Annotated in this window: 55 protein-coding genes (2 of these 55 running past the window's edge); 27 read left to right on the top strand and 28 right to left on the bottom strand. The window is 62.7% G+C overall.

Annotation, left to right across the window (positions count from 1 at the left end; genetic code table 11):
• Window positions 1-1,045 carry the 5' portion of an ABC transporter ATP-binding protein gene (locus AC1DOG_RS00855; RefSeq protein ID WP_477926473.1) on the bottom strand. It extends 824 nt beyond the left edge of the window, so only the first 1,045 of its 1,869 coding nucleotides appear in the window; it begins with the start codon at window positions 1,043-1,045; its stop codon lies off the left edge, out of view.
• A gap of 382 nt (window positions 1,046-1,427) precedes the next feature.
• On the opposite strand from AC1DOG_RS00855, the gene AC1DOG_RS00850 reads away from it, so the two are divergent.
• Entirely contained in the window at window positions 1,428-1,889 is a 462-nt protein-coding gene (locus AC1DOG_RS00850; protein WP_477926472.1) for a tRNA (cytidine(34)-2'-O)-methyltransferase, read from the top strand.
• Window positions 1,890-2,084: 195 nt separating this feature from the next.
• Entirely contained in the window at window positions 2,085-3,731 is a 1,647-nt protein-coding gene (locus AC1DOG_RS00845) for a Na/Pi cotransporter family protein (protein WP_477926471.1), read from the top strand.
• 3 nt (window positions 3,732-3,734) lie between these two features.
• Here the strand turns inward: AC1DOG_RS00845 and AC1DOG_RS00840 are convergent, their stop codons facing one another.
• Entirely contained in the window at window positions 3,735-3,995 is a 261-nt protein-coding gene (locus AC1DOG_RS00840) for a hypothetical protein (protein ID WP_018897365.1), read from the bottom strand.
• Window positions 3,996-4,170: 175 nt separating this feature from the next.
• Here AC1DOG_RS00840 and hemF point away from each other — a divergent pair, with 175 nt between their 5' ends.
• The 3 genes from hemF (at window position 4,171) to AC1DOG_RS00825 (ending at window position 5,787) form a co-directional block, all read left to right on the top strand.
• Window positions 4,171-5,085, top strand: a complete 915-nt coding sequence (gene hemF / locus AC1DOG_RS00835; RefSeq protein WP_477926470.1) for an oxygen-dependent coproporphyrinogen oxidase — start codon at window positions 4,171-4,173, stop codon at window positions 5,083-5,085.
• Window positions 5,086-5,187: 102 nt separating this feature from the next.
• Window positions 5,188-5,448, top strand: a complete 261-nt coding sequence (locus tag AC1DOG_RS00830; RefSeq protein ID WP_047506127.1) for a hypothetical protein — start codon at window positions 5,188-5,190, stop codon at window positions 5,446-5,448.
• Window positions 5,449-5,601: 153 nt separating this feature from the next.
• Window positions 5,602-5,787 carry a DUF1059 domain-containing protein gene (locus tag AC1DOG_RS00825; protein WP_018897362.1) on the top strand — a complete coding sequence of 62 codons (186 nt, stop codon included), beginning with the start codon at window positions 5,602-5,604 and terminating at the stop codon, window positions 5,785-5,787.
• An 18-nt stretch (window positions 5,788-5,805) separates the two neighbouring features.
• Here AC1DOG_RS00825 and AC1DOG_RS00820 read toward each other — a convergent pair whose 3' ends face one another.
• From AC1DOG_RS00820 to AC1DOG_RS00810, 3 genes are read right to left on the bottom strand one after another with little or no spacing between them, the layout of a single operon-like run.
• Window positions 5,806-7,059, bottom strand: a complete 1,254-nt coding sequence (locus AC1DOG_RS00820) for a CCA tRNA nucleotidyltransferase (RefSeq protein ID WP_477926469.1) — start codon at window positions 7,057-7,059, stop codon at window positions 5,806-5,808.
• Entirely contained in the window at window positions 7,056-7,706 is a 651-nt protein-coding gene (locus AC1DOG_RS00815) for a CoA pyrophosphatase (protein ID WP_477926468.1), read from the bottom strand. The genes AC1DOG_RS00820 and AC1DOG_RS00815 overlap by 4 nt, the downstream gene beginning before the upstream one ends.
• Window positions 7,703-8,326 carry a DUF1285 domain-containing protein gene (locus AC1DOG_RS00810; protein ID WP_018897359.1) on the bottom strand — a complete coding sequence of 208 codons (624 nt, stop codon included), beginning with the start codon at window positions 8,324-8,326 and terminating at the stop codon, window positions 7,703-7,705. Before AC1DOG_RS00810 ends, AC1DOG_RS00815 begins: the two co-directional genes overlap by 4 nt.
• Before the next feature lie 162 nt (window positions 8,327-8,488).
• On the opposite strand from AC1DOG_RS00810, the gene AC1DOG_RS00805 reads away from it, so the two are divergent.
• Genes AC1DOG_RS00805 through AC1DOG_RS00785 form a run of 5 tightly spaced genes read left to right on the top strand, consistent with a single transcriptional unit; the run spans window position 8,489 to window position 15,771 of the window.
• Window positions 8,489-9,499, top strand: a complete 1,011-nt coding sequence (locus AC1DOG_RS00805; protein WP_113010278.1) for an AAA family ATPase — start codon at window positions 8,489-8,491, stop codon at window positions 9,497-9,499.
• A 22-nt stretch (window positions 9,500-9,521) separates the two neighbouring features.
• Entirely contained in the window at window positions 9,522-10,460 is a 939-nt protein-coding gene (locus AC1DOG_RS00800) for a DUF58 domain-containing protein (RefSeq protein WP_477926467.1), read from the top strand.
• Window positions 10,457-13,267 (top strand): DUF4159 domain-containing protein, encoded by a 2,811-nt coding sequence (locus AC1DOG_RS00795; protein WP_477926466.1) that lies wholly within the window; start codon window positions 10,457-10,459, stop codon window positions 13,265-13,267. The genes AC1DOG_RS00800 and AC1DOG_RS00795 overlap by 4 nt, the downstream gene beginning before the upstream one ends.
• A gap of 1 nt (window position 13,268) precedes the next feature.
• Window positions 13,269-15,338 carry a hypothetical protein gene (locus AC1DOG_RS00790; protein WP_477926465.1) on the top strand — a complete coding sequence of 690 codons (2,070 nt, stop codon included), beginning with the start codon at window positions 13,269-13,271 and terminating at the stop codon, window positions 15,336-15,338.
• A gap of 4 nt (window positions 15,339-15,342) precedes the next feature.
• Window positions 15,343-15,771, top strand: a complete 429-nt coding sequence (locus tag AC1DOG_RS00785) for an N-acetyltransferase family protein (RefSeq protein ID WP_477926464.1) — start codon at window positions 15,343-15,345, stop codon at window positions 15,769-15,771.
• Between the two features lie 9 nt (window positions 15,772-15,780).
• On the opposite strand, the gene AC1DOG_RS00780 is transcribed toward AC1DOG_RS00785, so the two are convergent.
• The 3 genes from AC1DOG_RS00780 to AC1DOG_RS00770 form a co-directional block, all read right to left on the bottom strand.
• Window positions 15,781-17,094: an MFS transporter gene (locus tag AC1DOG_RS00780; protein WP_477926463.1), complete on the bottom strand. Its 1,314-nt coding sequence runs from the start codon at window positions 17,092-17,094 to the stop codon at window positions 15,781-15,783.
• Window positions 17,095-17,167: 73 nt separating this feature from the next.
• Complete coding sequence (locus AC1DOG_RS00775) at window positions 17,168-17,668, bottom strand: GNAT family N-acetyltransferase (protein WP_113196751.1); 501 nt, start codon at window positions 17,666-17,668, stop codon at window positions 17,168-17,170.
• 192 nt (window positions 17,669-17,860) lie between these two features.
• Entirely contained in the window at window positions 17,861-18,787 is a 927-nt protein-coding gene (locus AC1DOG_RS00770; RefSeq protein ID WP_477926462.1) for an AraC family transcriptional regulator, read from the bottom strand.
• Window positions 18,788-18,867: 80 nt separating this feature from the next.
• Between AC1DOG_RS00770 and AC1DOG_RS00765 the strand changes: the two genes are divergently transcribed.
• Entirely contained in the window at window positions 18,868-19,695 is an 828-nt protein-coding gene (locus AC1DOG_RS00765; protein ID WP_477926461.1) for an oxidoreductase, read from the top strand.
• Window positions 19,696-19,769: 74 nt separating this feature from the next.
• Here AC1DOG_RS00765 and AC1DOG_RS00760 read toward each other — a convergent pair whose 3' ends face one another.
• Window positions 19,770-20,873 (bottom strand): aldo/keto reductase, encoded by a 1,104-nt coding sequence (locus AC1DOG_RS00760; protein ID WP_477926460.1) that lies wholly within the window; start codon window positions 20,871-20,873, stop codon window positions 19,770-19,772.
• Between the two features lie 95 nt (window positions 20,874-20,968).
• Between AC1DOG_RS00760 and AC1DOG_RS00755 the strand changes: the two genes are divergently transcribed.
• Window positions 20,969-21,859, top strand: a complete 891-nt coding sequence (locus tag AC1DOG_RS00755) for a LysR family transcriptional regulator (RefSeq protein WP_477926459.1) — start codon at window positions 20,969-20,971, stop codon at window positions 21,857-21,859.
• Window positions 21,860-21,975: 116 nt separating this feature from the next.
• Window positions 21,976-22,962 carry a glutathione S-transferase family protein gene (locus AC1DOG_RS00750; RefSeq protein ID WP_477926458.1) on the top strand — a complete coding sequence of 329 codons (987 nt, stop codon included), beginning with the start codon at window positions 21,976-21,978 and terminating at the stop codon, window positions 22,960-22,962.
• Window positions 22,963-22,983: 21 nt separating this feature from the next.
• On the opposite strand, the gene AC1DOG_RS00745 is transcribed toward AC1DOG_RS00750, so the two are convergent.
• Window positions 22,984-23,421 carry an NUDIX domain-containing protein gene (locus AC1DOG_RS00745; RefSeq protein WP_477926875.1) on the bottom strand — a complete coding sequence of 146 codons (438 nt, stop codon included), beginning with the start codon at window positions 23,419-23,421 and terminating at the stop codon, window positions 22,984-22,986.
• A gap of 122 nt (window positions 23,422-23,543) precedes the next feature.
• On the opposite strand from AC1DOG_RS00745, the gene AC1DOG_RS00740 reads away from it, so the two are divergent.
• The 4 genes from AC1DOG_RS00740 to AC1DOG_RS00725 all read left to right on the top strand — a co-directional run bounded on the left by AC1DOG_RS00740 (window position 23,544) and on the right by AC1DOG_RS00725 (window position 26,684).
• Window positions 23,544-24,452 carry a metallophosphoesterase family protein gene (locus AC1DOG_RS00740; RefSeq protein ID WP_018897345.1) on the top strand — a complete coding sequence of 303 codons (909 nt, stop codon included), beginning with the start codon at window positions 23,544-23,546 and terminating at the stop codon, window positions 24,450-24,452.
• A gap of 147 nt (window positions 24,453-24,599) precedes the next feature.
• Complete coding sequence (locus tag AC1DOG_RS00735) at window positions 24,600-25,160, top strand: tetratricopeptide repeat protein (RefSeq protein ID WP_477926457.1); 561 nt, start codon at window positions 24,600-24,602, stop codon at window positions 25,158-25,160.
• A 173-nt stretch (window positions 25,161-25,333) separates the two neighbouring features.
• Complete coding sequence (locus tag AC1DOG_RS00730) at window positions 25,334-25,840, top strand: RNA polymerase sigma factor (RefSeq protein WP_477926456.1); 507 nt, start codon at window positions 25,334-25,336, stop codon at window positions 25,838-25,840.
• A 1-nt stretch (window position 25,841) separates the two neighbouring features.
• Window positions 25,842-26,684: an anti-sigma factor family protein gene (locus tag AC1DOG_RS00725; protein ID WP_477926455.1), complete on the top strand. Its 843-nt coding sequence runs from the start codon at window positions 25,842-25,844 to the stop codon at window positions 26,682-26,684.
• Window positions 26,685-26,956: 272 nt separating this feature from the next.
• Here the strand turns inward: AC1DOG_RS00725 and leuA are convergent, their stop codons facing one another.
• From leuA to AC1DOG_RS00700, 5 genes are all read right to left on the bottom strand, one after another.
• The gene (gene leuA, locus AC1DOG_RS00720; protein WP_477926454.1) at window positions 26,957-28,666 is read right to left on the bottom strand and encodes a 2-isopropylmalate synthase; all 1,710 of its coding nucleotides are present in this window, start codon (window positions 28,664-28,666) and stop codon (window positions 26,957-26,959) included.
• A gap of 402 nt (window positions 28,667-29,068) precedes the next feature.
• Complete coding sequence (gene brnA / locus AC1DOG_RS00715; RefSeq protein WP_477926453.1) at window positions 29,069-29,254, bottom strand: type II toxin-antitoxin system BrnA family antitoxin; 186 nt, start codon at window positions 29,252-29,254, stop codon at window positions 29,069-29,071.
• Window positions 29,235-29,639, bottom strand: coding sequence for a VOC family protein (locus tag AC1DOG_RS00710; protein ID WP_477926452.1), 405 nt, complete (start codon window positions 29,637-29,639; stop codon window positions 29,235-29,237). Before AC1DOG_RS00710 ends, brnA begins: the two co-directional genes overlap by 20 nt.
• A gap of 45 nt (window positions 29,640-29,684) precedes the next feature.
• Window positions 29,685-30,863, bottom strand: coding sequence for a benzoate/H(+) symporter BenE family transporter (locus tag AC1DOG_RS00705; protein ID WP_477926451.1), 1,179 nt, complete (start codon window positions 30,861-30,863; stop codon window positions 29,685-29,687).
• 309 nt (window positions 30,864-31,172) lie between these two features.
• The gene (locus tag AC1DOG_RS00700) at window positions 31,173-31,757 is read right to left on the bottom strand and encodes an ATP-dependent Clp protease proteolytic subunit (protein WP_018897336.1); all 585 of its coding nucleotides are present in this window, start codon (window positions 31,755-31,757) and stop codon (window positions 31,173-31,175) included.
• A gap of 264 nt (window positions 31,758-32,021) precedes the next feature.
• On the opposite strand from AC1DOG_RS00700, the gene AC1DOG_RS00695 reads away from it, so the two are divergent.
• Window positions 32,022-32,852: a DUF2076 domain-containing protein gene (locus AC1DOG_RS00695; RefSeq protein ID WP_477926450.1), complete on the top strand. Its 831-nt coding sequence runs from the start codon at window positions 32,022-32,024 to the stop codon at window positions 32,850-32,852.
• Between the two features lie 66 nt (window positions 32,853-32,918).
• Here the strand turns inward: AC1DOG_RS00695 and AC1DOG_RS00690 are convergent, their stop codons facing one another.
• A complete protein-coding gene (locus AC1DOG_RS00690) occupies window positions 32,919-33,860 on the bottom strand; it encodes a sialate O-acetylesterase (protein ID WP_477926449.1) in 942 nt (313 codons plus the stop codon).
• Window positions 33,861-34,172: 312 nt separating this feature from the next.
• On the opposite strand from AC1DOG_RS00690, the gene AC1DOG_RS00685 reads away from it, so the two are divergent.
• Window positions 34,173-34,964 carry a glycosyltransferase family 25 protein gene (locus AC1DOG_RS00685; protein WP_477926448.1) on the top strand — a complete coding sequence of 264 codons (792 nt, stop codon included), beginning with the start codon at window positions 34,173-34,175 and terminating at the stop codon, window positions 34,962-34,964.
• 16 nt (window positions 34,965-34,980) lie between these two features.
• On the opposite strand, the gene queF is transcribed toward AC1DOG_RS00685, so the two are convergent.
• The 3 genes from queF to AC1DOG_RS00670 form a co-directional block, all read right to left on the bottom strand.
• Window positions 34,981-35,445 (bottom strand): preQ(1) synthase, encoded by a 465-nt coding sequence (gene queF / locus AC1DOG_RS00680; RefSeq protein ID WP_477926447.1) that lies wholly within the window; start codon window positions 35,443-35,445, stop codon window positions 34,981-34,983.
• A complete protein-coding gene (gene emfA / locus AC1DOG_RS00675; protein WP_477926446.1) occupies window positions 35,446-36,360 on the bottom strand; it encodes a CDF family cation efflux transporter EmfA in 915 nt (304 codons plus the stop codon).
• 194 nt (window positions 36,361-36,554) lie between these two features.
• Window positions 36,555-37,052, bottom strand: a complete 498-nt coding sequence (locus AC1DOG_RS00670) for an isochorismatase family protein (RefSeq protein ID WP_477926445.1) — start codon at window positions 37,050-37,052, stop codon at window positions 36,555-36,557.
• Between the two features lie 95 nt (window positions 37,053-37,147).
• Here AC1DOG_RS00670 and AC1DOG_RS00665 point away from each other — a divergent pair, with 95 nt between their 5' ends.
• Entirely contained in the window at window positions 37,148-38,116 is a 969-nt protein-coding gene (locus AC1DOG_RS00665) for a GlxA family transcriptional regulator (protein WP_477926444.1), read from the top strand.
• Between the two features lie 23 nt (window positions 38,117-38,139).
• On the opposite strand, the gene AC1DOG_RS00660 is transcribed toward AC1DOG_RS00665, so the two are convergent.
• The 3 genes from AC1DOG_RS00660 to AC1DOG_RS00650 form a co-directional block, all read right to left on the bottom strand.
• Window positions 38,140-38,364, bottom strand: coding sequence for a hypothetical protein (locus AC1DOG_RS00660; RefSeq protein WP_477926443.1), 225 nt, complete (start codon window positions 38,362-38,364; stop codon window positions 38,140-38,142).
• Between the two features lie 333 nt (window positions 38,365-38,697).
• On the bottom strand, window positions 38,698-39,378 hold the full coding sequence (locus tag AC1DOG_RS00655; RefSeq protein WP_477926442.1) for a DUF2161 domain-containing phosphodiesterase: 681 nt from the start codon (window positions 39,376-39,378) through the stop codon (window positions 38,698-38,700).
• 8 nt (window positions 39,379-39,386) lie between these two features.
• The gene (locus AC1DOG_RS00650) at window positions 39,387-39,623 is read right to left on the bottom strand and encodes a hypothetical protein (protein WP_018897325.1); all 237 of its coding nucleotides are present in this window, start codon (window positions 39,621-39,623) and stop codon (window positions 39,387-39,389) included.
• A 423-nt stretch (window positions 39,624-40,046) separates the two neighbouring features.
• Here AC1DOG_RS00650 and AC1DOG_RS00645 point away from each other — a divergent pair, with 423 nt between their 5' ends.
• Window positions 40,047-40,727 carry a GNAT family N-acetyltransferase gene (locus tag AC1DOG_RS00645; RefSeq protein ID WP_477926441.1) on the top strand — a complete coding sequence of 227 codons (681 nt, stop codon included), beginning with the start codon at window positions 40,047-40,049 and terminating at the stop codon, window positions 40,725-40,727.
• A 191-nt stretch (window positions 40,728-40,918) separates the two neighbouring features.
• Here the strand turns inward: AC1DOG_RS00645 and AC1DOG_RS00640 are convergent, their stop codons facing one another.
• Complete coding sequence (locus AC1DOG_RS00640) at window positions 40,919-43,108, bottom strand: anthranilate synthase (protein ID WP_477926440.1); 2,190 nt, start codon at window positions 43,106-43,108, stop codon at window positions 40,919-40,921.
• Window positions 43,109-43,357: 249 nt separating this feature from the next.
• Window positions 43,358-45,625, bottom strand: coding sequence for a TonB-dependent hemoglobin/transferrin/lactoferrin family receptor (locus AC1DOG_RS00635; RefSeq protein ID WP_477926439.1), 2,268 nt, complete (start codon window positions 45,623-45,625; stop codon window positions 43,358-43,360).
• Between the two features lie 261 nt (window positions 45,626-45,886).
• On the opposite strand from AC1DOG_RS00635, the gene AC1DOG_RS00630 reads away from it, so the two are divergent.
• Window positions 45,887-46,837, top strand: coding sequence for an extensin-like domain-containing protein (locus AC1DOG_RS00630; RefSeq protein ID WP_477926438.1), 951 nt, complete (start codon window positions 45,887-45,889; stop codon window positions 46,835-46,837).
• Between the two features lie 75 nt (window positions 46,838-46,912).
• Here AC1DOG_RS00630 and AC1DOG_RS00625 read toward each other — a convergent pair whose 3' ends face one another.
• Window positions 46,913-48,592 carry a formate--tetrahydrofolate ligase gene (locus AC1DOG_RS00625; protein WP_477926437.1) on the bottom strand — a complete coding sequence of 560 codons (1,680 nt, stop codon included), beginning with the start codon at window positions 48,590-48,592 and terminating at the stop codon, window positions 46,913-46,915.
• A gap of 151 nt (window positions 48,593-48,743) precedes the next feature.
• Between AC1DOG_RS00625 and AC1DOG_RS00620 the strand changes: the two genes are divergently transcribed.
• Window positions 48,744-49,256: a TIGR00645 family protein gene (locus AC1DOG_RS00620; protein ID WP_111562912.1), complete on the top strand. Its 513-nt coding sequence runs from the start codon at window positions 48,744-48,746 to the stop codon at window positions 49,254-49,256.
• 275 nt (window positions 49,257-49,531) lie between these two features.
• Window positions 49,532-50,251 carry a helix-turn-helix transcriptional regulator gene (locus AC1DOG_RS00615; RefSeq protein WP_113010309.1) on the top strand — a complete coding sequence of 240 codons (720 nt, stop codon included), beginning with the start codon at window positions 49,532-49,534 and terminating at the stop codon, window positions 50,249-50,251.
• A 49-nt stretch (window positions 50,252-50,300) separates the two neighbouring features.
• On the opposite strand, the gene AC1DOG_RS00610 is transcribed toward AC1DOG_RS00615, so the two are convergent.
• The 3 genes from AC1DOG_RS00610 to AC1DOG_RS00600 all read right to left on the bottom strand — a co-directional run bounded on the left by AC1DOG_RS00610 (window position 50,301) and on the right by AC1DOG_RS00600 (window position 53,297).
• Entirely contained in the window at window positions 50,301-51,431 is a 1,131-nt protein-coding gene (locus tag AC1DOG_RS00610; protein WP_477926436.1) for a DUF2333 family protein, read from the bottom strand.
• A gap of 123 nt (window positions 51,432-51,554) precedes the next feature.
• Complete coding sequence (locus tag AC1DOG_RS00605; protein WP_477926435.1) at window positions 51,555-52,628, bottom strand: hypothetical protein; 1,074 nt, start codon at window positions 52,626-52,628, stop codon at window positions 51,555-51,557.
• A gap of 63 nt (window positions 52,629-52,691) precedes the next feature.
• Complete coding sequence (locus AC1DOG_RS00600) at window positions 52,692-53,297, bottom strand: thymidine kinase (protein WP_113196410.1); 606 nt, start codon at window positions 53,295-53,297, stop codon at window positions 52,692-52,694.
• 234 nt (window positions 53,298-53,531) lie between these two features.
• On the opposite strand from AC1DOG_RS00600, the gene AC1DOG_RS00595 reads away from it, so the two are divergent.
• The 3 genes from AC1DOG_RS00595 to choV form a co-directional block, all read left to right on the top strand.
• Window positions 53,532-54,488 carry a choline ABC transporter substrate-binding protein gene (locus tag AC1DOG_RS00595; protein ID WP_477926434.1) on the top strand — a complete coding sequence of 319 codons (957 nt, stop codon included), beginning with the start codon at window positions 53,532-53,534 and terminating at the stop codon, window positions 54,486-54,488.
• A gap of 81 nt (window positions 54,489-54,569) precedes the next feature.
• Window positions 54,570-55,415 carry a choline ABC transporter permease subunit gene (gene choW / locus AC1DOG_RS00590; RefSeq protein WP_018897313.1) on the top strand — a complete coding sequence of 282 codons (846 nt, stop codon included), beginning with the start codon at window positions 54,570-54,572 and terminating at the stop codon, window positions 55,413-55,415.
• A protein-coding gene (gene choV / locus AC1DOG_RS00585) for a choline ABC transporter ATP-binding protein (RefSeq protein WP_477926433.1) crosses the window boundary here: on the top strand, window positions 55,412-55,935 show its beginning. It continues 529 nt past the right edge of the window; only the first 524 of its 1,053 coding nucleotides appear in the window; the start codon lies at window positions 55,412-55,414; its stop codon lies beyond the right edge, outside the window. The genes choW and choV overlap by 4 nt, the downstream gene beginning before the upstream one ends.

Genomic DNA, 55,935 nt, shown 5'->3' with positions numbered 1-55,935 from the left:
GCTTGTCGGTGATGTCGTGCTCTTTCGTCATCATCTCCATGCCGTCATAGACCGTGCCGATATTCTCGAACAGAGCCGAGACTTCCCACATGATCCACTGCGACATGCCGTTGACGCGCATGGCAAGACCAATGGCAATCGCGATCGCGCCGACCGAGATGCCGCCGTTCAGCCAGAACCAGATCGACAGGCCCGAGATCACGAACAGCGCCACGCAGTTGTTGATATAAACCGATGCGTGGAACATCGTGACCTTGCGCATCTGCTGATGCACGGTCTGCAGGAAGCCGTCCATGCCCTCCTTGGCATAGGTCTCCTCGCGGCCCGCATGCGAAAACAGCTTCACCGTCGCGATGTTGGTGTAGCTGTCGACGACGCGGCCGGTCATCAGCGAACGCGCATCGGCCTGCATCGCCGCGATCTTGCGAAGCCGCGGCACGAAATAGGCGACGATGGCGATATAGACGCCAAGCCATGCCAGAATCGGGATCATCAGCCGCCAGTCGGCCGCCGCGATGACGACGATCATCGAGATGAAATAGCTGACGACATAGACGAAGACGTCGAGGATCTTCATCACCGTCTCGCGCACGGCAAGCGACGTCTGCATCACCTTGGTGGCCACGCGTCCGGCGAACTCGTTGGCGAAGAAGGTCATGCTGTGACGCATCAGGAAACGGTGCATCTGCCAGCGGGCGATCATCGGATAGTTGCCGATCAGCACCTGGTGCATGATGACGGAATCCGCCACCGCCGCCAGAGGCAGGCCGATCAGGATCAGCGCGCCCATCCAGTAGAGCTTGTAGCCCTCGGTCTCAAGGAAGGTCTTCGGATCGGCATGCGTCAGCCAGTCGACGATATTGCCGAGGAACTGGAACAGCGCGACTTCGCCGACCGCGATCAGCGCCGTCAGCACGGCCATGGCCGCAAGCCAGGGGGCCGCGGGCTTCGTATAGTGCCAGCAGAAGGCAAACAGCCCCTTGGGAGGAACGCCGGGCTCCTCGGTGGGGAAAGGATTGAGACGCTGTTCAAACCAGCCAAACATGAAAATGCTCCGAACTTCAGCGTTCCTGCACTCGCCGGCACAGACGCGCAACGGCTTATATGGGCAGTGGACGTTCAAGGGACGAGGCCAACATGGCCGCGCAATGGATTACGAAAGGGAAATCAGAAAGAAAAGGACGCTTTAAGAGCGTCGGGTCGCCATGATCCGCAGATTGGCGGACGGGAGGCTGACATACGGCAATGCATTCATCTTGGCGCTCCCTTGTTGGCGATTGAAGATATGCACCGATAACGCGAAATTGACGGGTTTTCCAGCCCAAACTTGCCGAAAGCCAAAGATTCGCGCCCAAAAAGCAGGCTGTTGCACCAAAACCGCACTTGCACTAGGTCAGGCCGGACAGAAGCGATCAAACGGGGCGATCATGGCGGACCTCAGAATAGCACTCTATCAGCCCGATATTCCTGGCAACACCGGCACCATCCTGCGGCTCGCCGCCTGCCTCGGCTTTGCCGTCGATATCATCGAGCCCGCCGGTTTCGACATCTCGGATCGCAATCTCAAGCGCGCCGGCATGGATTACATCGCCGCCGCCGCCCTCACCCGCCATGTCAATTTCGAGCAGTTCGAGAACTGGCGCAAGACAACCGGCCGCCGCCTCGTGCTCGCCTCCACCAAGGCATCCGGCCGCTACACCGATTTTCACTTCCACGCCGACGATATCCTGCTCTTCGGCCGCGAAAGCGCCGGCGTGCCCGATCATGTGCACGACACCGCCGATGCCCGCATCCTGGTGCCCATGGTCGAAGGCCAGCGCTCGATCAATGTCGCGGTTTCGGCGGCGATGATCACGGGCGAAGCCATGCGTCAGACCGTCTGGTCCTGACCCTGCCACGGAAATGCCGGTTCAGCGGCGCATAATGTCGCGAACGGCGTTGTGAAATCGCCGATCAGGCGTATAATTTTTAGCCGGGCAAACAAAAAATCGGATGATATGCCGATATTTCAATGATTTGCCGCAACCAGAGAGTCGCAAAAAGCGCCACTGAAGGCGCCAAGAGATAGAAAAAGACAAGCTCGCATGGAATCCACAATCGTCATGATCAACCTGTTCGGCGCCGTAGCCCTGCTGCTGTTCGGCCTGTCGCAGGTGAAGGATGGCGTATCGCGCGCTTTCGGCGCGCGTCTGCGGACCGGGCTTGCCTCCGGCACCAAGAGCGGCCTGCGCTCCTTCGTCTCCGGTTTCGTTGCGACCATTGCGCTGCAGAGTTCCACCGCGACCGCCCTGATGGTCGCCTCCTTCGTCGAGCGTGAGCTGGTCAAGCCGCGCATGGCGCAGATCGTGCTCCTGGGCGCCAATGTCGGCACCGCCGTGACCGCCTGGATCGTCGCGACCGGCATCGAGTGGCTGTCGCCGCTCGTCATCCTCGCCGGCATCGTGCTCTATCGCGGCGGCTCGACGTCGCGCCAGGGCGGCGGTCAGGCACTGATCGGCATCGGCCTCATGCTGCTGTCGCTGCACCTCTTGAGCAGCGCCACCGAGCCGATGCGCCAGTCGCCAGCTCTCTCGGCCTTCATCGGCCTGCTCGACAATGCCTGGCCGGTGGCGCTCGCCTTTTCGGCCTGCATCGCCTTCATCTCCTCTTCCAGCCTCGCCGCCGTCGTCCTCATCCTGTCGCTCGCCTCGACGGGCATCCTGTCGGCCGGTCTTGTGATCGTGCTGGTGCTCGGCGCCAATCTCGGCGGCGCCATCCCGCCCGTCATCGCCTCGCTTTCCGGCCCGGCCTCGGTCAAGCGCGTCACGCTCGGCAACCTGATCGTCCGCGCCATCGGCTGCCTGATCGCGCTGCCGCTCGCCGGCTTCGGCGCCGATCTCCTGGAGACCCTCCCGCTGTCGCCAGCCAAGCTCCCGGTCGATGCCCATCTCGGCTTCAACCTCCTGCTTGCGGCCCTCGCCTGGCCCTTCTCGCGGCTGCTATCGCGCCTGATGCTGAAGCTCGTCCCCGAGGACGAGCAGCCGGATAACGCGCCGCGCTATCTCGATCCGCAGGAACTCTCGACGCCGGTCGTGGCGCTCGCCAGCGCCACCCGCGAAGTGCTTGGTGTTGGCGACCTCATCGAGCGCATGCTGCAACGCGCAGCCGATGCCTTCGAGCGCAACAACATGTCGAAGCTGACAGAGATCGCCGCCCTCGAGAAGCGCGTCGACAGCCTGCAGCAGGAAGTGAAGATCTACCTCTCCAAGCTCGGCCGCGGCGGCCTCAGCGAAGAGGATGGACGCCGCTCGATCGTCATCATCGACTACGCCATCAATCTCGAGCATATCGGCGACATCATCGAAAAGGGCCTGCTGCCGCAGGTCGCCAAGAAGGTCTCGCTCGGCCTGAAATTCTCCGAGGACGGCTATGAGGAACTCAGCAAGCTCTTCCACCTGACGCTCGAGAACCTCCGCATCGCCCAGACGATCTTCGTAACCCGCGATTTCAATCTCGCCCGTCAGCTGATGGAAGTGAAGGTGGAAGTGCGCCGCATGGAGAAGCGATCCTCCGAGCGCCATCTGGAACGCCTGCGCGACGGCCGCGCCGACAGCCTGCAGACGAGCTCGCTGCATCTCGACATGTTGCGCGACCTGAAGCGCATCAACGCCCATATCGTGTCGGTCGCACATCCGATCCTGGATGAAAGCGGCCTCCTGATCGAAAGCCGCCTGCGCGACGCCGCCGAATAAGCCTCAATCGGCCGATGGCAGACGCCGCATGGTGAACTCGATCTGGTCGCCGTCGAGCTGCCGCCAACTCTCGACTTCGGTCCAGTAGGCGGCCTTGGGGTATTCGTCGAACCACTCGCGGGCCTTGGCGCGCGCATCGAGCAGCGCCAGGCAATAGGTCTGCCGCACGAACCGATCGTTCTTGCGCGGCGTACCCTCGGCCCGGTGCTTGGCAATCCTTCGTTTCAAGCCGTCAAATGACGGCGGTCCTGGGATCTTCGTCATACAACCTACCTCTAATGGAAAGGTAGTATCGACGTCTGAATATTGCGAGTCGAATCTGAAGCCTGCTCACCAACGCCGTTGGGCTGTTGGCGCTATGCCAAACGACCTGCTATCAGGGGCGATTGAAGTGGGCATGACTCGAATTTTGCCCGCGCGCGTACCGGAGACGACGACTATGGAACGACCCGAACTTCCGATCGGCCTGCCCGCGGATATCGAGGACAAGAAGGAGATGGCCCGCACCTGGTTCGAGGGCCTGCGCGATCAGATCTGCGCCTCTTTCGAAGCGATCGAGGATGAGCTCGCAGGACCGCTTTCCGATCGTGAGCCCGGCCGCTTCGTCGCCAAAGACTGGAAGCGCGAGAACGGCGCCGGTGGCGGCGGCCGCATGTCGATGATGGAAGGCCGCGTCTTCGAAAAGGTCGGCGTCCACACCTCCACCGTCTATGGCGAGTTCAGCGCCGACCTGCGCGCCCAGATGCCCGGCGCCAAGGACGATCCGCGCTTCTGGGCTTCCGGCATCTCGCTGATCGCCCACCCGGTGAACCCCAATGTCCCCGCCGTGCACATGAACACCCGCATGGTGGTCACATCGAGCCGCTGGTTCGGCGGCGGCGCCGATCTGACGCCGGTGCTCGACCGCCGCCGCACCCAGGAAGACGACGACACCAGACTGTTCCACAAGGCGATGGAGATCGCCTGCCGCAGCCACGCCGGCGTTGCCGATTACGACGCCTACAAGACGTGGTGCGACGAATACTTTTTTCTCAAGCACCGCAACGAGGCGCGCGGTACCGGCGGCATCTTCTATGACTGGCTGCATTCGAGCGAGGAAGCCGGCGGCTGGAGCGCCGATTTCGCCTTCACCCGCGATGTCGGCCGCGCCTTCGCCATGGTTTATCCACGGATTGTTCGCTCCAACTTCAATAAACAGTGGACAGAACAAGATCGTGAAGAACAATTGATTCGCCGTGGGCGATATGTCGAGTTCAATCTGCTATATGACCGGGGAACGATCTTCGGCTTGAAAACGGGTGGGAATGTCGAGTCCATTCTCTCATCGCTACCCCCCGCCGTTCGCTGGCCGTAACTGGGAGGAAAGATCGGTAAACTGCGTGTGAGAGGCTTTTAATAAGCGGACCGGATACCCATTTCATGCATGTACGCGTTCAACAATCGGAGGAGGATTGTCATGACGATACAGAGTGGAACACCGGCGACGGCAGGTGCTCAACAGCCACCCCGCCCAATCGACACACCTGAGCTGCTCAACAGGCTGGCCGAAGCGCTGAAGGCCAAGAGCGGTTCCGATCTGCCCCTTTCCTGCTTTGTGGAACAGGTCAAGCTTCAACTCGCCGGCGGCCTGTCCGCCGAAGAGCTGTCGCGCCGCACCAAGGGCCAGAACAACAGCGCCCACACGGATTGCTACCGCGCTTGGGCAATGCCCGAATAATCGGGCTCACGGTCCGGGGAATGGACACATTCATGATCGCTTGAAACATGCGATCCCTACGGCCGGTGCGACAACCGGCCGGAACCTTCCCGTCCCTGGAGCATTCCCACAAAACGCATAAGCGTCATTGAGAACTCAAGTCAGGAGGAGACGATGAGACTTTTCGAATGTGGAACGCTGGTCCCCGGATGCAGCTGGCACACACGCGCAAGCGACGACGCCGAAGTCGTACGCCGCGCCGTCGACCATATGAAATCCGCGCATGGCGAAACCATCATCCGCGAAAACATGGTCGACAACATCAAGGCCCGCATCCGCAACGAAGCGAACGCGGCCTGATCATCGGACGCGATCGCCTTATTTCACGCGATCTGAAAGCCGGGCGAGCAACGTCGCCCGGTCGGAGGCAAAGTTTTCCTCCACCCACTGATGTTCCAGCGCAGCCAGCGTCTCCCCGACCTGCCGGCCTGATGGAATGCCCGCCGCCATCACATCCCCGCCATTCACAGGAAAGCTCGGCTTTACCCATGCATTCGCATGATCGAGCAGCTTGTTCAGCCGCGCCGATCGCGCCATTTCCGCCATGTCTCCCTCGGCCTTCCCCCGCGCCACCGCGAGCGCCAGCTTCAGCCGCGTGATGATACCCTCGGCACCGTTGCGATAAAGCAGCCGATCAAAGGCCGCCATCGACATCTCGTCGTTAACAGGCGCTGCATTCGCCCAGGCCTTGAAAACCGCCGCTTCCGCATTGGCTAGCTTCAGCCGCGCCGCCATCGCCTCCAGCCGCTTGGCGTCGGGCGGCACGATAGAAGCCAACCTCAGCAGCGGATCCGGCGCCCAGCCGAGCGCCTTTTCGGTCGCGATCAGCGCCGGGATCGCGTCGATGCCCCACTTTTCCGTCTCCGGCAGAATTTCCGTCAGCGCGCCGACGGTGCGCATCCACAACAGCGCGCGGCCCGGATCTTGCGCCGACAACAGCTTGCGCATCTCCGACCACACCCGTTCGGCCGAAAGCGTCGAAAGCTTGGAGCGGGCCGCCGCCGACGCCCGCAACCCGTCCGCATCCGGCCGCCCCGAACCGTAATAGGCAAAGAAGCGGAAGAAGCGCAGGATTCGCAGGTAGTCTTCCTTGATCCTGGTCGCCGCATCGCCGATGAAGCGGATGTTGCGCTTCTCTATGTCGACAAGCCCGCCGACGAGATCAACCACCTCGCCGCTCTCGCCCACATAGAGCGCGTTGATCGTGAGGTCGCGCCGCTCGGCATCCGTCTGCCAGTCCGTGCTGAACGCCACCGTCGCCCGCCGCCCGTCGGTCTCGACATCGGCGCGCAGCGTCGTCACCTCGAACGGCTTGCGGTCGATGACGAGTGTCACCGTCCCATGCTCTACGCCCGTCGGCACAGCCTTGACCCCGGCCTGCTTGGCGCGCTCGATCACCACATCGGGCGTCAGCGTCGTCGCCACGTCGATATCGCTGACTGCGAGCCCCATCAGGCTGTTGCGCACAGCGCCACCCACCACGCGCCCCTCGCCGCCATCGGCATTCAGCAGCGAGAAAACGCGCTTCAGCGCCGGGTCGTTGAACCATGCTTCGTGAGCAAGGTTGGTCATGCGTAAAGCCTTTCGTAAAGCGTGCGGACAATGCCCGCGGTGATGCCCCAGATCATTCTGGTTTCATAGGGCATGCGATAGAAATGTCGGTCGAGCCCGTCGATCATCCGCTTGTCGCGAATGTGATTGCCGGGCGCCATCAGGAAGGAGAGCGGCACCTCGAAGACGTCGTCGACCTCATCGGGATTGAGCTTGAGATCAAAGCCGGGCTGCACCACCGCCAAAACAGGCGTGATACGAAACCCCGTCGAGGCCAGATAAACAGGCAGCCGCGCCACCGTCTCGACGAACGAGCCCTTCAGCCCGATCTCCTCGTCGGCCTCGCGCACAGCGGCCTGCTCCGGCGTCTCGTCCGCCCCATCGATCTTGCCGCCGGGAAAGGCGATCTGGCCGGAATGCTTGCGCAGTGTCGAGGTGCGCAGTGTGAAGATCACCCGCGCCTCGTCGCCGTCGTCGATGACGGGCACCAGCACGGCGGCGTCCCGGAGTTTGAAGGTCTCCACCTGGGCGATGATCTCGGGATTGAGGATATGATCGCCATGCTCACGCCACGACAGATCGACCGGCCCGCCCATCTGGTGCATCGCCCGGCGCCTGAATTCGGCTGCGGAATAAAGCGCGCCGTCTCTGGTCTGAACCTCTATCATCGCGACAGCGCATCCAGTTCGGCCGCCGGCATCACGGGAAAGGTCTCGCCGCCGGAGCGCAGGCAGAACATCGCGACACCATCGACATCAACAGTCTCGCCAAGTTCCACGAGTTGGTACATCACAGCCCGCGACACCAGCGCTTCCAATCGCCCCCGCACATGCAGATATGGCTTCAACTCATTGTTATCGCCGTGGATGACAAACCTTATCGGATGCGCCTTGCCAGCCTCGATGACATCGCCGACATTGGTGCGAAAGGTCAGCACCGCCTGCCCGTCCCTGACGGAGGCGTTCATCTCGACAGCGAGGAACGGCGCATCGACGATCCGGATACCGACTTTTTCCACAGGAGTTACGAGGTATGTCTTGCCATCCTCATCCTTGCGCAGAACCGTGGAAAACAGCCGCACCAGCGGCGCCCGGCCGATCGGCGTCCCCATGTAGAACCACGTCCCGTCGGCGCGGATCTCCATGTCGATATCGCCACAAAACGGCGGATTCCATTTCTCGACGGGCGGAAGACCGCGTTTCGCATCGCCACCATCGCCCGCGGCGCGCGAAATCAGCGCGGCCAGATCCGCGGCATCGGTCGCTGCCTTGATCTCTTCGGTTGCCATTGTTCCGTCTCTGTTTGCACTTAACGCAGGAATGTCACGAGATAGTCATTCGAAACGAACTTGTCAGCCCGCAACATCTTCATAACTCTATCGGGTATGAGGCACACGTGTAAAAGTCCGACGATTCGCGACGAATGAGATCAGCCGCTGGAGAGATGCCTGATGGGTATGATGAAGACCGAAGCCCCCCTCGATGAAAAGGCGATCGTCGCCGCTGCAGAAAAAGCGCTTGCCGATATCGCCACAGTGAGGAGCGAGGTCGCCAAGGTGATCTTCGGCCAGGAGAGCGTCGTCGAAAACACGCTGCTCGCCGTTCTCTCGGGCGGCCACGCCCTGCTGGTCGGCGTCCCCGGTCTTGCCAAGACCAAGCTGGTCACCACGCTCGGCGAAGTGCTCGGCCTCGGCGCCAACCGCATCCAGTTCACGCCCGACCTGATGCCATCCGATATCCTCGGCTCCGAAGTGATGGACCAGGACGAGACCGGCCGCCGCTCCTTCCGCTTCGTCAAGGGTCCGGTCTTCGCCCAACTGCTGATGGCCGACGAAATCAACCGCGCCTCGCCGCGCACCCAGTCGGCGCTGCTGCAGGCGATGCAGGAGTACCACATCACCGTCGCCGGCCAACGCTACGACCTGCCGACGCCCTTCCACGTTCTCGCCACCCAGAACCCGCTGGAGCAGGAAGGCACCTATCCGCTTCCCGAGGCACAGCTCGACCGCTTCCTGCTGCAGGTCGACGTCAACTACCCCGAACTCGCCGCCGAGCGGCAGATCCTGCTCGACACCACGGGTCTTGCCGAAACCAAGCCGCAGGCCGTGTTGAGCGCCGAGCGCCTGATCGAGATCCAGACGCTGATCCGACAGATGCCGGTCAGCGACAAGGTGGTCGACGGCATCCTGGCGCTCGTCCGCTCCGCCCGCCCCGGCCAGGGCAACGCCGCCACCGACAAGAACGTTGCTTGGGGCCCCGGCCCGCGCGCCGGCCAGGCGATGATGCTCTGCGCCCGTGCCCGCGCGCTCTATGAAGGCCGCCTCGCCCCGTCGCTCGACGATGTCCACGCGCTGGCAGAGCCCGTGCTGCAGCACCGCATGGCGCTGACCTTCGCCGCCCGCGCCGAAGGCATGTCGGTGCGCGACGTGATCGCCGGGCTGGTGAAGCAGGCCAAGGGCTAAGCTCAGGAAGGAAGCCTCACGCGTGGCATCGATCGGACAGACCGTCACTCCGACCCCAGGCAGCGATGCCCTTGCACGTGCAAGGCAGCGCGCCAGCCTGCTGCCGGATTGCCTCGTCGAGGCCAAGCGTATCGCCAACACCGTGATCGCCGGCTGGCACGGCCGCCGCAAGCGTGGCATCGGCGAGAATTTCTGGCAGTTCCGGCCCTATAGCGAAGGCGAGAGCCTGGCGCGCATCGACTGGCGCCGCTCGGCCCGTGACGATCATACCTATATCCGCGACCGCGAATGGGAAGCCGCCCACACGATCTGGCTCTGGGCCGACATGTCGCCGTCGATGATGTACAAGTCCACCTTCGGCAGCGTCTCCAAGGAAAGCCGCGCGTTCGTCATCATGCTGGCGCTCGCCGAAATCCTCGCGCGCTCAGGCGAACGCGTCGGCTGCCCCGGCGTGATGGAACCGATCTCCGCCCGCAACGCCGCCGAGCGCCTCGCCGTCGCACTGATGCACGCGCCGCTCACCGGCGGCCTGCCGGATACCGCCATGATCCGCGGCTCGAGCGACCTCGTGCTGATCGGCGATTTCCTCGATGATGCCGAGGCCGTGATGGCCCGCATAGGCCCGCTCGCTCGTCGCGGCCTGCGCGGTCATGTCATCGAGGTGGCCGATCCCGCCGAGGAGCTGTTTCCCTATACCGGCCGCACCGAGTTCACCGATCCGGAGACCGGCTCGAAGCTCACCTCCGGTCGCGCCGAAAACATCCGCGACGCCTATACGCGCGCCTATCTCGGCCGCCGCGATGGCCTTGGCCAGAGCCTGCGCCACCTCGGCTGGACCTTCATCAGCCATCGCACTGATCACCTCGCCTCCGAGGCGCTGGTCGCCGTCCACATGCACCTCTCCGGCATGCCCGGGAAAGCTAGCTTGCCCGGGAAAGCAACGCATGGAGGCCAGCTGTGAACGCGCTTCCATTCGCCTTTGCCTATCCAGCCATTCTCGGCGCCCTTGTGGCGCTTCCCGTCATCTGGTGGCTGCTGCGCCTGACCCCGCCGCGCCCAAAGACGGAAGTCTTCCCGCCGCTGCGCATCCTCGCAACCGTTCTGAAGCGCGAGGAAACGCCGGCGCAAAGTCCATGGTGGCTGACGCTGCTGCGCATGTTGCTCGCCGCAGCCGTCATCCTCGCCATCGCCGATCCGGTCTTCAACCCGCGCACCAGCTCGATCGCCGCGGGCGGCCCTCTCGTGCTCTTCGTCGATAATGGCTGGGCGACCGCGCCCGATTGGGAGCGTCGCGTGCAGACCGCCGAGGCGCTGATCGACGACGCCGACAGCGCTGGCCTGCCCGTATCCATCACCTTTACTGCCGATCCAAGCAACGATGCCGTAGCGGGCACCGCAGCCGTCGCCCGCGAAAAACTGCGCGCCGCCGAGCCGCAGCCGCTCGTGCCCGACCGCCAGCGCGCCTTCGAGGCGCTGCGCGCGGCGCTGAACGGCGTGCATCCCGGCACGCTCGCCTTCCTGACCGATGGTGCCGCCGCCAACGACAACGACGCCACGGTGCGCCAACTCTCCGACCTGCAGCCCGGCCAACTGCGCCTGATCGCCGGCGACGCCGCGCAGACGGTGGCAATCACCGGAGCCAACAACGCCGCCGACGCCATGACCGTCACCGCGACCCGCCTCGACGGCGCCTCGGCCGCCACCCTGCCGCTGACCGCCCAGGATGCGCAAGGCCGCGCCATCGCCTCGGGCTCCGTCTCCTTCCAGCCGGGCCAGTCCGTGGCTTCAGGCTCGATCACCGCCCCCTTCGAGATGCGCAACGACTTCGCGCGGCTCAGCATCGACAACCACGCAACGGCCGGCGCCGTCCACCTGCTCGACGACGGCTTCAAGCGCCGCCGCGTCGTACTTCTGTCGGGCGAGGCCAGCGACAGCTTTCAGCCGCTGCTCTCGCCACTCTATTACATCCAGCGCGCCCTGCAGCCCTATGCCGACCTGATCGAACCGAACGCGCCCGATCTCGCCACCTCCATTCCCGATCTCCTGGCGCAGAACCCCTCGGTCATCGTCATGGCCGATATCGGCCGCCTGCCGCAGGAGACCTATGATCCGCTGCAGCGCTGGATCAACAATGGCGGCACGCTCATCCGCTTCGCAGGCCCGCGACTGGCGGCCGCCCCCGCCGACGATCCGCTGGTACCGGTGACGCTTCGCCAGGGCGAACGCGCGCTTGGCGGCGCGCTCTCCTGGGCCGAGCCGCAGCAGCTGGCAGAGTTCCCCAATTTCGGCCCCTTCGCCGGCATGGCGCGCCCGACCGATGTCACCGTCAAGCGCCAGGTGCTGGCCGAGCCGACGCCGGATCTGGCCGAGCGCACCTGGGCAAGCCTTGCCGACGGCACGCCACTGGTGACGATGAAGCCGATGACATCAGGCCGCATCGTGCTCTTCCACGTCAGCGCCGAGGCCACATGGTCCGACCTGCCGATCTCAGGCAATTTCGTCGAGATGCTGCGTCGCCTCGTGCAACTGTCGCGCTCCGGCGGCGTTACCTCGCAATCCGGCGGCGCCACCACTGCCGAAGCGCTGCCGCCCTTCCGGCTGCTGACCGCCAAGGGCGCGCTCACCACCGAGACCGGCGCCGCGCGTCCGCTGATCCCCAACGCCAAGGCCGCCCCTCTGGCCAGCTTCGAAAATCCGCCGGGCCTCTATGGCTCCGAGGAAGGGTTCACCGCCTTGAACGTCCTGCCCGCAAACGCCGAACTGAAACCCCTCGATGTCTCGGGTGTGACGCTGGTGCGTGAAGGCCTGATCGGCGGCGAGACATGGTCGGCCAAGCCCTCGCTCTTCCTCATCGCCTTCCTGCTCCTGCTTGCCGACAGCCTGATCGTCATGTTCATGAGCGGCGCCTTCTCGCGCCTGCGCCCGGCCGCCCGCACGGCCGCGATGATCGCGGTCGCCGTCACCGCAGCCTTCCTGGTGCAGCCCGGCCAGTCACGCGCCGACGACAGCAAGCCCGGCGACGAGCAGATCTTCCAGCGGCTCGACAATACCCACCTCGCCTATGTCGTCACCGGCGAGGCCGAGGTCGATCGCATCTCCGAGCGCGGCCTCGAGGGCCTGACGGAATATCTGACCTTCCGCACCACGCTCGAACCCGCAGCCCCCGTCGGCCTCGACCTGACGAAGGACGAGCTCTCCTTCTATCCGATCATTTACTGGCCGATTTCGGCCACCGCGCCAATGCCGTCTGCCGCCTCGATCAACCGCATCGACGCTTATATGCGCGCCGGCGGCACCGTGCTCTTCGACACCCGCGACCAGTTCAGCGCGCTCGACAACAGCGGCGGCAGCAGCGCCAATGGCGAACGCCTGCAGCAGATCCTCGCCAATCTCGACATCCCGCCGCTGGAGCCGGTCCCCTCCGACCACGTGCTGACCAAATCCTTCTATCTTCTGTCGAGCTTCCCCGGCCGCTATGCCGGTAGCCCGCTCTGGATCGAGGCACGCCAGGACAACCGCTCCAACAACGCCAAGTCGGCGGCAACGGCGGACGGCGTCTCGCCGATCCTGATCACGGGCAATGATTTCGCCGGCGCATGGGCCGTGGACGACAATGGCGTCCCGCTGCTGCCGACCGTGCCGCCTGACGAGGCGCAGCGCGAATACGCCTACCGCAGCGGCGTCAACATCATGATGTATATGCTTACAGGCAACTACAAGACCGACCAGGTCCACATCCCCGCCCTCCTCGAACGGCTGGGGCAGTGACATGACTGTTGATTTCGCGCCCTTCATCCCCTGGCCGCTGCTTGCCGGCCTGACCGTCATCGTCGTCGCCATCGCAGCACTCGCGATATTCCGGGGCGTGCGCGGCGCCTGGATCCGCACCGTCGCGGCGCTGGCGCTGCTCGCAGCGCTCGCCAACCCGCTGCTGATGCAGGAAGACCGCGAGCAGCTTTCGACGGTCGTCCCCGTCATCGTCGACCGCAGCCAGAGCCAGCAGACGCCCGAGCGCATCAAGATGACGGACGACGCGCTGGTGGCGCTGAAGGACCGCCTCGCCCGCTTCCCCAACGTCGAGCCGCGCTATGTCGATGCCACGGAGCCGGAGGATTCCGACGCCCCCTCGACGCGCCTCTTCAACGCGCTGTCTGCCGCTGTTGCCGACGTGCCGCCCGCCCGCATCGGCGGCGCGATCATGCTCACTGACGGCCAGATCCACGACGTGCCCGGCGTCAACCAGGCGCTCGGCTTCGACGCCCCGATCCATGGGCTGATCACGGGCAAGACCAACGAATTCGACCGCCGCATCGAGGTCATCAAGGCGCCGCGCTTCGGCATCGTCAACGAGGAACAGCAACTGGTACTGCGCGTCTTCGACGACGGCCCGAGCCCCGGCGGCACCGCCGACGTGACGGTCAAGCTCAACGGCAACGAGATCGCCACGCTGCAGGCGACACCTGGCCGCGACACACCCTTCTCCTTCAAGGTCGAGCGCGGCGGCAGCAACGTGCTGGAATTCTCGGTCGCCGCCCTGCCAGGAGAAGTGACGCAAGCCAACAACCGCGCCGTCCACGTCATCGACGGCATCCGCGAGAACCTGCGCGTGCTGCTGGTCTCCGGCGAACCACATGCCGGCGAGCGCGCCTGGCGCAACCTGTTGAAATCCGACGCCTCCGTCGATCTCGTGCACTTCACCATTCTGCGCCCACCGGAAAAGCAGGACGGCACGCCGATCAACGAGCTGTCGCTCATCGCCTTTCCGACACGTGAGCTGTTCGTAGACAAGATCAAGGATTTCGACCTGATCATCTTCGACCGCTACCAGCATCGCGGCGTGCTGCCGATCCTCTATTACGACTACATCGCGCAATATGTCGAAAACGGCGGCGCGCTCCTGATCGCCGCAGGTCCCGAGCATGCCGGCCCGGATTCGATCGCGCTGACGCCGCTCTCCTCGGTTCTCCCCGCCGCCCCGACCGGCCAGATGGTCGAGAAGGCCTTCTATCCACGCCTCTCCGACGAAGGAAAGAAGCACCCGGTCACCCGTGGTCTCGACGGCTCCACCGACGAGCCGCCGCATTGGGGCCGCTGGTTCCGTTCCGTCGGCGTCGAGCCGCCGCAGGGCGAGACCGTCATGGTCGGCGCCGACAACAATCCGCTCCTGGTGCTGAACCGAGCCGGCCAGGGCCGCGTCGCCATGCTCCTGTCCGATCAGGGCTGGCTCTGGGCCCGTGGCTTCGAAGGTGGCGGCCCGCACGTCTCGCTCTATCGCCGCGTGGCCCACTGGCTGATGAAGGAACCGGCGCTGGAAGAAGAAGCGCTCACCGCCCGTGCCTCCGGCCGCACGCTCGAGATCACCCGCCAGACCATCGGCGACAATCCCGGCAACGCCACCGTGCGCTACCCCTCCGGCAAGACCGAGACGCTGCCGCTCGTCCAGTCGGAGCCCGGTCTCTTCAAGGCCGAGAAGCGCATGGACGAAATCGGCCTCTTCGAGATCCGCAACGGCGAGATGAGCACGCTCGTGCATGTCGGCGCCGTCGATGCGCCGGAGTTCAAGGCGATGATCTCGACGCCTGACGTGCTGAAGCCGATATCGGACAAGACGAGAGGCCTCGTCGCCCGCGTCTCGGATACCGACGGCAATGTCGAGATCCCGCCGATCCTGCCGGTGCGCGGCCAGATCCGCGTCGCCGACAATGACCGCATGCAGATCCGCCTGACCAACGAGACCGTGCTGAAGGGCATCAACACGCTGCCGCTCTTCGCGGGCTTCGCCGGCGTCGGCATCCTGCTGCTCGCCTTCGGCGCCATGTGGTGGCGCGAGGGCCGCTGACACGATGCCGCAACTCGAACTGACCGCCACACCCTCCCCCGATGACCTCGCGGTCATCGGCGAGACCCTCACCGCCTTCAACCACGCCGACGTCGGCTCTGCCGATCGGCGGACGCTGGCGGTGCTGATCCGCGACGAGGATGGAAAAGTAATCGGCGGCCTCTCCGGCTACACCGCCTGGGGCTGGCTCTTCACCCAGCTGCTCTTCATCCCCGAAAGCCAACGCGGCACCGGCCTCGCCGGCCGGCTCCTCTCGCTGGCCGAACAGGAAGCCGCGAATCGCGGCTGCCACGGCGCCTGGATCGACACCTTCAGCCCAACGGCACTAAAGGCCTATCTGAAACAGGGATACGAAATCTTCGGCGAACTGCCGGAATTCCCGAAGGGCCGCACGCGGACGTTCCTGCGCAAGGCGCTGACGCCCGAAACCTGAAGATGCCCCTCAGGCAATCGATGCCTGCCGCGTCTCCGAATCGATCGCCACCGCCGCCAGCGCCGAGATGACGAGGAAGCCGGCGAAGAGGCCGATCGCAACGCCAAGCCCTTCGGAGACGACAAGCGCCATCAGCGACGGCGCGAGCAGTCCGCCAAGCCGCGCGACGGCACCCGCGGTACCCATGCCGGTTGCCCGAACCGCGGTCGGGTAGAGTTCCGGCGTGTAGGCATAGAGCGCGCCCCATGTCCCCAGCAGCGCGAAACTCATGATCAGAAGCGACGCACCGACCATGATATCGACGCTGGAGACGACGAACAGCAGGCAGCCCGCCGCCGACAACAGGCAGAAGCCGATCAGCGTCGGTTTGCGGCCCCAGGCCTCGACGCCATAGGCGGCGAGCGCATAGCCGGGGATCTGCGCCAGCGCCACGAAGACCAGGAAGCCGTAACCCCGGACGAAACCGAAGCCATCGCCCGCAAGCTTCGCCGGCATCCAGGTGAAGACACCGTAATAGGAGACCGACACCAGAAACCAGATCGCCAGGATCATGACGGTGCGACGGCGAAGCGCGCCCGAAAACACGCCTTCGGAGGCCGCATGCGCTGGCGAGACCAGCTGGTCGTCGGCACCAAGTGCCGGCTTGCCATTGGCCACAAGGACCCGATTGATGGTCGTCTTCGCCTCCTCCCCGCGACCGCCGCGCAAGAGATAGAGCGGCGATTCCGGCACGAAGAGGCGCAGGCCGAGCCCGAGGATGGCAGGCACCGCCGTCACCGCGAAGATATACCGCCAGGCATCCTGAACGCCCGCGACACTGGCAGCCCACGCCGCAAGCGCCACGATCAGCGTCCCGATCGCCCAGAAACCCTCCAGCGCCACCAGCCAGCGGCCGCGACTTTTAGACGGCAGGAACTCCGCCATCATCGCATAATCCACCGGCAGCGTGCCGCCGACGGCCACACCGGTCAGAAAGCGCAGGACAAGCAGGATGGTGAAACTCGGCGCGAAAACCGACAGCGCCCCGAACACCGCGTCGCAGGCGACCGTGAGCAGCAGCACATTGCGCCGCCCAACCTTGTCGGCCAGCCGGCCGAAGGCATAGGCGCCGATCAGCATGCCGAGAAAGAACAGCGTTCCCGTCTGCAACGCCTGTGGCACCGTCAACCCGAAGCTCGCGGCGATCGAGGCGGCGGTGAAGCCGACCGCCAGCACCTGCATCGCATCCGCCGTCCAGACAAGGCCGAAAATGCCGAGAAGCCGCCGCTGAAACGGTCCGGTCCCCGCGCGATCCAGCGCCTCGTCGATTGAAATGCGCGCCATGCCTTCTCCCCCTCAAGCATCTGAAAGACCACCAAAACCGGCGACCCTAAGATAGCTCAATAGAACAGATGACCTATTTGCGCCAGCCGATTACGCCCTTCAGCCGCCCATGCACGTCCTCGCCGAGCGGCACCACGAGTACCCGGCCCGGATCGACCGGCCCCGGAAAGGTCAGCGCGTTATAGGCCACCTTCTCGAAGCCGAGCGGCCCGTAATAGGGCGGATCGCCGACGAGGATGACAGCCTCGGAACCTTTGCGCTTGGCCGCTTCCACCGCGATCCGCACCAGCTCGCGGCCAATGCCGCGGTTCTTGTGCGAGGGGCGAACGGCAAGCGGCCCGAGCAGATGGCCGGGCACATCGCCGGCCATGACTGGTGTCATCCGGACCGACGCGATCGTCTCGCCGTCATCGGCGCAGATGAAGGAGAGCGACAGATCATGCGGCCCCTGCTCGCGAATGCGCGCGGCAGCACGAGTGTGCCGGCCTGGGCCGAATGCTTCTTCGTTGATGTGTTCGATGGCGGCGTCGTGCGACGCGTCCTCAGTGAGGTAGACCAGATCGTGCTTGTGCATGAAGAGACAGAAACCGGATAGACAAAATGATGGGTTCTCGAACACGCCCTTGGGCGTTCGGGAGCATCAGCGTCGTCGCAGGGTTCTGGATGCGGACATCAAATCGGGTTCCTGAAATCGTGAAAAGGCCGATAGCAGGAAAAAAATCGGCCGTCTATGGGAAAAGATTGCCGCCCCCTCCCGGAATGAAACTCAGACGATTTCACCGAGGTGGTGGCGCACCCACTTCGCCTCCTCCGATGCGGTGCGCCCGAAATGCCGCTTGAAGTCGCGGCTGAACTGCGCCGGGCTGGCATAGCCGACCGAAGCCGCAATCTCCGCGATCGTGCTGCGGTGGCGGGCGATCATCAGCCGCGCCTCATGGAGCCGCATCGCCTTCACATATTGCATCGGGCTGCTGCCCGTCAGCTCCTTGAAGCGAAGATGATAGGAGGGAATGCTCATGCCCACTTGCCTGGCCAGATCGGCGATCGAGATCTCCGCGCCGTAATTCTCGCGCAGCCAGCCCAGGCTCTGCACCACTTTGCCGGACGACCCCTGGCGTTTAAGGGCGGCAATCATCGCCCCGCCCTGCGGCCCCATCAGCACACGATAATGCAACTCCCGCAAAAGTCCCTCGCCGAGAACCGCCACATCGGTGGGTTTTCTGAGTGCCGTCAGAAGACGCAGCAGCACGTCCTCGATGTCGGGTGACATCCTGCTCGACACCAGACCGCGCGGCTTATCATCCGCCAATCCGCCGTGCGTATCCAGCTGCATGGCGATCTCGGCCGCCATCTGCATGTCGAAATCGACATAGACGGCAAGCAGCGGGCGCTCGGGACTGGCGATCGACCGCATCCGGAAGGGCACGGGAACCGACACCGCCAGATAGTGATCCTCATCGTAGAGATAGACCTCCCCTTCGAGCATGCCCTGCTTGCTTCCCTGCAGCACGAAAACAGCCCCCGGCTTGTAGAGGACGGGGATGTCGTGAAGCACCGCTTCCGTCCGCAGCAGGCGCACCGAGGGCAGCGCTGTCAAATTATACCCCTGCGCGGGAGCAAGCGCCCCGGCAAGCTCCACCAGCCTGCGGCGCGCCGAGCCGACATGGTCCACCTTGATAGGATTTGGCAACATACTCAGACAATCCGCAATCGAAACAGCTTGTCTCCAAGAGTATTAATCAATCCGCTCAATATCAAGGAGACCTGCTGATCATGTCACGCAAGACCATATTCATCACCGGCGCCAATTCCGGCTTCGGCCTCGCCATTGCTGCTCGCGCCGTGAAAATGGGCCATAAGGTCATCGGCACGGTCCGCTCCGAGGCCTCGCGCCAAACCCTTGCCGAAGCGCTGCCGGGCGTCATCACCACGCTTTGCGACGTCACGGATTTCGACCGCATCCCCGATGTCGTCCAAAAGGCTGAAGACGATCACGGTCCGGTCGACGTCCTCATCAACAACGCCGGCTATGGCCACGAGGGCGTGCTCGAGGAATCGCCGATCGAAGAGATGCGCCGCCAGTTCGACGTCAACGTCTTCGGCGCCGTCGCGGTCGCCAAGGCCTTCCTTCCGCGCTTTCGCCAGCGCCGCCGGGGTTTCATCGTCAATGTCACCTCGATGGGCGGCATGATCACCATGCCCGGCATCGCCTACTACTGCGGCAGCAAATTCGCGCTGCAGGGCATATCGGCGGTGATGCGTGCGGAGATGGCGCCCTTCGGCGTGCATGTCACAGCCCTTTGTCCCGGCTCGTTCAGAACCGACTGGGCCGGACGCTCCATGGTCAGGACGGAACGATCGATCGCCGATTACGACGCGATCTTCGACCCGATCCGCACCGCGCGGCAGGAGAAGAGCGGCAAGCAGTTGGGCGACCCCGACAAGCTCGCCGCAGCCGTCCTCACTTTGATCGAAACCGACGCACCGCCGCCGCAACTCTTGCTCGGCAGCGATGCCCTGAAGCTCGTATCGGACCGCGTCCGTGAACTGCAGCAGGAGATCGAGGAGTGGAGAGCCCTGACCATCTCGACGGATGGCTGATCGCGTCTTGAACCTGCCAATCGCGACCAGCCTGCGTTATGTTGCGCTCAACATAGGGCCAAGGCCGGGCGCAATCATCCCCTCGGCCAGCGCTCGACCGTCTGGCCGCCGAACAGCCGGCTGGTCGGCATCTGGAAGATGAAATAGGGGTTGAGCAGCGGCAGCGCGCTTGCCTGCTCCAGCCTCTCGAGCATCGCCTCGTCGAGATCAACATCCAGCGAAGCGATGTTCTGCTGCAGCTGCTCCACCCGGCTGGCGCCGATCAGCACCGAGGAAACGCCGGCGCGGCGCGCCACCCAGGCAAGCGCCACCTCGGCCGCCGACCGGCCGATTTCGGCCGCGACTGATGTCACCACATCGACCACATCGAAATTGCGCTCGGTAAACAGCATGCCACCGAAAGGATTGTCGCCGTTCAGCCGGCCATTGCTGCCGCTCTCCGATGTCTCCGAGGTCTTGTCCGGCAGCGCGGTGGCCCGCCCGGCCTCTGCCAGCATCTCGCGACCGTATTTGCCGGTCAGAAGGCCGGCCGCAAGCGGGCTCCAGGGCACCATGCCAAGCCCGAACTCGGCGCCGGCAGGCATGAGGTCGAGCTCGACGCCGCGATCGATCAGCGAATAGGCATATTGCAGGCCGATCGGCTTCGGCAGCCCATGCGCCTCGGCCAGCGTCGCGATCCGCGCCACATACCAGGCGGGCGTGTTGGAAAAGCCGTAATGCAGGATCTTGCCGGCCCGAACGGCGTCGGAAAGCGTCTGCAACACTTCATCGGCCGGCGTCGTCTGGTCCCACACATGCATCCAGTACATGTCGATATAGTCGGTGCGTAGCCGCTTCAGCGAACCTTCGATGCCGAGGCGGATGTTCTTAGCCCCGTTGCCGCCCCAGAGCGGCGTGCCCGCGCCGCGCGGAAATCCTGATTTGGTCGCCACCACCAGCCGGTCGCGCTGCCCGCTGTCGGAGAGAAACGCGCCGAGCATTTCCTCGCTCCTCCCCGCCGAATAGATGTCGGCTGTGTCGATGAAATTGCCGCCGGCATCGACATAGGCGTCGAACAGCGCCCGCGAGGTCTGCTCATTGGCGCCCCATCGCCCGGCGCCGAAGGTCATGGTGCCAAGCGCCAGCGGGCTGACGATCAGTCCCGAGCGGCCGAGGGTGCGATAGCTGGTAAGGTCCATATCCGTGCTCCTTGTTCACACCCCTCCATTTAGGCCGGCGGACCCCACGGGATTAGCGGTTGCCCGTCGCATGAACTTGTGAGCAGAATGCAGCAATGGAACGCGGAACGCTCAACGATCTCCTCGCCTTTGCCGCCGTCGCCCGCGAGCGCAGCTTTACCCGCGCAGCCGCCGTCCTCGGCATGTCGCCCTCGGCACTCAGCCACGCGATGCGCGGTCTGGAGGAGCGGCTGGGCGTCCGGCTGCTTGCCCGCACCACCCGCAGCGTCGCGCCGACCGAGGCCGGAGAGCGGCTTCTGCAATCGCTCAACCCGGCGCTATCCGATATCGAGGGCGGCCTCGAAGCGCTGGCCGAATGGCGCGACAACCCGTCCGGCACGGTCCGCATCACCACCTTCGCCTACGCCGCCAGAATGGTGCTGGTGCCGAAGCTGCCCGCTTTCCTGCTCGCCCATCCCGATATCAACGTCGAGGTGATCATCCAGGACGGGCTAACGGACATCGTCGCCTCAGGTTTCGACGCCGGCATCCGCCTCGGCGAGACGGTGGCGAAGGACATGATCGCGGTGCGGGTCGGGCCTGAGCTGCGCACCGTCGTCGTCGGCACGCCCTCCTACTTCGCCCGCATCCCGCCGCCGGACACACCCTACGATCTCGAACGCCACGCCTGCATCGGCTACCGCCTGACGACCTCGGGTGGGCTGCTTCCCTGGGAGTTCGAGAAAGACGGCAAGGAGATCAAGATCCGCACCAGCGGCCCGCTTATCGTCAATGATGGCGAGCTTCCGGCAGCCGCCGTGCGCGCCGGCGTCGGGCTCGGCTATATGATGGAGCACGACGTGGCCGACGAGATCGCCTCCGGAGCGCTGGTGCAGGTGCTTAACGACTGGTGCCCGCCCTTCCCTGGCTTCCACCTCTACCACCCGAGCCGCCGCCAATCGCCGCCGGCGCTGCGCGCGCTGATCGCCGCCTTGAGCGTCAAGTAGCAATCGCACCGCCGGGCGCAATCAGCGCGTGACGCACTGTTCAATTTTTGCCCCACTGCAAAATCCGCCCAAGCGCGATATCTAACGGGCAACGAAAGATCGAAGGAGTAGACACCATGGGTATGCTGGTCGACGGCGTCTGGCAGGACGTCTGGTACGATACGAAGGAGACCAAGGGTCACTTCAAGCGCGCCGCCTCGCAGTTCCGCAACTGGATCACGCCGGATGGCAGCGCCGGCCCGTCGGGCAAGGAAGGCTTCAAGGCCGAGGCCGGTCGCTATCATCTCTACGTATCCCTCGCCTGTCCCTGGGCGCACCGCACGCTGATCTTCCGCAAGCTGAAGCGGCTGGAAGACCTGATCTCGGTCTCCGTCGTCGATCCGCTGATGCTGGAAAAGGGCTGGGAATTCAAGGTCGGCGACGGCGCCACCGGCGATCCGCTCTTCGGCGCCAAGGCGCTCTCCGACATCTACGTGAAGGCCGATCCGCACTATTTCGGCCGCGTCACCGTGCCTGTCCTGTGGGACAAGAAGACCAACACCATCGTCAGCAATGAATCCGCCGAGATCATCCGCATGTTCAACAGCGCCTTCGACGCGCTGACTGGCTCGACCACTGATTTCCATCCGCAAGACCTGCGCGCCGAGATCGACGATCTAAACGCGCTCGTCTACGACACCGTCAACAACGGCGTCTACAAGGCTGGCTTTGCCACCACCCAGGACGCCTATTCGGAAAGCGTGCTGAAGCTCTTCGAAACGCTCGACATGCTGGAAGACCGCCTCGGCAAGGGCCGCTATCTCTTTGGTGACCGCCTGACCGAGGCCGATTGGCGGCTCTTCACCACGCTGGTACGCTTCGACCCTGTCTATGTCGGCCACTTCAAGTGCAACATCCGCCGCATCGCCGATTACCCGAACCTCTCGGCCTATCTGCGCGATCTCTACCAGACATCAGGGATCAAGGAGACGGTCGACTTCCGCCACATCAAGGACCACTATTACCGCAGCCACAAGACGATCAACCCCACTGGTATCGTCCCTGTCGGCCCGGAACTGGACCTCGACCGCCCGCACGGTCGCGGCGAACGCGCCGCAGCCTGAACGCAAGCTAAGCCGCCCAGCCTACCAGACCTGGTCGGGCTGCCGCTCCCCGGCAATTTCCGCAAGACGACGGTGCGTCGACGCCGTCGTCCCCTCGGGCAGCGCGTCGAGCGCAAAGAAGCCGCATTCGACGATCTCGCGGTCCGGCGCCCTCGGCGCCGTCTGCTCGACCTTGGCGCGGTAGAACACGACATGGTCGCGCCGCGTGGCTGAGGTATTGAGATAAACCTGAACGAGCTCCGGCCGGCCGACAATCACGAGATTGCCCTCCTCGCGCAGCTCCTTGACGAGCGCGTCCTCGGCCGTCTCGTTGCGCTCGATACCGCCGCCCGGCATGTGCCAGCCGGGCACGTAGCTGTGCCGCACGAGAAACACGTAGCCCCTGTCGTCGAAGCAGGCGGCGCGCACGCCCATGGTCATTCCGCGCGCGAAGGCGAAGTAGATATGCACCACGCGCATCATCAGGCGCGATTGCCAGTGGCGGATTTCTTTCACGCGTCTTCCAATTCCATCAATCCGTTCAAGCAGATGTGCGAGGAGATGTGTTTGAAATACGGCTGCCGTGAGCTATGTGTGCACCCATGTTCAAGCTCGCGCACATTTCAGACGTCCATCTCGGGCCGCTGCCCCACATCTCTTTCCGTGAACTCTTTTCCAAGCGTATCACCGGCTTTGTGAACTGGCATCGCAATCGGCGCAAGCACCTTTTCGGCGGCACGCTGGATCTCTTGCTCGACGATATCCGCGAAAAGCAGCCGGATCACATGGCGATCACAGGCGATCTCGTCAATCTCGCAAGCGGCCTTGAAATCCGCGCCGCCGCCGGCTGGCTGCGCGAACTCGGCGATCCCAAGGACTACTCCGTCGTCCCCGGCAATCACGACGCCTATGTGCCCGGCGCCTACGAAAAATCGATGCGCGCCTGGTACGATAACGTGCGCGGCGATCTCGCCCCTGCCGAATGGCAGGAAAACAAGCACATCTTCCCCTATCTGCGCATTCGCGGAAAAGTCGCGATCGTCGGCTGCTCGACGGCGGTGGCAACGCCACCCTTCGCCGCCAGCGGCTTCTTCGGCGAACGACAGGCCCGCGAGACGGTGAACATGCTGCGCGCCGCCGGCGAAGCCGGGCTGTTTCGCGTCGTCATGATCCACCATCCGCCCATTCGTGGCGCCACATCCTTCCACAAGCGCATGATCGGCATCCGCCGTTTCGCCGCCGTCATCTCCACCGGCGGCGCCGAGCTCGTGCTGCATGGCCACACGCATCTGAACACGGTGCACTGGCTGCGCGGCCAGACAGGCCCGGTTCCTGTCGTCGGCATCGCCTCGGGCTCGCAAGGCCCCGGCGGCTCCAAGCCACCCGCCGCCTACAATCTCTTCAGCATCGACGGCTCCCCCGGCGCCTGGAGCCTCAAGGGCGAACGCTTCAGCCTCAGCCCCTCGGGCGACGACATCAACCCGGAAAGCGTCGATATCTTCAGGCTTTAGCGCCGTTTGCGGAATCAGTTTCGCGGCAAGTTGAATCACTGCGCGAACTCAGGCGAAAAACCATAAATCGCAACCGATCGCCTCTTGGTATTTCCCGATCTAGGCGTACACTCCTTATATTAGCGATCTTATATTCGGAGACGTCGCATGCCATCCACGACCCGTACGCTCCGAGGCCTGGCGCTCGCCGGCTGCCTCGCCCTCACCTTCTCTGCCCCCGCCTTCGCCGCCGGCGAAGAGAGCGACGAAACCAAGCCGCCGCCGAAGACCGAAACCACCACCAAGTGCGCCGACGGCAAGGTCTGGGACAAGAAGAAGAAGGAATGCGTCACGCCGAACAAGCAGACCTTCAACGACGACGATCTCTACAAGGCCGCCCGCGAATTCGCCTATGCCGGCCAGTACGACAACGCCATCACCGTGCTCAACCTCGCCCGTAATCAGAACGACCCGCGCATCCTGAACTATCTCGGCTACGCCAACCGCAAGGCCGGCCGGATGGAGCTTGGCATGTCCTATTATCGCAAGGCGCTGCAGGCCGACGGGAACTATATTCTCGCACGGTCATATATGGGCCAAGCTTTGATGGAACAGGGTGATGAGCAAGGCGCGCGCGTGCAGCTGGTCGAGATCCGCGACCGCGGCGGCGAGAACACGTGGGCCTACCGCTCGCTCCTCCAGTCGCTCCACGGCTACAGGACCTATTGAGCCCGAGGGATCACCCGAAAAAAGCTTTGGGAACCCGTGAGATAAGTGGCCTTTTGCTTGCGAAGCAGCGGCGATTTGTTTCATAAAGGACACAGAGACGATATAATTCGCACATGCGCCAGGTCAGGGATCCGTAACGGCTCCCGATACCAGGCATTCACCTTGGGAAAACCATGCGTCAACCTGTGACGACCATCGACATCAGACGCGATCTAGTGGGTCTTCTGCCCCGGTTGCGGCGGTTCGCGATGACGCTCGCGGGTGATGCGGCGGGCGCCGACGAGCTTGTCCAGGCCGGCTGTCAGCGCGCGATTGCCAAGAGCAATCAATGGCAGGGCGAAGGCCGGCTCGACAGCTGGGTCTACACGCTGATGCGTCAGCAATGGAGCGAGGACCACCGCAAGCGCAAGCCGCATGCGGTCAACAAGACCAACGTCACCGATATCCGCACCGCCACGCGCGACCGCGCCGCTATCATCGATTCCGACGCGATCCACCGGATGATCGCGGAGATGCCCGAGGGCATCGCCAGCGCCTTCCTGCTGGTGTCGATCGAAGGCCATGGCTACCAGCAGGCCGGCGACATCATGGGCGTCGCCCCCACCCTCATCATGTCGCAACTGGCGCAGGCGAAACTGCACTTCGCCAGCCTCGCCGACGATCATCCCCACAGGTTCTGATTTGCTCGACTTCAAGAAACTGCCGCTCGATGCCCAGCTGACCGCCCTTCTCGATGGCGAGACGACGCCCGAGCAGAAGCACGAGCTGGAACAGCGCCTGGCAACCGACGATGGCGCGCGTCGGATCTACGACAAGCTGCGCAACGGCGCCGATTTCGGCAAGCGCCGGCTCGACGACATCCTGAAGGAGCCGGTTCCGCTGGCGCTGGTGCGCTCGATCAAGAGCGTGCAGCCGCCCAAGGCCCCGGTCGCGCCGCGCCAGTCGCGCCAGCCGTTCAAGTTCGCGCCGTCAGGCCCGCAGGCGCTGGTGGCCGGCATCGTGCTTCTCATCGCCGGCTGCGGCATCGGCTATATCGTCGGCACCGGCCATACCGCGGCGCAGACCGCGCAGGCCGTCGATGCCGCGCAGGCGAGCGAAACGACGGAATGGCTGGGCGACATGCTCGCCAACCAGCGCCTGCTCGCCCGCCAGCCGCGCCACATCTTCGAAGTCCCGGCCACGCAGCCGGAAGAAATCTCCACCTGGCTCACGACAACCGTCGGCGTCGCCTTCCGCGTCCCCGATCTCGTCTCCGAGGGATGGACCTTCCAGGGCGCCCGCGTCACCTTGGCAAACGGCCGCCCGGTCGGCCAGCTGGTCTACACCAGCTCGGACGGCGACCTCGCCACCATCGCCTTCCGCAAGGACAACCAGCCTGAAGACGCCGAGGAATTTAAGGAAACGATCCGCGACGAGATCGGCCTGGTCACCTGGCACAATGCCGGCACCTCCTACATGCTGATCGGCCCCTCCTCCGAGGCGTCGCTCAGCCAACTCGCCATGCAGATCGCCACCGCGATTTGAGATAAGGCGCCGTCAAAAGCGGCGGTCAACGTGCTCGCTGCCTGGTGTCTCGCCGCAAACCTCTCCACCCTCATCCCTGTGCCCAGGCTTTGCCCGGGCGATGTCACAGGGATCTAGCGCGATCAAGTCCTTGATCGCAAAAGACTCTTCTCGCCGCGCAGGCGCGCGTCGGCTGGATCCCGGCACAAGGCCGGGATGAGGAGATGATGGGGATGTCGCGGCACCGCCGATAGCGGCGAGCGAAGAACTCGCCGCCACTAACCAGCCTGCAATCAGGCCTTGCCGGCCCTCACATCAAGCACCCGGTTCGCCGCCGAGACGATCGCTTCCAGCGATGCGCCGACGATGTTGGTGCTGATGCCGGCGCCGAAGAGCTTGCCGCCGGGATAGGACGTCTCGACATACGAGATGGCGGACGCATTCGAGCCGTGCTGCAGCGAGTGCTCGGAATAATCCTGCACCGCCATCTCGACCCCGAGATACTCCGAGAGCGCATTGATGAAGCCGTCGATCGGACCGTTGCCGCGCCCTTCGATCGTCTTCGTCACGCCGTTATCGGTGATCTCGGCGGAAACCACGCGCACACCCTTGCGCTCGGGATCGGCGAAGGTCTGGTGATCGACGAACTTGATGCGGCCCTTCGGCTGCGTCACGTAACGCTCGATAAAGTGGTCGTAGATCCGCTTCGACGGCAGTTCCTTGCCCTCTTCGTCGGTGATCCGCTGGATCTCCTCGCGATATTCCACCTGCAGGTTGCGCGGCAGGTTGAGCCCGTAATCCTGCTGCAGGATATAGGCGATGCCGCCCTTGCCGGACTGCGAGTTGATGCGGATGATCGCCTCATAGGAACGGCCGACATCCTGCGGATCGATCGGCAGATACGGCACTTCCCAGACCGGGTGGTTGGCGACCTTGATCGCCTTCATGCCCTTGTTGATCGCATCCTGGTGCGAGCCGGAGAAGGCCGTGTAGACCAGTTCTCCGACATAAGGATGGCGCTCGCCGATCGGCATCTGGTTCGAATATTCGAACACGTCCTTCATGCGCACGATATCCGAGCAGTCGATCTCCGGATCCACACCCTGCGTGAACATGTTGAGCGCCATCGTCACGACATCGACATTGCCGGTGCGCTCGCCATTGCCGAACAGCGTGCCTTCGACACGGTCGGCGCCGGCCAGCAAGGCCAGCTCGGCGGCGGCGATGCCGGTGCCGCGGTCGTTATGCGGGTGCAGCGAGATGATCAGGTTTTCGCGATTGTCGAGATTGCGGCACATCCACTCGATCTGGTCGGCATAGACGTTCGGCGTCGCCATTTCGACGGTCGACGGCAGGTTGATGATCAGCTTGTTGTCGGGCGTCGGCTTCATTTCGCCGATGACAGCGTTGCAGATCTCCAGCGCCACTTCGAGCTCGGTGCCGGTAAAGCTCTCCGGCGAGTATTCGAAACGATAGCCGCCGCCGGCCTTGGCCGCCATGTCGGAAATCATCTTCGCCGCGTCGACCGCGATCTGCTTGATGCCGTTGACATCCTTGGCAAACACCACGCGGCGCTGCAGCTCGCTCGTCGAGTTGTAGAAATGCACGATCGGCTTGTTGGCGCCTTCCAGGGCTTCGAAGGTGCGCGTGATCAGCTCGGGACGGCACTGTACCAGCACCTGCAGCGACACGTCGTCGGGAACGTTGCCCTGCTCCACACACCAGCGCGCGAAGTCGAAATCGGTCTGCGAGGCCGACGGGAAGCCGATCTCGATTTCCTTGAAGCCCATGTCGAGCAGCAGCTGGAACATCCGCGCCTTGCGGTCGTGACCCATCGGGTCAACCAGGGCTTGGTTGCCGTCGCGCAGGTCCACGGAACACCAGATCGGCGCCTTGGTCAGCGTCTTGGTCGGCCATGTGCGATCGGGGATGTTGACCTGCGGATAAGGGCGATACTTCATCGCCGCGTCAGGCATGCCGTGGGAGCGGGTCTTCGTGTCCATGTCTTCTCTTCCTATTCCCGTCATCTGGCCGCGTCATAGCGCATGGCCTGCCTGTTGGCGATGACGAATCCGGCGCAAAGCGTCCGGTTGATCGATTTTTGGGATATGTGAAGAGGAGCTATGGCCGGCGGGCTTTGGGCCGCCGGGCGCTCCTCAACGGACCCGGCAACCGCGCGTAAGGCCGAGGAGAAGAAGCGAGGTCAGGGCGCGCGTATTGTCGCGCAGGGCGATACGCCCGCGTGCAATCTGCTCAGAAATCATGATGCCCGTGCTCTTCATGCCGGCCTGTATAGCCGCCGCGCGAAAAACTGGCAAGTGCCTGCCCATCTTTTTGCCAGCTGCACGAATTCAGCGCTGCCCGACGGACGAAAGACGCTCAGCGATCCAAAGCTGAATCAGATCCTACCGCGACACCCCAAGCCGCTTCGCCTCGGCATCCAGCGCACGCAACTCATCGACGGTCAGATCGAAGGCAACAGGTGTCAGTTCCTGGCCCGGCCCGCGGACCGTCGTCCAGTCGAGATATTCGCTGATATCCTCGCCGTCGTCGAATTTCTTGTCGAGTTCTTCAGCCGAAATGGTCTTCATCACGGCTTTCTCCAAAATTCATCGGCTCGCCGATCTCGATTGCGTGCCCATCAAGATCATAGAAGCGAAAGACATGCTGTCCCCATGCTTGACGCTCCAGCGGATGGATAAGCTCTACCTGCGGCCCGATCGCTGAGAAAGCGGCATGGATGTCGTGGTGCTCGAAATACAATAGCAGGTTTTGCCGTCCATAAGGCGTTGTCTCGGCCGGTACCTGTCCCCAGACCGTCCGCGCCAGCGCCTTGCCATCATGGATCGCGAAGCCGGTATCGAACAGCACGAAATGCTCGAAATTCTCACGCACGATAAGTCCGACGATATCGCGGTAGAAAGCCCGAGACAGATCGATGTCGCGAACGAAGGCTATCGGGTTCACAAAGCGCATCGACCACCTCCGAGGCGACAAAACGCCGTCATTGTGGCCGATATGCTACCTCGATTTCACAAATCGCTGCAACGCCATCATCAGCCCACCGGCCAGCAGCCCCCAGAAGGCGCCGGAGATGCCGCCGAAGGAGACGCCTGATGCCGTCACCAGGAAAGTGATCGCCGCTGCTTCCCGCGTATCGGGCGCCTGGAAGGCGGCCATGGCGGAGCCCGAGAAGGCACCGACCAGCGCAAGACCGGCCACCGCCTGGATCAAGATCGGCGGTGCCAGCGCCACCGATGCGGTGACGGCTCCCGCAAGCGGCCCGAGGATGAGATAGCAGATACCGCACACGATGACCGCCCAATAGCGCCGCTTCGGATCCGGATGCGCGTCCGGCCCGGCGCACATGGCCGCCGTGATTGCCGCCAGATTGACGGCATGGCCACCGAAGGGTGCTGACAGAAGCGAGAAGAAGCCGGTGGAGGCAAAGAGCGACCCGGGCTTGGTCTCATAGCCATTGACCTTCATGACCGCGATCCCTGGAATGTTCTGCGAGGCCATGGTGACGATGAAGAGCGGCAAGGCGATCGACACGAAGGCCGGCACGTTGAACACCGGCATGACGAATTCGACCGTCGGCACCAGCGAGCGCTTGACGGTATCAAGCGCGCCCACGGGCACATCGACGCCGAAAACCACGACCAGCACGAAGGCCGCCAGCGCGGCCGGCACAGCCCAGAGCCGCTTGAAGGCGCCGACGACAATCCAGGCAAGCACGATCGGCAGCCCGAGCAACGGATTGAACCCAACCGCCTTGACCGGCGCGAAGCAGAGCCCGATCAGCACGCCCGAAAGCATCGCATTGGCCAGCGGCGCCGGAATAGCCGCCACCGCCCGCCCGAGCGGCCTGAATAGTCCCGCGATAACGATCAGCAACGCGCAGATGATGAAGGCCCCGACAGCCGCGTTGAACCCGCCCTCGACCACACCGGTCGCAGCCAGAAGCGCGCCCCCTGGTGTCGACCAAGCCATGCTGATCGGCAGTCTGGAGGTTACGCTGAGCATGATCGCGCAAATCCCGAGCGAGACCGAAAGCGCCATCAACCCCGAAGCCGCCTGCGCCTCGGTCGCGCCGACCGCCTGCAACCCGTGCAGCACGACGGCGAACGAACTGGCGAAACCGACGAAAGCGGTGAGAACGCCCATGAACAGGGCCTGCACGGAAAAGTCTTTAAGCATGGGGGGACTCGGAGCGAAGAATGGCGTCATGCAGCCGTATCGCAAACGGGGGCACAAGGCCAGATGGGCCGGTTGCCTCCCCCACCTCCCTCATTCTCGCCCTTGTGGCGGGAATCCAGCCGACGCGCGTCCGCGCGGCGAGAAGACTCTTTTGCGGCAAATAACTTGAAGCAGCTCATTCACGGCGCAGACGCGCCGTGGCTGGATCCCGGTACAAAGCCGGGATGAGGGAAAGCAATACCCCACAAAAACAAAAAAAGCGCCCTCGCCCACCATCCGGCAAACGAGGGCGCTTCTATCTCAATCCGATCAGATGTCGCTCTGCGACGTCACGATGCGCGAGACCAGGCCGTAGGCCTTGGCTTCCTCGGCGGAGAGCCAGTAGTCGCGGTCGGTGTCGGCGGCGATCTTTTCGTAGGACTGGCCGGTGGCGTCAGCCATGATCTTGTTCAGGCGCTCGTTCATCTTGATGATCTCGCGTGCCTGGATTTCGATGTCGGACGCCATGCCGCGCGTGCCGCCCGAGGGTTGGTGCAGCAGGAAGCGGGTATTGGGCAGGCAAAGGCGCTGCTCCTTGGGGGCGGCGACATAGATCAGCGCGCCGGCAGAGGCGACCCAGCCGGTTCCGATCATCCAGACCTTCGGCTTGATGAACTTGATCATGTCGTGGATCGAATCACCGGATTCGACGTGGCCGCCGGGCGAATTGACGTAGATGCGGATGTCTTCGTCGCTGGCCGCGGCAAGCGCCACGAGCTGCGAGCAGACCTTCTGCGCCAGTTCCTGGTTGATCGGTCCATAGATGAAGATGGAACGCGACTTGAAAAGGTTCGCCTCCGTTTCCTTGCCGAGCGGCAGTTCCTTCGTCTTGTCGTCCTGGTCTTCGTCGTTCATTCGAACCTCTCTCACGTAAATTCGGGTTCCCCGCACATAGTGCGACTCAATGCGTAAAACAATGCGTGAAAAAGACAAGCCACGGAACGGGTGAAGATATGGTTAGGGCCGGAATGTCTGGGGACCAGCATACCTACGAGGCTTCTGAGCAGACTTACTGAAATGTAACTTGTGGAGGCTTTGAAAAGTCTCAATCCGTTCCTACGTCCTTCTCAAGCGATCCACTTGAGACCATATGCGAGCACGCAGCAAAGGAGACAGCCGATGTCACCCGAAGAACGCCAACTCCTGACCGCCCTTTTCGAGCGTGTCCGCACCGCAGCCGCAACGCCGCGCGACCGCGACGCCGAACAGCTGGTCGAGCAAAGCACCCGCGAACAGCCATACGCGGCCTATTATCTGGCGCAGGCCGTGATCGTGCAGGAGAAGGGCCTCGAGGCCGCCGCCAGTCACATCAAGGAGCTGGAAGAACGCGTCCGCCAGCTTGAGGCGAACCAGAGCGAAAACCATCAGGCCGAGCAAGGCGGTGGCTTCCTCTCCTCGATCTTCGGCAGCAGCCAGCCGCCGCAGCCGCGCCAACAACCGACAGCTTCGGACGCTGCACCAATCGGCCCATGGGGCAGCGCCCCGCGCCAGCAGATTCAGCAAAACCAGGGCTTCGACACCGCCCCACGCATGCAGCAGCAACCCTCCGGCCCCTGGAGCCAGCAGGCGTCCGCCCCATCCGCCGGCGGCAGCTTCCTGCAGGGCGCGCTCGGCACGGCGGCCGGTGTCGCCGGCGGCATGCTGCTCGCCAATTCACTGAGCGGCATCTTCAGCGGCAACCACATGTCTTCGCTCGGCCTCGGCTCGGGTGCCACGCCATCAAGCGCACCGACGGAAGAAACCGTCATCAACAACTATTACAACAATGACGGCGGCAGCCAGCAGGCCTCCAACGACGCCGACAACACGCGCCACGTCGCTGACAACAACGTCGCCGATAACAGCGACAACAATGACGACAGCGGCCTGCAGCAGGCCGATTACGACAACGACGGCGACAATTTCGACGATCAGTCCGACTTCGGCAACGACGACAGCTTCAACGTCTGACGGCCGCCGCGAACGCATCAGGGGCCGCGCTGAAGCGGCCCCACCAAACCAGCGCTTTGCGCCCCCTTATTGCGATGACGCCTGCAACTGCGGACCGGCGAGCAGCAGATCGCGCCATGCAGCCGCAACCTTCTCGGCGCCCGAGCCGCCGATGTGGCAATCGTCGTAGCGGTCGTCGCCATTGAGCAGCGCGTCCGAGTTCACGCCCTGCACGATGCCGTTGCCGCTCTTCGGCAAGGCAAGCTGCGCCCGCTCGATCGGATTATCCACGGCATGCTGCTTCAGCCCGCCATTCCGGGGCTCGAGGCACTTGGTCGCCACCGAGATGTAGACGGGCGCTGCGACGCCAAGCCCACGTAGCGTCCCGACCATCGACAGAAAGCGTTGTTCATAGGCCTGCGTGCTCGTGCCCAGGACGAAATCGGCCTCGCCCTGCACCCAAAGCACGTTGGTCACGCGATAGCCCGCGTCGTGAAGCTTCTTCGTGCTGTCGACGAGTACCGGGTTGATATCGCCGCCATCGGCCCACCGAGCTACCTCGGAGCCGGAATAGGCAACTGGCGCAATGACGACATTGTCGTACCGCCCGGATGCGATCAGCGAATTGCCGATCCCGGTCCAGTATTCGCCCTTCGTATCCGTCGAGCCGAGGAGCGGCGATGCGGCGGTGAAGCAATGGCCATCGAACTCATTGATCACCCGCTCGCCATACTGCGACCGGTGCCGCTGGCCGCCGTCATTGGCCGCGTTCGATTGGCCGAGCACCAGGAGAACGGCGGTGCGATCGGTCTGGGCGGGGCATGCGACCGCCGTCTTCGTTTCGTCTCCAATGAGACGCTCCTTGTCGTCGAAGGTGTAGCGGCTAGGCGGCGCCGCCTCAGGCGCGGCAAATCGGTGTTTCAGCGCCGAAAGCTGGGGCCAGGGAAACATCTCGTGCTTGGCACTCATGCCGCCGGAGACAAAAACCGCAAGCAATGCGGCACATCCGAAAATAAGATTTCGAAGCATCCGAACACCCAATATGTGAAACCGTGTGACTGACCGTGGGCACCGCCGCTCGCAATTGCCCACTCGCTGAAATTGTCCTCCGCCACACTAGATATGAAACTCAGGACTGCAATTACCCCGATAGGATGAGGCTCCTACGAATGAACGAGGCGATCGATGCAATCCTAACTTGACCGTGGCGTCGTTGTCGCAACGCAGCCTTATGCAAGCTTTCGGTGCATGCGGCCCGCGACCGATTGATAAGCCCCCCCGGCATCGATATGGTCCGCCGCGATCACTGACTTCACGAAACGCAGAGCGGACGACAGAGCATTGAAAACCCTCATCATCAGCCGCAAGGCCGAGGAAACAAGGCGTCGCTTTCAGACGCGGCAGATGCAGGCGCTGGGCCTGAATTTCGAGTTTCTGGATGCTTTCGAGGCCCGCGACCTCACGCCCGAGGAGTGTCAGAAGGCTGCCGACAGCTGGCCGAGCCCGACGCTGCGCGAAGACGTCGCCTGCTTCACGTCGCACCGCATCGCCTGGCGTAGGATCATCGATAGCGGTGAGCGGATGCTGATCCTGGAAGACGACGCCGTGCTGTCGGAGAGCTTCGCCGACGCGCTGGCAAGCATCGAGGCGCGCCCCGATGGCGACGATATCGCCTACGATCTGGAATTCGCGCCGCGCGATCATATCGTCGCGAAACATCCGCTCTGGACCGACGGCACTTATAGCGCCCGTCGCGTGTTTCAGAACCGCGTCGGCACGGCCGGCTATGTCATCGGCCCGCGTGCCGCCGCGCGCATGTTGAAGGATACCGAAACCTACGGCCTGCTCGACGCCTATATGTGGCACCGCGCCTGGCTGAAGGCCTACCAGATCGAGCCCGCCCCCGTCATCCAGATGCAGTTCCTCGACGGCAGCGCCGACAAAGCGGCCTTCATCCGCAAGTCGATCGACCGCGCCTTCACGCCGAGCAAGCTGCGCAAGAACCTGCTCAGGATGAAGCTGGAGGCGATCAAGGCCCGCAACCTCATCCGTGGCTGGCTTGGCGGCGAGAAGCGCCCGCTGCGCATGGAAAGGGCGAGTTTCCCCGCCGATCCCGCCAAATCAGCCGACTAAACTCAGCCGCAGCCGATCAACCACGACCACGATAGGTCGCGACACCCTGGTCGGGCAGCCAAACGCCCTCGGGCGGCTTGCCGGTCTGCCAGAACACGTCGATCGGGATACCGCCGCGCGGATACCAGTAGGCGCCGATCCTCAGCCACTTCGGATCGAGCAGCTCGACGATGCGCTTGGCGATATAGATCGAGCAATCCTCGTGGAAGGCGCCGTGGTTGCGGAAGGAGTGCAGGAAGAGTTTCAGCGCCTTGGATTCCACCAGCCATTCGTTCGGGATGTAATCGATGACGATATGGGCGAAATCCGGCTGCCCCGTCATCGGGCAGAGCGAGGTGAATTCGGGCGCGGTGAAGCGCACGACATAATCGGTGCCGGCATTGCTGGCAGGCACCTTCTCGAGCACCGCCGTCTCGGGCGAGGTCGGCGCTTCGGTCTGATTTCCCAGCATGGACAGGCTGGAGACGTCTGTATTGGGCATTCAAGCCTCCTTGATGACTTTAACGCGGATGCCGTGGGCCTTTTCGCCCTCCGGCTCGACGTGAATGGCGATGCTGGAGCCCGGATGCACGGCGCGGATGGCATCCTCAAGGCGATCGCAGATATCGTGCGCCTGCCTTACAGACATTGCGGCCGGCACGACAAGATGGAAATCGATGAAAGTGACGGCGCCGGCGCGACGCGTCTTCAGATCATGCACCCCGAGCGAACCCGTCGCATGCGTGGCGATCGCAGCCTTGATCGCCTCCTCTTCCTGCGGCTCGACCGCCTGGTCCATGAGACCGCCGATCGAGTGCGAAATCACCTTCCACCCCTGATAGAGGATGTTGATCGCGACCAGAATGGCGAGGATGGGGTCGAAGATCGCATAGCCGGTGGCAAGCGCCAGCAGCAGGCCGATCAGCACGCCGACGGAAGTCACGACATCCGACATAATGTGCTGGCCATCCGCCGTCAGCGCCGCCGAGCGATACTTGCGCCCTGTGGTGATCAGAAGCCGCGCCCAGACAGCGTTGATCACGCCGGCCGCGAAGTTGATGGCGAGACCGAGCACCGGCGCCTCGAGCATGCGCGGATCGGCGAGATGCCCCACCGCCTCGTTGACGATCAAAAGAGCGGCGACCACGATCAGCACACCCTCGGTAACCGCCGAGAGATACTCCGCCTTGTGGTGCCCGAAGGGATGGTCATGGTCGGCCGGCTTCTGCGCATAGCGGATCACGAAGAAGGCGATGAAGGCGGCCACGACGTTGACCGTCGATTCCAGCCCGTCGGACAAAAGCGCCACCGACCCCGTGACCCACCATGCCACCATCTTCAGCCCCATGACGCCAAGCGACATCGGAATGCCCCAGAATGCCAGCTTCCGAACCGTAAGGTTTCCCTGTTCGCTCATCTCTGTCCCTCTGCCTTCTTAGATGTCCAAATGCCTGTGCGGATGCGAACGAATTGCAGAAACAACGCCATTCAAACGCAAAACCGCCCGCGCGAAAATCGCGCAGGCGGCTGTTGCGGGGGATATGGGCCAGAAATGGCGATTTGTCAAAGTGGAAGTGCCGACAGGAGGTCGACGGGCTGATTGGCCGCGCCTCAAACCTCGGAGAAATGGATCACCTGCGTCTTGGACCGCAAGGCACTCAAGGCGATCAGGTGGACGACCTCCAAAGGCGCGGTGCAAAGATCGTCGATCACCTTGATCTGGAAGTCCTCCGCAGCGCGTGACAATGCCGTAAACACCACGCAGTTCTGCGTCATCATCCCGCAGATCAGCAATTCCGTCGTTCCCTTCAAATGATCTGCGAGGTTCGTCTCCTGAAATGCGTCCGCATACTGCTTCGTCACCACCGGAGCATCGCCAGCCGCAGCCAGAACAGCCGGGCGGATCTCAACGCCATGGCCGCCGGCGGCAAAAAGGCCCGTAGGCGCTGTCGACACGTGCCGAACGAGAACAATCCCGTCACCCCTTGCGCGTGCTTGCCGGATCGCTTCGACGACCCGCTTCTCTGTTTCTTCGGCCTCCCAGAGCGGCAGCGCGCCGCCGGGGAAATAGTCGTTCTGAACGTCGATCACGAGAAGGGTGCGGGTCATCAGGAGGCTCCATTTGATGTTTCGCCCACAGTGATGACATCCGATTTCGTCGCCGTTGAGTGGCCTGATTGCCTTTTATCGTGTAAATCGGGCCAATGCGCATCACCATCATCGCTTACGACCATATCAGCCCCTTCATGTTGTCCACGCCGCTGGCCGTGTTTGGCGAGGCGCTCCTTGCGGGTGGGCATCAGGTTCAAGTGTGCTCTGATCAGTTCCGGCTAAACACGAGCGGCGGCATGATTATCGAGGCCGCCCATAGGCTGGAAGCCGTCGATGGCGCCGATATCGTCATTTTACCGGGTTGGCGCAGCGTGGACGAGCCCGTATCGCCTGATATCGTTGCCAAGCTGAAGGCGGCCGATGCTCGAGGATCCATCGTCGTGGGCTTGTGCCTCGGGGCTTTCGGCCTTGCCGAGGCCGGACTGCTGGATCGGCGGCGCGCAACGACCCATTGGGCGCACGCGGAAACCTTCGCGGCCCGCTATCCGCATGTAACGGTCGATGCGGCCGCGCTGTTCGTGGACGAAGGCCGCGTCCTGACGTCCGCCGGTGTCGCTTCGGGTCTGGATTGCTGCCTGCATCTGCTTGGCCGGATTTGCGGGATCGGTGAAGCAAACCGCATCGCTCGCCATCTCGTCGTCGCCCCTCAGCGCGCGGGCGGACAACCGCAACTGATCGAGCGACCAGCCATCGGATCGACTGCCGATCGGCGAGTGACCGAACTTCTCGAAGGCCTACGCGCCGATCCCATCGCGCCGCCTTCACTGGATGAACTGGCCAAACGCTCGAACATGAGCCGCCGGAGCCTGACACGCCATATCCGGGCCCGTACCGGAGGTAGTCTCGGCGAATGGATAAGACGCGTTCGCGTGGCACGAGCGAAGGAACTATTGGTGGCCGGCGTACGCGGGCTGGACGACGTCGCCTTGCGCAGCGGTTTCCCTGACGCCCATGCACTACGCGCGGCATTCCGCATCGAAGTCGGCGTGACGCCGGTGCAATGGCTGGCGCACCAAAGGGTTCCCGGTGCCGCGCTTTCGCTGTTGTCGGGAAAATCCTAGCTAGTTTTGCGCCTAGGTCGCCGTCAGAGACCCAGGTCCAAACCAAGCATGCTGCTCATGACGAAGGCGACAACCCCAACGCCCAAGAGCGCCAGCACGAAAGCTCCCGCGATCTTGCCGCCCGCGAGCAGTACCGAGCCTCTCTCAAGCTTATCCACCTGGTCGTAGTGCCACTTGATGGCGAAGTACATTCCCGTGCCCAACGCGAGAACCTTGAAAATCACGAAGACTATGGGAAACCAATCCATGGCAAATATCCTTACGTGCGGCACTGCGCGCTTTATGCTCCTGTTTTAGGCAAACGCGTACTGCTTATTGTGCAACGCAGATATGTAATCGCGGACTGAGGTTCGCGCCTTCGTGCGCAAGTGACCCGTGGATGCAGCTAACTCAGCATCCGGAGCCCCCTCATCCGCCCTTTGGGCACCTTCTCCCCGCCGGGGAGAAGGGGAAAGCGGCACCCTCTGCGGTCTCTTCCCCTCTCCCCTCGGGGAGAGGGTAGGGTGAGGGGGCTACGCGGCGAAACGTTCCTGACGAAGACGTCCGCAATGGGCCAAAACCGGTCCGAATGCTTGCAACCCCTACTCCTCACCCTCATCGCCACCAAACACCACCGTCTGCGGCCAGCGCAGCAGCGCCGCCTCGCCGGCCTCGTTCAGCGCATAGACGCCCTTCCCCTGCCGGTCGAACCAGCCATAGACATTGTCGAGCATTATCCGCCCCGCCTGCGGCACCCATGTCTTCATATCGCGCGGCCGCACCAGCCCCTGTTGCAGCGCCGAGGCACAGATCAGCGCCTGCTGCCGGTAGGCGGTCATGATCGGCGAGCGCGTGGCACCGCCGAGCGCCGGGTCGCCCTGTCTTTTCCGATGCTCTTTGACAAGCCGCGTCCGCCGCTTCGGGTTGGTCCTCGGCATCGGCGATACGGAGCTGACGATCACGCTGACCTCGCCGGTATCGGATATCCCGAGCATGCCGATCCCCATCCTCCGGCAGAGATCGCGATAGCGCCTGTCCGCCTCCCGCCCCCGCCCCTTGGCCGAGACCCTTGCCGCGATCCAGACTTCATCGGCCATCGCCGCCCGGTCGACCGCCTGCAGGATAAGCTCGAGATTGAACGACATCTTCAATTCGCAAACGACCACGACCGGCGGCTCACTTTCGCTCAAGCCCACGACATCGCAGCTCGCGACCTCTCCCTTCACGACATACCCCGCCGTCTCCAGAAAGGCCTTCACCGGCAGATAGAGCGAGGTCTCCATCGTAACCCTTACGGGTTGAGATCGGCGATCTCGCCGAACTGCGCCAAGAGCCGTGGCGACAGCATGTCGCCGGTCTCTTCGTCGACGGTGATCGCATAGGCCGCAACGCCCGCGAAGCGCTCCGACATGGCGGACGCGATCTTCTCCGCGCTGATCGGATTCGACGCCTGCCGCATCTCGCCCGGCACCAGCTTGCCGCGATTGCTGCGGTAAGGGATCACGATAAACTTTTCACCAGTAGACACGCGCAGGATTCCCGATTGATCGTTCCTGAAACGTTCTGATTTGGGGGCGGATGTCAATGGTGTGGTTGGATGAAAGCATGGGTCGAGGCTGCGTTACCCCCTTCTGCCCTGCCGGGCATCTCCCCCACAAGTGGGGAGATTGGCTGGGCGCGGCCACTCGCTCCGACATCAACGTTTGGATGGGGAGCAAACCACGAGTCGATCTCCACCCTTGTGGGGGAGATGTCCGGCAGGACAGAGGGGGGCATCACACCCACAGCCCTGGCAAACCAAGCCGCGGCCCTCCCAGCAGACTCCAAAGAGCGGAAATTGAAGCGATCGACATGATGGCATTGACCGGCAAACAGCTCTAAATTGAGTGAAAGTGCGTCGGACCGGTCCGCGTCCCGGATACGCCCACAACGCGACCAGGGAGAACCACCAGTGACCCACAGCCTCGACCGTCCCGCCTGGAACGCGCTTCTGACGGTGCATGCCGATCTCGCAGAAGGCGGCCCGCTCGCGATGCGTTACCCCACCTCGATCGTCCCCTTCGCCGCCCCGCGCGACGACACGCCGGAGAGCCTGTTAGCGCTGGCCGCCCTTTCCGCGCCCGGCGAAATCATGGCGCTGGTCGAAGCCGGCCCGATCATCATCCCTGATGGCCACGATGTGCTGATCGAAAGCACGCTCGTGCAGATGATCGGCGACCGACCCTACGAACGCATCGACGACATGAGCATCGTGCCGCTGACACCTGACGATGCCGAAGAGATGCTGGCGCTGGCGCTACTGACGAAACCCGGCCCCTTCACGCTCGGCGCCCAGCGCCTCGGCACCTTCTGGGGCATCAAGATCGACGGCCGCCTGTCTGCCATGGCCGGTCAGCGCATGCGCCACCCCGGTCTTTCCGAATTGAGCGGCCTCTGCACCCACCCCGATTTCCAGAAACGCGGCCTCGGCACCCTCCTCTTCCGCTTCGTCGCCGGCGAGATCGCGGCGCGCGGTGAAGAGGTGTTTCTGCACGCCTATGCGAGTAACACGGGGGCGATCGCGCTCTACGAGCAGCTGGGTTTCAGGCTGCGCAGCCGGATGAATGTGACGATTGTGCAGCGGCGGGGGTGAGGAAAGAGGGAGAGAGCGGCCCACCACGAGTCTCTTCTCCCCAACGGGGAGAAGGTGGCGGCAGCCGGATGAGGGGGCCTCACGGCACCCCGTAAACCACAGCTTTTCGTATGCGCTCAAAGCCTCGCTTCGCTCGCCCCCTCATCTGTCCTTCGGACATCTTCTCCCCGCCGGGGAGAAGAGAAATCCCCTCAAGCCGCCTTCGTCTTCGCCTTCCGCGACAAATGCGCCACCACATTCTCGATCATCCGCATCCCGGCGTCACCGCCGAGCGTCATGATCGATTCCGGATGGAACTGCACGGCCGCGATCGGTTCCTTGGCGTGCTCGATGCCCATGATCGTGCCATCCTCGCTCTCCGCCGTGATGATGAAATCGCGCGGCAGGGTCGAGGGGTCGGCGAAGATCGAGTGGTAGCGGCCGACGGTCACTTCCTTGCCGAGGCCGGAGAATACCAGGCCCGGCTCCAGCACGCGGATGCGAGACGGCTTGCCGTGCATCGGCAGTGCCAGATGACGCAGCTCGCCGCCATAGGCCTCGGCGATCGCCTGCAAGCCGAGGCAGACGCCGAAGATCGGCAGGTTGCGGGCGCGTGCCTTCTTGATCGTCGCCTTGCAGTCGAAATCCTTGGGGTTGCCAGGGCCGGGCGACAGCACGACGAGATCGGGATCGAGCCGGTCGAAAATCTCTTCCGGCACCGGCGAGCGCACGGTCGAAACCTCGGCGCCCGTCTGGCGGAAATAATTGGCCAGCGTATGCACGAAGCTGTCTTCGTGGTCGACCAGCAGGATCTTGACGCCCTTGCCCACAGTGGCGACGTCGCGGCTGGCCTTGGCCGTATTGCCGGCCTTGGCATCGCGGATGGCGGAGAGCATGGCGGACGCCTTCAGTTCGGTTTCGGCTTCTTCTTCCTCGGGGATGGAATCGTTGAGCAAGGTCGCCCCTGCCCTGACTTCCGCGATCCCGTCCTTGATGCGCACGGTGCGCAGCGTCAGCCCCGTGTTCATGTCGCCATTGAACCCGACCATGCCGATCGCCCCGCCATACCAGGCGCGCGGGCTCTTCTCATGGCTCTCGATAAAGCGCATGGCCCAAAGCTTCGGCGCACCGGTGACGGTAACCGCCCAGGCGTGAGACAGGAAGCCGTCGAAGGCATCCATGTCATCGCGCAGACGTCCCTCGATATGGTCGACGGTGTGGATGAGACGCGAATACATCTCGATCTGCCGGCGGCCGATGACCTTGACCGAACCCGGCTCGCAGACGCGGCTCTTGTCGTTGCGGTCGACGTCCGAGCACATGGTGAGCTCGGACTCATCCTTCTTGGAGTTCAGCAGCTTCAGGATCTGCTCGCTATCGGCGATCGGATCGTCGCCGCGCTTGATCGTCCCCGAAATCGGGCAAGTCTCGATGCGGCGGCCCGACACACGCACGAACATCTCCGGCGAAGCGCCGACCAGATATTCCTGGTTACCGAGATTGATGAAAAAGGAATAAGGCGACGGATTGATCGCCTTCAGGCGCTTGGAAATATCAGAAGGCTTGCTGTCGCAACGCTCCATGAACTTCTGCCCGGGCACGACCTCGAAAAGGTCGCCCTTGCGAAAGCTTTCCTTCGCCTTCGTGACCAGCTCGGAATATTCGCCGGGGCGGTGATCACTCTTCGGCGGAATGGTGTCGGTGCGCTGGAACGGCTCGGCCGGAATATCGCCGGCCTTGCCCTCGGTGGTCAGGCCGCCCTTTTCGAAATCGTAGCGGTCGATCCAGGCCTTGGCCGAGTAATTGTCGACGACCAGAATCTCATCAGGGAGATAAAGCACCATGTCGCGCTGGTCGGAGGGACGCRTGAGCTTCAGGTTGATGGCGTCGAACTGGAAGGCCAGATCGTAGCCGAAGGCGCCGTAGAGACCGAGGCTGGCATCGGCCTGCGAATAGAAGAGATCGGTAACGGCGCGCAGCACGGTGAAAACAGTCGGAATCTTCGAGCGCTCTTCTTCCGTAAACGCCCGGTCCGGCGCTTTCACGGTGAGATCGAGCCGCCGCTTGGTCGCCGCGCCGAGCTCGAGCTCGGAGATCGTCTTCAGCCGCTCGGTGACGAAGCCGAGAATGACCTCGCCGCGCTCGTTATAGGCGTCGATCCAGACCTTACGGCCGTTGCAGGAGATGCCGAGCGGCGGATCGACCACGGCCGTATCCCAGCGCGTATAGCGGCCCGGATATTCGTAGTTCGACGAAAACACCGCCCCGCGGCGCTCGTCGAGCTTGTCGATATAGGAGGAGACCGCGTCGGCATAAGGGATCGCCCGGCGCTGCCGCGTGACCGTGATGCCACCCTTGGTCTCGTAAATCTCCGCTCCGTCATCCCTGATGATCGTTACCATTGCTTCACTCCGTTATCGGCCCGGATGACAGGCGGCCTTAAAAACAAAAAAAGCCGCCTGGTGTTTTCCGGGCGGCTCATCGTCGTCTTTGGACACGATTGGTCGAGGCCGCCTTAGCGAGCCCACCACCAGATTGCGATGTTCAAGGACATGTTCATGGGCGGAATTGTTAGCGTGAGATGAGAGAGAGCGCAAGAGGCGAATGCGGCCACGAAAAAGGGCGGCTCTGTGGCCGCCCTTTCGATTGTTTTAGAAGCGCTGGGTCAGCGAGATTTTGAAGGTGCGGCCTGGCTCGGAATAGTAATCCTTCGTCGCGGCGGCAATCGTGGTGGTCTTCGTGTTGAGTGCATCGAAGTATGTACGATCGAAGACGTTGTAGACGCCGGCATTGATGCGGAGGCCCTTCATCTGCTCGGGCTCCCACCATGCGGTCAGGTCGACGATGCCGTAGCCCGGAGCCTTGAAAGTCGCGGTCGACTTGTCGGACACGCCAGCAACCCCCGTAAGCAACGCATCGACACCCCATTGTTCGGCAGCGTAACCGACACCGATCGTCCCCTTCATCGGAGCGACGGAGTTTAGCTCCTTATTGGTGATCAGGTTCATGCCGCGGGTATAAGCAAAGCCGGCGCGAACATTGAAGCCGTTGGCAAACTGCTTGTGAGCGCTCAGTTCCACGCCTGAGATCTGCGCGCGCGCCACGTTCTGGTAGCCAGTTCGGCTACTGTAGTCCAGAGGATCATAGCCTGCCGCAATGACTTCCGCATTGGTCAAGGCACGTGTGTCGATGAAGTTCCGATAGCGATTATAAAACGCGCTGACCGACCCGCCGAAATCATCGTCCCCGAAGCGAGCACCGATATCAAAGCCGTTGCTGGTCTCAGGCTTCAGGTCCGGGTTGCCAATCTGAATGTAGGTGGTAGGCGCGCCATAGGTGAGATAGAGCTCGTTCGTTGTTGGCGCACGGAAAGCCATTGCCCATTGGGCAAAGATCGTGACCTGATCATTGACCTCGTACTCGGCCAGAAGCTTGGGCGACCAAGCGCTGTCCTGGGAGCCCGGGGGCATGACTGGTTCCATCGCGCCGTTTGTATAAGCGGGCGTATCTTGCGGCGAACGATCGTACCAATCAAATCGCAAGCCGGGCGTCAGGGAGAAGCCACTGGTGCCGAATTCCATACGATCCTGCGCGAATACAGAAAACTGCTTGCTGTCAACGTCCGGCATATCGGACTGGTTGGTGTGAAGCATCGCACAATTCGTATACGGACTGACGTAAGGACCGGTCGCCGGGCAAGAGTCGAATCCCGCCGAGTATTGGCTTGCCTGTGAAATGAACGCGCTGGTACCAAGTGTGAAGACGTGGTCAACTTCTCCCGTCTTGAAACCGCTGTCGATATAGCCGTTGAAGCCAAATCCAGATTCGTCGGTGCTATTGCGACGTTGATATGGCCCAGGCACGCTGACGTAGCGATAGGCGTCGTTGCCGATCATCCGCTCCTGCTTTTGCCAGTAGAGCGTCGCCTGTGCCGCGTCGATCAGACCGTCAGTGCTTGGAGCCTCATATTCGTAGTCAAGCGAGACACGGGTACGCTCGTTCAGATCCGTGGACGTATATTGGCCAGGGCGGTAGGTCGAGGTCGCCAAGGTATTTTGACCCTGCTTCAGATCAGTGTCCTTATCGGACCGAAAGCGCTCAGCTGTAAAACCAAACGAATGACCAGAATCTGTGTCCTGCCGGAGCTTGAACAGCATGTTGTACTGATCGTAATCGGCTGGATTGGCCTTAGTCCGCGTTGGGCCATAAGTATCGACCGTACCCTGGGTCTGTCGCTCGTTGCCCTTCTTGTAGCTGCCGAGGAACATGATCGAGGTGTTCTCGATCTTCTTGGCGACCGCCGCGCCATTGAACCAGCTGTGATCCGTGCTGTCATAGCCGCTACCGACCTTGCCGCCCCAGTCTTTGCCCTCGCCGATCAGGTCGGCGGGCTCAAGCGTACGCAGCAACAGGGCGCCGCCCATTGCACCGCCGCCGATACGGCTCGAATCCGCACCCTTCACGACATCAACAGTGGTCAGCGAAAAGAAGTCGAAGCTGTCTGTGCCGCCGCTGGTACCGCGTGCGCCGTCCCTGAAGTAGCTCAAAGGAATGCCGTCGACCAACGTCGCGACGCGATTGCCCTCGAGGCCGCGAATGTTGACCGTGTTGGTCGACCGGTTGAAATTGACGCCTGGATCGATCGTACGACCGAGATCCTCGATGCTGCGAACCTGCTTGGCTTCCAGCGTGCGTTCGTTCGTCTCGGTCGCGAGCGGCGTGTTTTCGGCATCGCCGGCGTTCACAACCCGCTTCCCCTTCACAACAATCTTCTGCAGCGTCGTGCCGTTTTCGTCCGTCTCAGCATTTGCAGCCGGCGTCGTCGTCTGCGCGCTCTGCGCCAGCGCCTGCGAGACCGGACCAGCGCAGACAAACGCCGCGCYCACCAAAAGCGCCGAGCGCCAATGTCGGATAACCATAATCAACCCCTCAATGAAAAAAGTACCGGGCTGGCTGGTCTTCGCGCGTCTGCGCTTGGAGGGGCTGGCTAGGTGTTCAGGCGAATAATTCCGCCTTCTTCTTGCCGCATAAAAAACATGAGTATGGTTGTCAATATATTCCGCCAAGATATCATGATTTGAACAGTCATGTTTTCATGATGAAGATCAACGTTGCGAAATTGCAACGAAATCCGCCTCCAAACGTTGTTAACGGCTGGGACCGAAACGATGGATGGATGCGTGAAGAAAACAGCCCATATCGCGACGGCATTCCTCTGCCTCATCATGTTGACCGGCGCGGGCCTGCCCGAGACCGGCCCCAAACCGGAAGTAAAACCAGGCGACAAGCAGGTCGAACAGCAGGCTGACGACCCAGCAAACGTCGATGTCGCGCCCAAGCCGCAGCCTAAACCGGAGACTAAGCCAGACGTCGCAGAACCCGACGCCGCCAGCCCCGATGTTCCAAAGCCGGACACGAAACCCGGCGAGAACATCTCAGAGGGCGATAAACCTGCCCCTTCCTCCGACACGACGAGCAAGGACGCCGCCGCGCCCAAGCGCGAGGTGCAGGGCCCCAACCTTCCCGACAAGCAGACGCTCGAAGCGCAGCATCTGACGATCGAGCCGGAAAGCGAGGCCGATCACTCCGAATGCGTCAAGGAGCTGCAGAGCCTCGGCGTCGTCTTCACCGATCTCAGCCGTATCGACGACGGCAACGGCTGTGGCATCGACAAGCCGATCAAGGTCACCGAAGCCCTGCCCGGCATCAAGCTCAAGCCGGATGGCGTCTTTCGCTGCCCGGTGGCACTTGCCCTGGCGCGATGGATGAAGGGCACGGTGATCCCGGCAGCGGCCATTGCAGCGGCAGATCAGGGTCGCATCACCACCATCAACCAGGCCTCCTCCTATATCTGCCGCCTGCGCAACAGCGCCGAGACCGGCAAGATCTCTGAACACGCGCGCGGCAACGCGGTCGATATCGCAAGCTTCAGCTTCGAGAAGGGCGAGGATATCGCGGTCAAGCCAAGGCGCGAGGATTCGACCCTGATCGGCGCCTTCCAGCGCACCGTCAGCGCCGCCGGCTGCCTCTATTTCACGACGGTCCTCGACCCCGAAAGCGACGCCGCCCACGAGACCCACTTCCATCTCGACGTGCTCGAGCGCAAGGGCGGATACCGCTATTGCCATTGAAAAATGGCAATAGCGTCAGCGGCTTGTGGCGACTGGGTGAATCGGAAACAGAGCCTCTTGAAGCGATCTAGGAAGCTAAAACAGCCCCTCGACCGCCCCATCCTCATTCAGATGGATGCGCTCGGCGGCCGGCGACTTCGGTAGGCCGGGCATGGTCATGATCTCGCCGGTGATGACGACGACGAAGCCGGCGCCAGCCGATAGTCGCACTTCGCGCACCGAAACGACGTGCCCCTCCGGCGCGCCGCGCAGGTTGGGGTCGGTGGAGAAGGAATATTGCGTCTTGGCGATGCAGACAGGCAGATTGCCATAGCCCTGCTCTTCCCAGGCTTTCAGCTGGTCGCGCACCGTCTTCGGCACACTGACTTCGCCGGCGTGATATATCTGGGCGGCGACTTCCTCGATCTTTTCGATGAGCGGCATGGCGTCGGGATAGATCGGCGCGAAGTTGGCGTTGCCGGATTCGGCCATCTCCACCACCTTCCACGCCAGCTCCTCGATACCGGCCGAGCCTTCCGCCCAATGGCGGCAGACGATGGCTTCCGCGCCGAGATGCGCGACATAGGCCTTCACCGCCTGCACTTCTGCATCCGTATCGGAAACGAAGTGGTTGATGGCGACCACGACGGGCACGCCGAACTTGCGGACATTGGCCACATGGCGGCCGAGATTGGAGCAGCCGCGCGTCACAGCGCCGACATCCTCGCGTCCGAGATCGCCCTTCCCCACGCCGCCATTCATCTTCAGCGCGCGCACGGTCGCGACAATCACCGCCGCATCCGGCTTCAGCCCGGCCTTGCGGCACTTGATGTCGAAGAATTTCTCTGCGCCGAGATCCGCGCCAAAGCCCGCCTCGGTCACCACGTAGTCGGCAAGCTTCAGCGCCGTCTTGGTGGCGATGACGGAGTTGCAGCCGTGCGCGATATTGGCGAACGGGCCGCCATGCACCAGCGCCGGATTGTTCTCCAGCGTCTGCACCAGGTTCGGCTGCATCGCATCCTTGAGAAGCACGGCCATGGCGCCATCGGCCTTCAGGTCGCGCGCGAATACAGGCGTCTTGTCGAAGCGATAGCCGATGATGATGTTGCCGAGGCGCTCTTCCAGATCGTGAAGATCCGACGCCAGGCACAGGATCGCCATGACTTCCGAGGCAACCGTGATGTCGAAGCCGCTCTCGCGCGGAAACCCGTTGGAGACGCCGCCGAGCGAGGCGACGATCTCGCGCAGCGCCCGGTCGTTCATGTCCATCACGCGCCGCCAGGTGATGCGGCGCACGTCGATGTCGAGCGCGTTGCCCCAGTAGATGTGATTGTCGATCATCGCCGAGAGCAAGTTATGCGCCGCCGTGATCGCGTGGAAATCGCCGGTGAAGTGGAGGTTGATATCCTCCATCGGCACGACCTGCGCATAGCCGCCGCCGGCCGCTCCGCCCTTCACCCCGAAGCAGGGGCCGAGCGATGGCTCGCGCACGCAGATCGTGGCCTTTTTGCCGATCCGGTTCAGCCCGTCGCCGAGCCCCACCGTCGTGGTCGTCTTGCCCTCGCCTGCCGGCGTCGGGTTGATGGCGGTGACGAGAATAAGCTTGCCGTCGGGCTTGCCCGCCTGCGCCGCCGTAAATTCGGCGCTGATCTTCGCCTTGTCGTGGCCATAGGGCGACAGCTGCGCCGCCGGAATGCCGAGCCTGTCGCCAATCTCGTAGATCGGCTTCTTCACCGCGGCGCGCGCGATCTCGATGTCGGTTTTATACTCAGCCATGCCGCCCTCAGATATATTCATCGTCCAAAGGTCACGTTTATGCCAACGCAATGGTGAAATATACCGAAAGTTTGAACCCTGCGCCGGTTGCGCAAGCACATCATCAACCTCTATCACCAACGCATTGATTCAGCATTTACGGGGGTAAACCATGAAATCACTCGAGCTCATCGTCGAGCGCATCATTCTGTCCAGCCGCTGGATCCTTGTCGCCTTCTATTTGGGGCTGGCGCTGTCGCTGGCCGTCTACGCGATCTCCTTCGCCTACAAGTTCTCCAAGGTGGCGATCAACGTCTTCACCTATGACGAAGGCGAGATGATCCTGGCCATGCTCGGCCTCATCGACGCGGCGCTGGTCGCCAGCCTGATCGTCATGGTGATGATCTCGGGCTACGAGAATTTCGTCAGCCGCTTCGACGACAACGAAACCGATGTCTCCTTCATCGGCAAGCTGGATTCCGGCAGCCTGAAGATCAAGGTCGCCTCGTCGATCGTCGCCATCTCGTCGATCCACCTCCTGCAGGTCTTCCTGAATTCCAATCAATTCACCGACAGCAAGATCATGTGGCTCACCGCCATGCATCTCGCCTTCGTCGTCTCCGCCGTCATGCTCGGCTTCCTTGAGCAGCTGATGAAAAAGGCAAAAGACACCTCGAAAATCTAGAGCCGACTGATTCGCGGGCGGCTGAGCCGCCTGCGACATATGGCGCAAGGCAAATCATTGCCTTTTCATTTGCCACAACGCTCAATTCGTGAGCGCATCGGCCAAAAACGACAAAAGGTTGATTTACAAGAATCTAAAAACAACCAATGAGAGATTTTTCGTGTTTAAATTATAACACATTAATCTATTCAATGTGCGCTGCACAATTTCCGACTAGCAAATATATCAGATAGTCGATCTTATGGTTGAAGTTGTTGGCGCGCAGGAAATTGTTAATGTCGTACGTAACTACCTCGGAGAGGCAGTCAGTATTGACGGCTGAAATAGCAGCCGTGAAGACCAGGCCGGCATTCGCTCAAGTTCTGGTTCGCATCGCCGAGGCTTTCGGTTTCAAGTACGCCACCTTGATGGACGCGCCGACGTCCGAGAGCTTCCTGCTCAAGTCCCTGCTGATCGAAAGCAACCTTCCCGCCGACTATATCAGCAGGTTCGACCGCGCCCGCTTCATGCAGCTCCCGATGTTTTCGACTGGCGTTGCCGCCTCGGCCCTGCCCAGGCATTGGACTCTTTGCGACAAGACAGGCATTTTGCCCGCCGAATTCAGCGAGCTGAAAGCCGACTTCGACATGCGGCTCGGTATCTCCTTCCCGGCCTATACCGCAGATAACCAGCGGCTGCTGTTCTGGTTCTCCGGCACGCGCTCGCCGCTCGGGCAGGCGGAAGTCAACGAGCTCAACATGCTGATGCTGCACGCGCTTGATGCCTTCAATCTGGTGAAATCGGCCAAGACCAACGAGCACCCACCGCTGTCCGCCCGCGAGCGCGAAGTCGTGCGCTGGACATCGCAGGGCAAGACCTCCATCGAGATCGGCCAGATCCTGTCGCTGTCGGACCACACGGTCAACGCCTACATGACCAGCGCCATCAAGAAGCTCGATTGCGTCAACCGCACCCAGCTGGTCGCCAAGGCGATCCGCTACAAGCTGATCACCTGACGCCAGGCCGCGCCCGGCGCCGCCAATGGCCGCGCCAAAATGCTCGCCCTTATCGGCCGAGCACCGCGCGCATCTCCACGAGGTTGGAGCGCACCCTCAGAATATAGAAGCCCATGGTCGCCAGATGGCTCGGCATGATCCAGCCGTCCTCGCGACCGTTGGAGATGATCGCCGGCTGGATGCGCAACGCCGCCTGGAACTGTGCATTGGTTGCGCCGTAGAGAGCGCCGAGATTGCGCTCCGCGATCACCCGCGAAAAGTCCGATTGGGCGGCCGCCAGAATGGCGTAGTAGCCGTAGAGCTGACCATAGGCGAACCAGAAGCGATCGTCGGCGCGCGTATCGAACCAGCCGCTCGCATGGTTGGCCGAGCGCTCCGCCAGCATGTCGGCGGTGCCGCCGAGATCGTTGGCGATACGGTCGATGAATTGGATGAGGTTGTCGGCGCGGGTATCGAAGACGGCGTTGCAGTTGGACAGATCCGTATTGAACTTGCGAAGGCTGTCGATCGCCGAGCGATAATAGCTTGGCGTTGGCGTCTTCGGGCCGAACGGATTGAGCCCGAAATACCAGCTGTACTCGTCGAACTGCAGGTTGCCGCGCGCGCTCTGCAGATCATTGTTGATGCCCGAGGTGCCGCGCACGCGGCCCAGCGTATCGACGAGCTCCGCCGAGGTGCGGCGGAGCGCCTGGTTCACGCCGCGCTGGAACGAGGCCTTGTTGTCAAGAAACGGCGTGTGGTCCCAATCGATCCCGAAGAAGCCGAGACGATAGAGCAGCATGGAGGAGATCCATGAGTTCTGGTTGACGTTGAAATCGGTGAGATCGGCCGTGACGTCGACGATCGCCGAGCGTTGGCAGGTCTTGGCCGCAGGCGTGGTCGCGCCCTCGGCGGGCGGAATTTCCTGGCCAACCTGAACCTTGCGCTCCGCAAGCTTGTACTGGTCGACGAAGGACGGGTTGAAGCCGGTCCACAGCTGCGTCTGAACGAAGAAATAGCCGTACATCACGACAAGCAGCAAAAGCACGCCGATGACGGGAAGCCTGACCAGCCAGCTGCGGCGACCATACCAGCCGCGCGCGGCCATCAACGGCCAGAAGGCCCAGGCCACGAAAAGCCGTGCCCAACGACCAATCGCCCGGCCGATCGATCTGAAAAAACCGGAGATTCCGTCAAGCATCGCCCATTCCCCTCTGCATCCAAAAGCGCGTGTTTCACCCGCTCTCAAATATGCATCCGCATCCGAAACGGCAACATCGTGCTGATATTATTGTTTCTTCGGCCCTGTTTAGAGGCGGCACGCCTAAAGGCGCGGCATCCGGAAGCGCAGCCGCGAGGAGATCTTCATCGTGTCGATCAAAGGCGCGCCCGGCACATCCTCGTTCTGATGCGCATAGGCGGGAAACCGCTTGCCGAACTGCGCGTCGGCGGTGCGCTTGCGGTGCTCGATCTCCTGCGGCAACAGCATGTCGCGTTCGAAGAGAACGATGGCATCGGCAATATTGGGAAACAGCTCGGACGAAATCTGCACCTTCGAGCCCGGAATATCGGTATCAACTTGGGCTTGATAGATCAGCAAGCGCTCTTCCGTATCGATCATCAGCTTGCGCATCAGCGTGTTGCACTGGCCGATCTCGGTGTTCAGCCCATCCACCAGAAGCTGGAATATCCCGATGAAACGCTCGCGCCGCTGGCTCTCGTCGCGCAATTCGTGCTCGCGGGTGGAGACCTCATCGGCCTGCGCCTTCAGCGCCTTGCGCTCCTCCTCCATCCGGTCCCACTCGGCCTTGCTGCCGTAAACCCCGATGCGCCCCTGCGTCGTCAGCGCCCGGGCATTGAGCTCCTTGATGCGGATACGGGCGATGTCGATCTCGTCCACCAGCCGGCGTCGGCGCTCGACGATATCGACCAGCCGGCGCTCGGCCTCCTTGTGGGCTGTGAGCACGACGGCGCGATGGTGGGTGATGAGCCCGGCAACCCCGTCGGACTTCACCATCAGGTCGCGCAGCCGCTCGACCACGGGCGCGGCCCTGACACGGCTGCTGTGGCGCCGCCACATGCGCTGCCGCGAGAAATGCCCGATAAACCGCTCGGTCGCCGTCAGCCCGCGGAAACTGTCGAGATCTGACGACACCCTGACGGTCATCGCATCCAGCGTCGCCACCAGCTCGGCAAGCAGCTCAGCGAGGTTCCTCGCATCAGCGGCGAAACCCTGGAAGCGTTCGTTTTCGACCAGAAAGCGCTCGTCGTCGATCTCGGCAGGATGGCGCGCGAACTCGCCGACGAAATCGGCACAGGTCTTGACCTTCACCGGCAGTTCGTCGGCAATCGCACTGGCAGCATCAAATGTGGTGTCAAACGATACAGGCTTGCGCACCTGATATCCCCGGGGAATCGAATGCCGTCAAATTAGAGCTGTTCATTCTCAAATGGAAGAAGCCTATTCGACCGCCTCGGCGACCCACTCACCGTTCATGGCGTCGTCCCAGTGGCGGCGGCAGAGCGACACGTATTTCTCGTTGCCGCCGACCTCGATCTGCGCCCCTTCCCGGGCCACCGCGCCATTGCCGTCGAGGCGCACGACCATCGTCGCCTTGCGGCCGCAATGGCAGATGGTGCGCACTTCGCGCATCTCGTCGGAAATCGCCATCAGCTCCTGCGAGGCCGGAAACAGCTTGCCCTGGAAATCCGTGCGCAGCCCGTAGACCATGACGGGGATATTCAGCCGATCGACGACGCGCGCCAGCTGCCAGATATGCTCGCGCGTCATGAAATGCGCCTCGTCGACGAAGACGCAGGCGATCGGTTCGCCCGCAGCCCCTTGCTCGGCGATCAGCGACAACAGATCGGCATCCTGCTCGAAGGCGACCGCATTGGCCTGCAGCCCGATCCGCGAGCCGATGATGCCCCTGCCCGCCCGCTCGTCGAACGCCGCGATCAGCAGGAGAACGCGCATGCCGCGCTCCTCGTAATTATACGCGGCCTGCAGCAGCATCGTCGATTTGCCGGCATTCATCGTCGAGTAGTTGAAGTAGAGCTTCGCCATTGCATTCTCCGTCTCTCCGCTTCTTGAAAGCTGTATACGATCAAGAAAACCCCCGGCCGTCGTTAATCACAGAAAATTGCCTGAAAACCCCTTCAAAACTGACAAAATTCAAGCGATCCATTAAATACGACACGTCGCAATCGGATACCGCAATGCGGCGCAAACGCACTGAGGTCGCTTGTAAAACTCGGCTATTGGTGATTGGCTTGGGAACGTAAGACTGGGAGTCTATAAATGAAAACGACAAGCGCATTCAAACTGATCACTGCCACAACCGTTGCTGCACTCTCTGTCGCAACCGCCGCATATTCCGCTGATCCCGCCAGCTGCTCCACCGTCCATCTGTCGGATGTGGGCTGGACCGATATCACCGCGACAACAGCAACCGCATCCGTGATCCTCAAGGGTCTCGGATACACCCCCGACGTGAAGGTTCTTTCCGTACCGGTCACCTACCAGTCGCTGAAGAACAAGGACATCGACATCTTCCTCGGCAACTGGATGCCGACCCAGGAAAAGGATGTTCGTCCCTTCATCGATGACAAGTCGGTCGAATCCTTCGGCCCGAACCTGACCGGCGCGAAATACACATTGGCGACCAACGCCAAGGGCGCCGAGCTCGGCATCAAGGACTTCAAGGACATCGCCGCCCACAAGGAAGATCTCGAAGGCAAGATCTACGGCATCGAGCCGGGCAATGACGGCAACCGTCTGGTCATGAACATGATCGAGAAGGATACCTTCGGCATGAAGGGCATGGAGGTCGTCGAATCCTCCGAGCAGGGCATGCTGGCGCAGGTTGCTCGCGCCGAGAAGGCCGGCAAGCCGGTCGTCTTCCTCGGCTGGGCACCGCATCCGATGAACGAAAACTTCAAGCTCACCTATCTCACGGGTGGCGACGACGTTTTCGGTCCTGACTTCGGTGGCGCCAAGGTGTTCACCAACGTTCGCGCCAATTACCTGACCGAATGCCCGAACGTCGGCACCATGCTCAAGAACATGGTCTTCTCTCTCCCGATGGAGAACCAGATCATGGGCAAGATCCTGAACGACGGCGACGAGCCGGAAAAGGCCGCGACGGAATGGCTGAAGGCCAATCCGACGGCAATCGAGCCGTGGCTCGCAGGCGTCAAGACGCTTGACGGCAGCGGCGACGGCGTTGCCGCCGTCAAGAAAAGCCTCGGCCTCTGATATCGAAAGACGGGGTGGCTCTGACCACCCCGTTTTCGCTATCCTCGCCCCTGTTGTTGTTCTTTCTGGATAGGCACGCCCTTGAACTGGATCACCGACTTTAAAATTCCCATTGGTCCCTGGGCGAAAGCCTTCGTGGATTGGCTCACCTCCAATGCCGACTGGTTCTTCAACCAGCTTGCCTTCGTGCTGTCCCACGTCATCGACGGGATCCTGTTCGTCCTGCAAAAGCCGCACCCGCTGATCGTCGTGCTGGCCATCACCGCCATCGCCTACTGGCTGAGGCGCTCGGTCGTCGTCGCCGTCTTCACCTGTCTTGGGCTGCTGTTCATCATGAACCAGGGCTACTGGAAGGAAACGACCGCGACTCTGGCGCTGGTGCTCGCCTCCACCTTCGTCAGCATGATCGTCGGCATTCCCCTTGGCATCGCGGCTGCCCGCCGCCCCTGGGTGAACTCGCTGCTGCGGCCGATCCTCGACTTGATGCAGACCATTCCGACATTCGTCTATCTTATACCAGCGCTTATCCTTTTCGGCCTCGGCATGGTGCCCGGCCTGATCGCCACCGTGATCTTCGCCATCCCTGCCCCCATCCGCCTCACGCGCCTCGGCATCATCTCGACGCCCCCCTCACTGGTCGAAGCCGCCGAATCCTTCGGCGCAACCCCGATGCAGGTGCTGCGCAAGGTCGAGCTTCCCTATGCCACGCCGCAGATCATGGCCGGCTTGACGCAGACGATCATGCTCTCGCTGTCGATGGTCGTCATCGCGGCACTCGTCGGCGCCGACGGCCTCGGCGTTCCCGTTGTGCGCGCGCTCAACACCGTCAACGTCGCCAAGGGCTTCGAGGCAGGTCTCTGCATCGTCATCCTGGCGATCATCCTCGACCGAATGTTCCGCGTGGCGGGTGAAGGAGACGGCGCATGACCGCGGTTCGCTTCGACAATGTCAGCATCGTCTTCGGCGACAAGCCGGAGGCCGCCCTCACTCTTGCCGACAAGGGCAAGACCCGCGACGAGATCGGCGCCGAAACCGGGCTGGTGCTCGGCGTCGCCGACGCCTCGCTGGAAATCCAGGAGGGCGAGATCCTCGTGCTCATGGGTCTTTCCGGCTCCGGCAAGTCGACCCTTCTGCGCGCCGTCAACGGGCTCGCCCCCGTCGTGCGCGGCGAGGTCACCGTCAACAGCGCATCAGGCCCGGTCAATCCCTACAAGACCTCGGCCAAGGGCCTGCGCGATCTGCGCATGCACACCGTCTCCATGGTGTTCCAGCAGTTCGCGCTGCTCCCGTGGCGCACGGTCGCCGACAATGTCGGCTTCGGCCTCGAACTCGCCGGCATGGCCGAGGGCGAGCGCAAGAAGCGCGTGGCCGAACAGCTCGAGCTGGTCAACCTCACCAAGTGGGCCGATCGCAAGGTCAACGAGCTCTCCGGCGGCATGCAGCAGCG

Source organism: Rhizobium sp. 01N48 (assembly GCF_056399145.1).
Note: the sequence above shows the minus strand (reverse complement) of the source record. Positions and strands in the feature narration are given on the sequence as shown.

Bases quoted from the DNA above. Each gene is read 5' to 3' on its own strand.
- AC1DOG_RS00850 (WP_477926472.1), top strand. From the start codon at position 1,428: ATGGCGGACCTCAGAATAGCACTCTATCAGCCCGATATTCCTGGCAAC.
- AC1DOG_RS00845 (WP_477926471.1), top strand. From the start codon at position 2,085: ATGGAATCCACAATCGTCATGATCAACCTGTTCGGCGCCGTAGCCCTG.
- AC1DOG_RS00840 (WP_018897365.1), bottom strand. From the start codon at position 3,995: ATGACGAAGATCCCAGGACCGCCGTCATTTGACGGCTTGAAACGAAGG.
- hemF (WP_477926470.1), top strand. From the start codon at position 4,171: ATGGAACGACCCGAACTTCCGATCGGCCTGCCCGCGGATATCGAGGAC.
- AC1DOG_RS00830 (WP_047506127.1), top strand. From the start codon at position 5,188: ATGACGATACAGAGTGGAACACCGGCGACGGCAGGTGCTCAACAGCCA.
- AC1DOG_RS00825 (WP_018897362.1), top strand. From the start codon at position 5,602: ATGAGACTTTTCGAATGTGGAACGCTGGTCCCCGGATGCAGCTGGCAC.
- AC1DOG_RS00820 (WP_477926469.1), bottom strand. From the start codon at position 7,059: ATGACCAACCTTGCTCACGAAGCATGGTTCAACGACCCGGCGCTGAAG.
- AC1DOG_RS00815 (WP_477926468.1), bottom strand. From the start codon at position 7,706: ATGATAGAGGTTCAGACCAGAGACGGCGCGCTTTATTCCGCAGCCGAA.
- AC1DOG_RS00810 (WP_018897359.1), bottom strand. From the start codon at position 8,326: ATGGCAACCGAAGAGATCAAGGCAGCGACCGATGCCGCGGATCTGGCC.
- AC1DOG_RS00805 (WP_113010278.1), top strand. From the start codon at position 8,489: ATGGGTATGATGAAGACCGAAGCCCCCCTCGATGAAAAGGCGATCGTC.
- AC1DOG_RS00790 (WP_477926465.1), top strand. From the start codon at position 13,269: ATGACTGTTGATTTCGCGCCCTTCATCCCCTGGCCGCTGCTTGCCGGC.
- AC1DOG_RS00785 (WP_477926464.1), top strand. From the start codon at position 15,343: ATGCCGCAACTCGAACTGACCGCCACACCCTCCCCCGATGACCTCGCG.
- AC1DOG_RS00780 (WP_477926463.1), bottom strand. From the start codon at position 17,094: ATGGCGCGCATTTCAATCGACGAGGCGCTGGATCGCGCGGGGACCGGA.
- AC1DOG_RS00775 (WP_113196751.1), bottom strand. From the start codon at position 17,668: ATGCACAAGCACGATCTGGTCTACCTCACTGAGGACGCGTCGCACGAC.
- AC1DOG_RS00770 (WP_477926462.1), bottom strand. From the start codon at position 18,787: ATGTTGCCAAATCCTATCAAGGTGGACCATGTCGGCTCGGCGCGCCGC.
- AC1DOG_RS00765 (WP_477926461.1), top strand. From the start codon at position 18,868: ATGTCACGCAAGACCATATTCATCACCGGCGCCAATTCCGGCTTCGGC.
- AC1DOG_RS00760 (WP_477926460.1), bottom strand. From the start codon at position 20,873: ATGGACCTTACCAGCTATCGCACCCTCGGCCGCTCGGGACTGATCGTC.
- AC1DOG_RS00755 (WP_477926459.1), top strand. From the start codon at position 20,969: ATGGAACGCGGAACGCTCAACGATCTCCTCGCCTTTGCCGCCGTCGCC.
- AC1DOG_RS00750 (WP_477926458.1), top strand. From the start codon at position 21,976: ATGGGTATGCTGGTCGACGGCGTCTGGCAGGACGTCTGGTACGATACG.
- AC1DOG_RS00745 (WP_477926875.1), bottom strand. From the start codon at position 23,421: ATGCGCGTGGTGCATATCTACTTCGCCTTCGCGCGCGGAATGACCATG.
- AC1DOG_RS00740 (WP_018897345.1), top strand. From the start codon at position 23,544: ATGTTCAAGCTCGCGCACATTTCAGACGTCCATCTCGGGCCGCTGCCC.
- AC1DOG_RS00735 (WP_477926457.1), top strand. From the start codon at position 24,600: ATGCCATCCACGACCCGTACGCTCCGAGGCCTGGCGCTCGCCGGCTGC.
- AC1DOG_RS00730 (WP_477926456.1), top strand. From the start codon at position 25,334: ATGCGTCAACCTGTGACGACCATCGACATCAGACGCGATCTAGTGGGT.
- leuA (WP_477926454.1), bottom strand. From the start codon at position 28,666: ATGGACACGAAGACCCGCTCCCACGGCATGCCTGACGCGGCGATGAAG.
- brnA (WP_477926453.1), bottom strand. From the start codon at position 29,254: ATGAAGACCATTTCGGCTGAAGAACTCGACAAGAAATTCGACGACGGC.
- AC1DOG_RS00710 (WP_477926452.1), bottom strand. From the start codon at position 29,639: ATGCGCTTTGTGAACCCGATAGCCTTCGTTCGCGACATCGATCTGTCT.
- AC1DOG_RS00705 (WP_477926451.1), bottom strand. From the start codon at position 30,863: ATGCTTAAAGACTTTTCCGTGCAGGCCCTGTTCATGGGCGTTCTCACC.
- AC1DOG_RS00700 (WP_018897336.1), bottom strand. From the start codon at position 31,757: ATGAACGACGAAGACCAGGACGACAAGACGAAGGAACTGCCGCTCGGC.
- AC1DOG_RS00695 (WP_477926450.1), top strand. From the start codon at position 32,022: ATGTCACCCGAAGAACGCCAACTCCTGACCGCCCTTTTCGAGCGTGTC.
- AC1DOG_RS00690 (WP_477926449.1), bottom strand. From the start codon at position 33,860: ATGCTTCGAAATCTTATTTTCGGATGTGCCGCATTGCTTGCGGTTTTT.
- queF (WP_477926447.1), bottom strand. From the start codon at position 35,445: ATGCCCAATACAGACGTCTCCAGCCTGTCCATGCTGGGAAATCAGACC.
- emfA (WP_477926446.1), bottom strand. From the start codon at position 36,360: ATGAGCGAACAGGGAAACCTTACGGTTCGGAAGCTGGCATTCTGGGGC.
- AC1DOG_RS00670 (WP_477926445.1), bottom strand. From the start codon at position 37,052: ATGACCCGCACCCTTCTCGTGATCGACGTTCAGAACGACTATTTCCCC.
- AC1DOG_RS00665 (WP_477926444.1), top strand. From the start codon at position 37,148: ATGCGCATCACCATCATCGCTTACGACCATATCAGCCCCTTCATGTTG.
- AC1DOG_RS00660 (WP_477926443.1), bottom strand. From the start codon at position 38,364: ATGGATTGGTTTCCCATAGTCTTCGTGATTTTCAAGGTTCTCGCGTTG.
- AC1DOG_RS00655 (WP_477926442.1), bottom strand. From the start codon at position 39,378: ATGGAGACCTCGCTCTATCTGCCGGTGAAGGCCTTTCTGGAGACGGCG.
- AC1DOG_RS00625 (WP_477926437.1), bottom strand. From the start codon at position 48,592: ATGGCTGAGTATAAAACCGACATCGAGATCGCGCGCGCCGCGGTGAAG.
- AC1DOG_RS00620 (WP_111562912.1), top strand. From the start codon at position 48,744: ATGAAATCACTCGAGCTCATCGTCGAGCGCATCATTCTGTCCAGCCGC.
- AC1DOG_RS00615 (WP_113010309.1), top strand. From the start codon at position 49,532: ATGTCGTACGTAACTACCTCGGAGAGGCAGTCAGTATTGACGGCTGAA.
- AC1DOG_RS00610 (WP_477926436.1), bottom strand. From the start codon at position 51,431: ATGCTTGACGGAATCTCCGGTTTTTTCAGATCGATCGGCCGGGCGATT.
- AC1DOG_RS00600 (WP_113196410.1), bottom strand. From the start codon at position 53,297: ATGGCGAAGCTCTACTTCAACTACTCGACGATGAATGCCGGCAAATCG.
- AC1DOG_RS00595 (WP_477926434.1), top strand. From the start codon at position 53,532: ATGAAAACGACAAGCGCATTCAAACTGATCACTGCCACAACCGTTGCT.